The sequence below is a fragment of the Achromobacter seleniivolatilans genome (genome assembly GCF_030864005.1).
Lineage (GTDB): Bacteria > Pseudomonadota > Gammaproteobacteria > Burkholderiales > Burkholderiaceae_B > Achromobacter > Achromobacter seleniivolatilans.
This window is the reverse complement of sequence record NZ_CP132976.1, coordinates 1,776,029-1,833,699: the sequence shown is the minus strand read 5'-3', so window position 1 is coordinate 1,833,699 and position 57,671 is coordinate 1,776,029. Positions and strand designations below refer to the sequence as shown.

46 protein-coding genes (1 of these 46 cut by a window edge) are annotated in these 57,671 nt (G+C 62.5%); 17 read left to right on the top strand and 29 right to left on the bottom strand.

Annotation, left to right across the window (positions count from 1 at the left end; all coding sequences use genetic code 11):
* Both RAS12_RS08085 and RAS12_RS08080 read right to left on the bottom strand, forming a co-directional pair.
* A protein-coding gene (locus tag RAS12_RS08085; protein ID WP_306947064.1) for an efflux RND transporter permease subunit crosses the window boundary here: on the bottom strand, positions 1 to 2,269 show its 5' portion. It extends 818 nt beyond the left edge of the window; only the first 2,269 of its 3,087 coding nucleotides appear in the window; the start codon lies at positions 2,267 to 2,269; its stop codon lies off the left edge, out of view.
* 7 nt (positions 2,270 to 2,276) lie between these two features.
* Positions 2,277 to 3,404 (bottom strand): efflux RND transporter periplasmic adaptor subunit, encoded by a 1,128-nt coding sequence (locus RAS12_RS08080; protein WP_306947062.1) that lies wholly within the window; start codon positions 3,402 to 3,404, stop codon positions 2,277 to 2,279.
* Between the two features lie 231 nt (positions 3,405 to 3,635).
* On the opposite strand from RAS12_RS08080, the gene RAS12_RS08075 reads away from it, so the two are divergent.
* The 4 genes from RAS12_RS08075 (at position 3,636) to RAS12_RS08060 (ending at position 7,524) form a co-directional block, all read left to right on the top strand.
* The gene (locus RAS12_RS08075; RefSeq protein WP_306947060.1) at positions 3,636 to 4,250 is read left to right on the top strand and encodes an ABC transporter ATP-binding protein; all 615 of its coding nucleotides are present in this window, start codon (positions 3,636 to 3,638) and stop codon (positions 4,248 to 4,250) included.
* The gene (locus tag RAS12_RS08070; protein WP_306947058.1) at positions 4,241 to 5,041 is read left to right on the top strand and encodes an ABC transporter permease; all 801 of its coding nucleotides are present in this window, start codon (positions 4,241 to 4,243) and stop codon (positions 5,039 to 5,041) included. Before RAS12_RS08075 ends, RAS12_RS08070 begins: the two co-directional genes overlap by 10 nt.
* A gap of 243 nt (positions 5,042 to 5,284) precedes the next feature.
* A complete protein-coding gene (locus tag RAS12_RS08065) occupies positions 5,285 to 6,853 on the top strand; it encodes an ArnT family glycosyltransferase (protein WP_306951348.1) in 1,569 nt (522 codons plus the stop codon).
* A gap of 41 nt (positions 6,854 to 6,894) precedes the next feature.
* Positions 6,895 to 7,524: a VTT domain-containing protein gene (locus tag RAS12_RS08060; protein WP_306947056.1), complete on the top strand. Its 630-nt coding sequence runs from the start codon at positions 6,895 to 6,897 to the stop codon at positions 7,522 to 7,524.
* A gap of 109 nt (positions 7,525 to 7,633) precedes the next feature.
* Here the strand turns inward: RAS12_RS08060 and RAS12_RS08055 are convergent, their stop codons facing one another.
* The gene (locus tag RAS12_RS08055; protein WP_306947054.1) at positions 7,634 to 9,862 is read right to left on the bottom strand and encodes an NADP-dependent isocitrate dehydrogenase; all 2,229 of its coding nucleotides are present in this window, start codon (positions 9,860 to 9,862) and stop codon (positions 7,634 to 7,636) included.
* A gap of 763 nt (positions 9,863 to 10,625) precedes the next feature.
* Between RAS12_RS08055 and ilvA the strand changes: the two genes are divergently transcribed.
* On the top strand, positions 10,626 to 12,209 hold the full coding sequence (gene ilvA / locus RAS12_RS08050; RefSeq protein ID WP_306947052.1) for a threonine ammonia-lyase, biosynthetic: 1,584 nt from the start codon (positions 10,626 to 10,628) through the stop codon (positions 12,207 to 12,209).
* A 13-nt stretch (positions 12,210 to 12,222) separates the two neighbouring features.
* Here the strand turns inward: ilvA and RAS12_RS08045 are convergent, their stop codons facing one another.
* The 5 genes from RAS12_RS08045 to RAS12_RS08025 are packed head-to-tail and all read right to left on the bottom strand — an operon-like array spanning position 12,223 to position 16,729.
* Positions 12,223 to 13,149 (bottom strand): hypothetical protein, encoded by a 927-nt coding sequence (locus tag RAS12_RS08045; RefSeq protein WP_306947050.1) that lies wholly within the window; start codon positions 13,147 to 13,149, stop codon positions 12,223 to 12,225.
* A 54-nt stretch (positions 13,150 to 13,203) separates the two neighbouring features.
* On the bottom strand, positions 13,204 to 14,022 hold the full coding sequence (locus RAS12_RS08040) for an ABC transporter ATP-binding protein (RefSeq protein ID WP_306947048.1): 819 nt from the start codon (positions 14,020 to 14,022) through the stop codon (positions 13,204 to 13,206).
* A 2-nt stretch (positions 14,023 to 14,024) separates the two neighbouring features.
* The gene (azu, locus tag RAS12_RS08035; RefSeq protein WP_306947046.1) at positions 14,025 to 14,480 is read right to left on the bottom strand and encodes an azurin; all 456 of its coding nucleotides are present in this window, start codon (positions 14,478 to 14,480) and stop codon (positions 14,025 to 14,027) included.
* A 30-nt stretch (positions 14,481 to 14,510) separates the two neighbouring features.
* A complete protein-coding gene (locus tag RAS12_RS08030; RefSeq protein ID WP_306947044.1) occupies positions 14,511 to 15,584 on the bottom strand; it encodes a FecCD family ABC transporter permease in 1,074 nt (357 codons plus the stop codon).
* A gap of 5 nt (positions 15,585 to 15,589) precedes the next feature.
* Positions 15,590 to 16,729 (bottom strand): ABC transporter substrate-binding protein, encoded by a 1,140-nt coding sequence (locus tag RAS12_RS08025; protein WP_306947042.1) that lies wholly within the window; start codon positions 16,727 to 16,729, stop codon positions 15,590 to 15,592.
* 193 nt (positions 16,730 to 16,922) lie between these two features.
* Between RAS12_RS08025 and RAS12_RS08020 the strand changes: the two genes are divergently transcribed.
* Both RAS12_RS08020 and RAS12_RS08015 read left to right on the top strand, forming a co-directional pair.
* Positions 16,923 to 17,606 carry a response regulator transcription factor gene (locus tag RAS12_RS08020; RefSeq protein WP_306947040.1) on the top strand — a complete coding sequence of 228 codons (684 nt, stop codon included), beginning with the start codon at positions 16,923 to 16,925 and terminating at the stop codon, positions 17,604 to 17,606.
* Positions 17,599 to 18,888 (top strand): sensor histidine kinase, encoded by a 1,290-nt coding sequence (locus RAS12_RS08015; protein WP_306947037.1) that lies wholly within the window; start codon positions 17,599 to 17,601, stop codon positions 18,886 to 18,888. Before RAS12_RS08020 ends, RAS12_RS08015 begins: the two co-directional genes overlap by 8 nt.
* Positions 18,889 to 18,984: 96 nt before the next feature.
* Here RAS12_RS08015 and RAS12_RS08010 read toward each other — a convergent pair whose 3' ends face one another.
* On the bottom strand, positions 18,985 to 21,312 hold the full coding sequence (locus tag RAS12_RS08010; RefSeq protein WP_306947036.1) for a TonB-dependent receptor: 2,328 nt from the start codon (positions 21,310 to 21,312) through the stop codon (positions 18,985 to 18,987).
* A gap of 232 nt (positions 21,313 to 21,544) precedes the next feature.
* Between RAS12_RS08010 and RAS12_RS08005 the strand changes: the two genes are divergently transcribed.
* Both RAS12_RS08005 and RAS12_RS08000 read left to right on the top strand, forming a co-directional pair.
* Positions 21,545 to 22,693 carry an acetyltransferase domain-containing protein gene (locus RAS12_RS08005; protein WP_306947033.1) on the top strand — a complete coding sequence of 383 codons (1,149 nt, stop codon included), beginning with the start codon at positions 21,545 to 21,547 and terminating at the stop codon, positions 22,691 to 22,693.
* Positions 22,694 to 22,701: 8 nt separating this feature from the next.
* Entirely contained in the window at positions 22,702 to 23,790 is a 1,089-nt protein-coding gene (locus tag RAS12_RS08000; protein WP_306947031.1) for a porin, read from the top strand.
* Positions 23,791 to 23,841: 51 nt separating this feature from the next.
* Here the strand turns inward: RAS12_RS08000 and RAS12_RS07995 are convergent, their stop codons facing one another.
* From RAS12_RS07995 to kdgD (RAS12_RS07920), 16 genes are all read right to left on the bottom strand, one after another.
* A complete protein-coding gene (locus RAS12_RS07995) occupies positions 23,842 to 24,615 on the bottom strand; it encodes an SDR family oxidoreductase (protein WP_306947029.1) in 774 nt (257 codons plus the stop codon).
* Positions 24,612 to 26,153, bottom strand: coding sequence for a class I adenylate-forming enzyme family protein (locus RAS12_RS07990; RefSeq protein WP_306947027.1), 1,542 nt, complete (start codon positions 26,151 to 26,153; stop codon positions 24,612 to 24,614). The genes RAS12_RS07995 and RAS12_RS07990 overlap by 4 nt, the downstream gene beginning before the upstream one ends.
* Positions 26,154 to 26,176: 23 nt before the next feature.
* The gene (locus tag RAS12_RS07985) at positions 26,177 to 27,067 is read right to left on the bottom strand and encodes an ABC transporter permease (protein WP_306947025.1); all 891 of its coding nucleotides are present in this window, start codon (positions 27,065 to 27,067) and stop codon (positions 26,177 to 26,179) included.
* A 1-nt stretch (position 27,068) separates the two neighbouring features.
* Positions 27,069 to 28,040, bottom strand: coding sequence for an ABC transporter permease (locus tag RAS12_RS07980; RefSeq protein WP_306947023.1), 972 nt, complete (start codon positions 28,038 to 28,040; stop codon positions 27,069 to 27,071).
* 10 nt (positions 28,041 to 28,050) lie between these two features.
* Complete coding sequence (locus tag RAS12_RS07975) at positions 28,051 to 29,697, bottom strand: ABC transporter substrate-binding protein (protein WP_306947021.1); 1,647 nt, start codon at positions 29,695 to 29,697, stop codon at positions 28,051 to 28,053.
* Positions 29,698 to 29,723: 26 nt separating this feature from the next.
* Complete coding sequence (locus tag RAS12_RS07970; RefSeq protein WP_306947019.1) at positions 29,724 to 30,146, bottom strand: PaaI family thioesterase; 423 nt, start codon at positions 30,144 to 30,146, stop codon at positions 29,724 to 29,726.
* Positions 30,143 to 31,156, bottom strand: coding sequence for a quinone oxidoreductase family protein (locus tag RAS12_RS07965; RefSeq protein ID WP_306947017.1), 1,014 nt, complete (start codon positions 31,154 to 31,156; stop codon positions 30,143 to 30,145). The genes RAS12_RS07970 and RAS12_RS07965 overlap by 4 nt, the downstream gene beginning before the upstream one ends.
* A 54-nt stretch (positions 31,157 to 31,210) precedes the next feature.
* Positions 31,211 to 32,320 carry a M14 family metallopeptidase gene (locus RAS12_RS07960; RefSeq protein WP_306947015.1) on the bottom strand — a complete coding sequence of 370 codons (1,110 nt, stop codon included), beginning with the start codon at positions 32,318 to 32,320 and terminating at the stop codon, positions 31,211 to 31,213.
* A 1-nt stretch (position 32,321) separates the two neighbouring features.
* A complete protein-coding gene (locus tag RAS12_RS07955; protein WP_306947013.1) occupies positions 32,322 to 33,191 on the bottom strand; it encodes a VOC family protein in 870 nt (289 codons plus the stop codon).
* Between the two features lie 241 nt (positions 33,192 to 33,432).
* A complete protein-coding gene (locus tag RAS12_RS07950; protein ID WP_306947012.1) occupies positions 33,433 to 34,173 on the bottom strand; it encodes an amino acid ABC transporter ATP-binding protein in 741 nt (246 codons plus the stop codon).
* A gap of 39 nt (positions 34,174 to 34,212) precedes the next feature.
* A complete protein-coding gene (locus RAS12_RS07945) occupies positions 34,213 to 35,316 on the bottom strand; it encodes an amino acid ABC transporter permease (protein ID WP_306947010.1) in 1,104 nt (367 codons plus the stop codon).
* Position 35,317: 1 nt separating this feature from the next.
* Positions 35,318 to 36,481, bottom strand: a complete 1,164-nt coding sequence (locus RAS12_RS07940; protein WP_306951347.1) for an amino acid ABC transporter permease — start codon at positions 36,479 to 36,481, stop codon at positions 35,318 to 35,320.
* Between the two features lie 30 nt (positions 36,482 to 36,511).
* Positions 36,512 to 37,720, bottom strand: coding sequence for an aminotransferase class I/II-fold pyridoxal phosphate-dependent enzyme (locus RAS12_RS07935; protein WP_306947008.1), 1,209 nt, complete (start codon positions 37,718 to 37,720; stop codon positions 36,512 to 36,514).
* Between the two features lie 101 nt (positions 37,721 to 37,821).
* A complete protein-coding gene (locus RAS12_RS07930; protein WP_306947006.1) occupies positions 37,822 to 38,838 on the bottom strand; it encodes an amino acid ABC transporter substrate-binding protein in 1,017 nt (338 codons plus the stop codon).
* Between the two features lie 427 nt (positions 38,839 to 39,265).
* A complete protein-coding gene (locus tag RAS12_RS07925) occupies positions 39,266 to 39,994 on the bottom strand; it encodes a FadR/GntR family transcriptional regulator (protein WP_306947004.1) in 729 nt (242 codons plus the stop codon).
* A gap of 271 nt (positions 39,995 to 40,265) precedes the next feature.
* Positions 40,266 to 41,180 carry a 5-dehydro-4-deoxyglucarate dehydratase gene (gene kdgD, locus RAS12_RS07920; RefSeq protein ID WP_306947002.1) on the bottom strand — a complete coding sequence of 305 codons (915 nt, stop codon included), beginning with the start codon at positions 41,178 to 41,180 and terminating at the stop codon, positions 40,266 to 40,268.
* Positions 41,181 to 41,472: 292 nt separating this feature from the next.
* Here kdgD (RAS12_RS07920) and RAS12_RS07915 point away from each other — a divergent pair, with 292 nt between their 5' ends.
* Positions 41,473 to 42,456, top strand: coding sequence for a Bug family tripartite tricarboxylate transporter substrate binding protein (locus tag RAS12_RS07915; RefSeq protein ID WP_306947000.1), 984 nt, complete (start codon positions 41,473 to 41,475; stop codon positions 42,454 to 42,456).
* A 105-nt stretch (positions 42,457 to 42,561) separates the two neighbouring features.
* Here RAS12_RS07915 and RAS12_RS07910 read toward each other — a convergent pair whose 3' ends face one another.
* Together RAS12_RS07910 and RAS12_RS07905 are read right to left on the bottom strand one after the other, a co-directional pair.
* Positions 42,562 to 43,041 carry a VOC family protein gene (locus RAS12_RS07910; protein WP_306946998.1) on the bottom strand — a complete coding sequence of 160 codons (480 nt, stop codon included), beginning with the start codon at positions 43,039 to 43,041 and terminating at the stop codon, positions 42,562 to 42,564.
* Positions 43,042 to 43,260: 219 nt separating this feature from the next.
* Entirely contained in the window at positions 43,261 to 44,481 is a 1,221-nt protein-coding gene (locus tag RAS12_RS07905) for an MFS transporter (protein ID WP_306946996.1), read from the bottom strand.
* A 239-nt stretch (positions 44,482 to 44,720) separates the two neighbouring features.
* On the opposite strand from RAS12_RS07905, the gene RAS12_RS07900 reads away from it, so the two are divergent.
* Genes RAS12_RS07900 through RAS12_RS07885 form a run of 4 tightly spaced genes read left to right on the top strand, consistent with a single transcriptional unit; the run spans position 44,721 to position 50,784 of the window.
* Positions 44,721 to 48,131 carry a response regulator gene (locus RAS12_RS07900; protein ID WP_306946994.1) on the top strand — a complete coding sequence of 1,137 codons (3,411 nt, stop codon included), beginning with the start codon at positions 44,721 to 44,723 and terminating at the stop codon, positions 48,129 to 48,131.
* A gap of 34 nt (positions 48,132 to 48,165) precedes the next feature.
* The gene (locus tag RAS12_RS07895) at positions 48,166 to 49,005 is read left to right on the top strand and encodes a CheR family methyltransferase (protein WP_306946992.1); all 840 of its coding nucleotides are present in this window, start codon (positions 48,166 to 48,168) and stop codon (positions 49,003 to 49,005) included.
* Positions 49,002 to 49,622 (top strand): chemotaxis protein CheB, encoded by a 621-nt coding sequence (locus RAS12_RS07890; protein WP_306946990.1) that lies wholly within the window; start codon positions 49,002 to 49,004, stop codon positions 49,620 to 49,622. Before RAS12_RS07895 ends, RAS12_RS07890 begins: the two co-directional genes overlap by 4 nt.
* A gap of 19 nt (positions 49,623 to 49,641) precedes the next feature.
* A complete protein-coding gene (locus tag RAS12_RS07885) occupies positions 49,642 to 50,784 on the top strand; it encodes a hybrid sensor histidine kinase/response regulator (protein WP_306946988.1) in 1,143 nt (380 codons plus the stop codon).
* A gap of 180 nt (positions 50,785 to 50,964) precedes the next feature.
* On the opposite strand, the gene RAS12_RS07880 is transcribed toward RAS12_RS07885, so the two are convergent.
* Positions 50,965 to 52,548 carry an aldehyde dehydrogenase (NADP(+)) gene (locus RAS12_RS07880; RefSeq protein ID WP_306946986.1) on the bottom strand — a complete coding sequence of 528 codons (1,584 nt, stop codon included), beginning with the start codon at positions 52,546 to 52,548 and terminating at the stop codon, positions 50,965 to 50,967.
* 95 nt (positions 52,549 to 52,643) lie between these two features.
* On the bottom strand, positions 52,644 to 53,558 hold the full coding sequence (gene kdgD, locus RAS12_RS07875) for a 5-dehydro-4-deoxyglucarate dehydratase (protein WP_306946984.1): 915 nt from the start codon (positions 53,556 to 53,558) through the stop codon (positions 52,644 to 52,646).
* Between the two features lie 243 nt (positions 53,559 to 53,801).
* On the opposite strand from kdgD (RAS12_RS07875), the gene garD reads away from it, so the two are divergent.
* The 3 genes from garD to RAS12_RS07860 all read left to right on the top strand — a co-directional run bounded on the left by garD (position 53,802) and on the right by RAS12_RS07860 (position 57,573).
* Complete coding sequence (gene garD / locus RAS12_RS07870; RefSeq protein WP_306946980.1) at positions 53,802 to 55,376, top strand: galactarate dehydratase; 1,575 nt, start codon at positions 53,802 to 53,804, stop codon at positions 55,374 to 55,376.
* Between the two features lie 62 nt (positions 55,377 to 55,438).
* Positions 55,439 to 56,488, top strand: coding sequence for an SMP-30/gluconolactonase/LRE family protein (locus RAS12_RS07865; protein ID WP_306946978.1), 1,050 nt, complete (start codon positions 55,439 to 55,441; stop codon positions 56,486 to 56,488).
* An 89-nt stretch (positions 56,489 to 56,577) separates the two neighbouring features.
* Complete coding sequence (locus tag RAS12_RS07860; protein WP_306946976.1) at positions 56,578 to 57,573, top strand: Bug family tripartite tricarboxylate transporter substrate binding protein; 996 nt, start codon at positions 56,578 to 56,580, stop codon at positions 57,571 to 57,573.
* The last annotated feature ends 98 nt before the right edge of the window (positions 57,574 to 57,671 follow it).

Sequence of the window (57,671 nt, the reverse complement as noted above, 5' to 3'; positions counted from 1 at the left end):
ATTCGGCCGTCAAACGCAGGTGGCGGGGAGCCTGCGGGATCACGTCGTACGAGCGGCCCTGTGCTCCAAATCGGTTGACATAGGATTCCCCCACCAGGCGAGCCAGGGTGTCACCGATCTCCTTCATGTTCAGTCCCAGGTCGTGCGCCTTGGACCGGTCAATCCGCACCAGGGTGGTCGGATTACTGAAGATCAGGTCGGAGTCCACGAAAATGAATTTGCCGCTGTGGCGGGCAGCTTCTTTCACCTTTTCCATCGCCTCGTATACGGCATGGTGGCTGGCAGGAGAGGACACGACAAATTGCACGGGAAACCCGCCGATAGAGCCCGGCAGGGGCGCAGGCAAGAAAGCGGATGCCGCGATGCCTTCGATGCCGGGCAGGGCGGCTTGCAGGTCGGCCATGATGGTGGCGGCGTCGCGTTGGCGGTCGCCCCAAGGCGTCAGCATGGCGCCAGCCCACCCCTTGTTGAGCGCGCCGCCGCTACCCGACACCATGTACACGTGGGCGGCTTCTGGCAGGGCCAGCAATGCGGCCTCTACACGCTTTGCTTCGCTTTCCAGAAACTCCAGGCTGCTGGCCTGCGGCGCCTTCATGTCGACAATGATTTCGCCCTGATCTTCAGCGGGTACCAGCTCCGATTGCAAACCATTGAACAGGATGGGCAAGCTGGCGAGCACGCCCGCGCCGATCAGCAGGACCAGCCTCGTATCGCGCAGCAGACGGCCCAGCATGCGGTCGTAGGCGCTGACGAGCCTTGCGGTGGCGTGTTCTACCGCGACGGCGTAGCGGCTTGGCGTTTGGCGGCGCAATAGCTTCGAGGCCACCATGGGAGATACGGTCAGGGCAACTACGGCAGAGACGGATACGGCCGCAGCCAGTGTGAACGCAAATTCGCTGAATAATGCGCCCGTCAGCCCGCCGATCAATCCCAACGGGGCGTACACGGCGACCAGCGTGGCGGCCATGGTCAGCACCGGGCCGACGATTTCACGTGCGCCATTGATGGCGGCATCGCGCGGGGATTCACCTTCTTCCATGCGCCGGTGTACGTTTTCTACCACCACGATCGCGTCGTCCACGACCAGGCCAATGGCCAAAACCATTGCCAGCAATGTCAGCAGATTCAGGCTGTAGCCCAATGCCAGCATGATGGCGGCTGCGCCTAGCAATGACAGCGGGATGCTCAACACGGGCACGGCTACCGCGCGTACCGAGCCCAGGAAGATGAAAATCACCAGAACGACTTCCAAACTGGCGATGCCGAACTTGCCCAGAACATTGTTGATTGCGGCGTCGATGAAGACGGTGACGTCGTAGGGAATCGCCATCTTGGCGCCGGCAGGCAAGTCCAGGTCATTCAAGATGCGCCGTGCTTCGCGGGATATCGTCAGCGGGTTGCCGCCGGGGGTCGCCATGACTTCCAGGAACACGGCGGGTTCGCCGTTCATGCCGGTGATCTGGTTGCGGCTCTGGGCGCCAATTTCTACGGTGGCAATGTCTTCCAGCCGCACAAGGCTGGCGCCACGCTTGACGACCAGTTCACGAAAGCCTTGGACGCTGTCCAGGCTGGTGTCCGCCCGCACGTTGCTGACCACCAGCGCGTCACGCAACTGGCCGGGCGCGGCCTGGTAGTTGTTGTTTTGCAGGGCCGATTCAACGTCGGCGGTGGTGATGCCGTGGGCGCCCATGCGCAGCGGGTCGAGCCAGATGCGCATCGACAGTGCCTGCGAACCCAGCACGTTCACGGCGGCAACGCCATCAATCGTGGTCAGCATGGGCCGCGCGACACGCAGCAGATAGTCGGTGATGCCCGTCAATGCCTGCCCCTGCGGCGCGGTGAAACCTGCGTACACCACTCCGATTGCACCGGGGGACTGGCGCTGCACTACCGGGTCATAAGCGTCGTCGGGCAGTAAATATCGAACCTCATTGACCTTGGCCAGCACCTCGGTCAGGGCAGTGTCGGAATTGCTGTTCAGCCGCAGGTAGGCATTGATGGTGCTGCGGCCCTGGTCGGACGAGGACGTCAGGTACTCCACGCCTTGCGTGGTGGCTACGGCCTGCGCCAGCGTCGTCGTGACAAAGCCCTGCATCAGTTCGGCGGATGCGCCCGGGTATTCCGTGGTGACCGTGATTACGGCGCTTTCGATGCGCGGGTACTGGCGCAGCGGCAGATCGAGCAACGCGCGCAGTCCGATCAGCGCGATGAGCAGCGCGAAAGCGGTGGTCAGAACGGGGCGGCGGATGAAGAAGTCGGTGAATGACATGGCGGGCTCAGTCGGCTTGGCGCACAAGGACTGGGGAACCGTCCTGAATGTTTATCTGGCCCGCGACGATGACGAGTTCGCCGTCGCGCAGGCTGGTACCCAGCAATGCGACCGAGCCATCCTGGCGGGCACCGGACTGCACAGAGATCAATCGGGCACGGGCGTTGCCGCCGTCGTCTTGCACGGCAAAGACCGTCTCGCCGGCCAGGCTGCTCTGCACGGCGGCCGCAGGCACGGTGACCGTGGCGGGGCCGGACGGCAGTGTCACGCTGATAGGCGTGAAGGCGCCGGGCCAAACCTTTCCTGCCGCTTCCGGGCCTAGCGTGGCGCGTAGCCGCAGGGCGCGATTGCCCGCATCGATCTGCGGATCGATGGCGGTAAGCTTGCCCGTCAAAGGCGCATCGGCGCTCCCTTCGCTGGCGATGGATACGTCCAGCCCCAAGCGCAGAGCGGACCGGTAGCGGTCCGGCAGCGTGAAGTCCACGTGCAGCAGTCGCGTGTCAGTCAAGGTGGCGATAGGCGTACCGGCTTCTACATACTGGCCAAGGTTGACCTGCCGCACGCCCAATGTGCCTGTGAACGGCGCGCGCACCAAGCGGTGGGCGGCGTCTTCCTCGCTTTGCGCGACTTGGGCCCGGGCTTCAGCGTAGGCGGCCACATACTGTTCGTAATCAGCGCGCGACATGGTTTGGCCATGCAGACGCTTGGCGCGGTCCAGATTGGCTCGCGCCAACATGGCCGACGCGCGGTGACGTTCCAGTTCGCGTTGAATGGGGGCGTCGTTCAATTGCGCCAGCGGCGTGCCCGCCGTCACGTGTTGGCCGCTGGTGAAGTGGATTGCCGTCACGCGGCCGGCGATTTCGGGGGCGACCAATACTTGGTTGTCTGCCACCACGGTGCCAATCGCTTGCAGGCTTATTGGCACGGCCTTGATATGAACGGGGGCGGCCACGACTGGCACTGGCGCTGCGGCGCCGCCCGTTGCCGTTTGCGCCGCGATGGCGGTTTTGCGCTGGGTATCGTAGAAATAAAGGCCGCCGATAGTAGCAAGCACAAGCAGGGCAGCCAACGCGAGCTTGCGATTGGCCGCCCCGCGAGTAGGAGAAAAATCAGGATGCTGAGACATGAGTTCCATTTACATGATCAATGTAGTTTGGCTAAATCCAGAACTGGAATGATCAGGAATGGTAAGTAAGCAATCCGAGATTAGAAAACGATAAGTTCTTAGTTTAGGAGTTAGTTTTTCTAACCTTTATTTTTGAGCGGCTGGCTGGACTCATTTGCGGGTTATCGTGCTTCAGTTCTATCGACAAGGAATGCCGGTTTGTCCTTTGCACACTCAGAAAGCGCGAGCGGGGCCGCTCGCATGGCTGAAGCGCCGCCCGTTCTCCGCTTGCGCGGCGTTTACAGTCAGCGCCTGTCTCCGGTCAGCCTGGACCTTGCGGCAGGCGAGTGCGCGGCCATCACCGGGCCGTCCGGGTCTGGCAAATCGCTCTTACTGCGTCAGGTAGCGGATTTAGATCCGGGGCACGGTGAAGTTGAACTGGACGGCGCTCCACGATCCGGCATGCGTGGATTTGAATGGCGGCGCAAGGTGGTCTATTGCCAGGCCGAGGCGGGCTGGTGGGATGATCATGTCGCGCCACATTTCACGGACCAGGAACAGGCGAAGGCCTTGACGCAAGAGCTGGGCCTGTCCCCAGAAAAGCTGGACGCTTTGGTGCATGAACTCTCTACCGGCGAACGTCAGCGGCTTGGGCTGGCGCGCGCGCTGGCGCAAACGCCGCGTGTGCTGTTGCTGGACGAACCCACGGCCGCGTTGGATAGCGAGGCGACCGCGCTTGTTGAACGGGCGATGCACCGGTATCTGGACGGCGGCGCAGCGATTTTGATGGTTACGCATAGTCCCGAACAGGCGCAGCGTTTGGCGCGCCGCGGCTGGCGCATGGAGCAGGGCAGATTGGAGCCGCTATGGACGTAATCAAATTGCAGGCGCTGGATCTGGTGATCGCCTCGTTCCTGGTGCTTTTATGTGCGGCGATTTCCTTCGCGCTGCGTTTGAATCTGCAACGGCAGGTCTTGTGGGCGGCGATACGCACGGTGGTGCAGTTGCTGCTGGTTGGCCATATTTTGCGGATCGTGTTTGCACACGCGGCGCCGTGGCTGACCGCCTTGGTGGTGGCCGTGATGATGGCGCTGGCCGCGCGTGAAGTGGCGGCGCGCCCCAAGGCGCGGCTGGCGGGCCATGGCAATGGCTGGGTGGGCACCTTGGCGGTGGCGGGCACAACGCTGATTACTGCGCTGTTCATCCTGAACACCGCGCTGCGCCCAGACCCCTGGTATGACCCGCGCTATGCGATTGCGCTGGTAGGTATTGTGCTGGGCAGTGTGCTGAATGCGGCCAGTTTGGCGTTGGATGGCGTGCTGTCGGGCGTACGCCGCGAAAAACTGGCTATTGAAGCGCGGCTGTCTTTGGGTGCAACGCCGCAGCAGGCATTTTCTTCGTTGTTGCGTGAATCAGTGCGGCGCGGCATCGTACCCAGCATTAACCAGATGTCGGCGGCTGGCATTATTACGCTGCCCGGCATTATGACCGGCCAGATTATTGCAGGCATGGACCCCATTGATGCGGCCAAGTATCAGATTCTGTTGATGTTTTTGCTATGCGGCGCCAGTGGTATGGCTGCAATGGGGGCGGCCTATGGCGCAATGCGCCGGCTGACTGACGAGCGTGGACGTTTGCGGCTGGACCGGCTGGCAGTATCCAAATAGGGCTTGAACAGGGCAATAACGTTTCGCCGGGCCGAGGCAGGGTCAGAAAATTGCTATTTCGATCAGAAATTTCATGAGAACTTGACGCGCCATTTTCCATAATGGCCGGGATTTCAGATTTTGATGAACGTTAGCCCTCCGGATTTCCATGCCATTTAAGTCTTGTCCGACCCGCTTTTCCTGCTTTGCACAGCCCGCCCATAACCTGGCTGCTCAGGAGCATGCGGCGTGAGCGCCGCCACAATGAAATCCGCCGCCCGCCCGCGTGACGCGCAATGGGTCTTTCCTGGTTGGGCGGTATTGCTGTGCCTGGCAGCATGGCTTGCCGCGCTGGCCTGGGCACGCTGGCTGACTCTGCCTGACGAAGGGCGCTATGCCGGTGTGGCCTGGGAAATGTTGCGCAGCCACTCGCCTATGGTGCCCTTGCTCGACGGCATGCCGTATTTTCACAAACCGCCCTTGTATTACTGGCTGGCCCAGATCAGCTACGCGCTGTTCGGCGTGCATGAATTCAGCGCGCGCGTGCCGTCGCTGCTCGGTGCGTGGGGCGCGGGTGCTGGGCTGTACGCCTTCGTGTCGCGCTATCGCAATGTGGCTCAGGCACGCTGGGCGGTAGTTATTCTAGGCCTGATGCCACTGTTCTTTGGCGCGGCTCAATTTGCCAATATGGACATGCTGGTGGCCAGCATGATCACGTTGTGCGTACTGGCCGCGGCCGATACCGCATTGCGGCGGGAGCTGGGGCGGCCATTTCGCGGCATGTCGATCGCGACAGGCGTCTTTGCTGCGCTGGCGGTGCTGGCCAAGGGGCTGATCGGGTTGGCGCTGCCGGGCGCGATTGTGCTGGCGTGGTTGCTGCTGCGGCGCGATTGGCGTGGCATGCGTGCCCTGTTGTGGGTGCCGGCGCTGCTGGCGTTCGCTGTGGTGGCCGTGCCGTGGTTCTGGCTGATGCAGGTGAAGTTTCCGGGTTTCTATCACTACTTTTTCGTCTACCAGCACTTTGAACGCTTTGCGCAGAGCGGCTTTAATAATGCGCAGCCGTTTTGGTTTTACGTGCCGATAGTGGCGGGGCTGGCCATGCCCTGGGCGATTTGGGGCGCGGCATTTTTCAAGCCCGCGTTCTGGCGCGAGGCTGACCCGCATGGGCTGCGGCGTTTGATGGCAATTTGGGTCGCAGTCGTAATGGTGTTTTTTTCCATTCCGCAATCCAAATTGATCGGCTACGTGCTGCCGGTGTTTCCCCCTTTGGCACTGCTGATCAGCGAGCGCATTGCGCCGGCCTGGGCGGCCGGTAAGCGCCGGGGGATACAAATTGCGACTGGTGTGGCGGCGGTGATTTGCCTGGCGGCAATAGTCGTGGCGGCATCTAATCCGCGGGGTAGCGTTGGCCCGGCGATGAACAATCTGCGGCAGGCTATGCAGGCCAAAGACCAGCACATTGCGCTGCATAGCCTGCCATTTGATTTAGGCTTTTACACGCAAGCCGAGCAACCGCAGTGGATCGTGGATGACTGGAAAAATCCGGAGATTCCCACCCGTGATAACTGGCGCAAGGAGCTTTACGATGCAGCGGAGTTTGACCCGGTCATGGGCAAGCGTGTGCTGATTAACGCCGAGGATATGCGGACCCGTCTTTGCCAGGCCTCGGATGGGACGAGATACTGGATCTGGGGCAACAAAGAAGACGGCTCGCGTTATGTGCCAATCAACGGTGTAGCGCCGAATTTCGCAGGCGATAAGTGGTTGGTCTGGCGCATTGATATTGATGCGGCTTTCCGTCAGCGGGTTTGCGCCGGCGTGCCGGCGGGTTAGGGTGGCGCGAGCCATGTACGGTTCAATAAGAATTGATGAGCATGACGGAACTATTTACGTGGTTGACTAGCGAGCAAGGCTTGATGGCGCTGTTGACCCAGAACTGGGTGCTGGGCACGGTCATCATTGCCGCCGTCATCTTTGTTGAGACGGGGTTGGTCGTGATGCCGTTCTTGCCAGGTGATTCATTGTTATTCGCGGCCGGTGCATTCTTGGGCGTGGCGGGCATCGATCCCCTGGTATCGCTGGCGGTAATCATCGCCGCCGCTATCGCTGGCGACGCATTGAACTACACCATCGCGTCGTCTCGGTTTGGGCAAAGGTTGGCGCATAGCCGATGGATCAAGCCCGCCCATCTGGAGCGCGCGCGCGATTATTTTGCGCGTTACGGCGCGATGACGATTACGGTGGCGCGTTTTGTGCCTATCGTTCGCACGCTGGCTCCGTTTGTGGCCGGGCTTTCACAGATGCCGCGCCGCACGTTTTATGCGTACAACGTGATTGGCGGCGTGCTGTGGTGTTCGTTGATGGTGATGGGCGGCTATTGGATGGGATCGATTCCCTGGGTGCGCGCAAACCTGCATTGGGTGTCAGTCATCATTATTGGCTTGTCCGTGATTCCGATGGGGCTGCACGGGCTGCAAGTGCGGCGGCAGGCCGCGCGCTCTTGATTCGGTAATCAATGGGGCAATCCACGGCCCAAGAAAAAGCCGGCAGCCCGATAAATGGGCTGCCGGCTTTTTTCATCATTGCGGCCGGGGCCGCAACGACGGGCAATGCTTAGCCGATAGAGGCCAGCACTTGGTTCAGCGTGGCGCTGGGGCGCATGGCCTGGCTGGCCTTGGCTTCGTTGGGCTGGTAGTAGCCGCCAATATCAACCGGCTTGCCTTGGGCAGCCTTCAGCTCTTCCACAATCTTGGTTTCGGCTTCGGCAAACGCGCCGGCCGCGCCCGCAAACTGGGCAGCCAGTGCGCGGTCGTCGGTTTGCGCGGCCACGGCCTGGGCCCAGTACATGGCCAGGTAGAAGTGGCTGCCGCGGTTGTCCAGGCCACCAACCTTGCGGTCCGGCGACTTGTTTTCGTCCAGGAACTTGGCGGTGGCTTGATCCAGCGTCTTGGCCAGGATTTGAGCGGTCGGGTTCTTGTACGTACGGCCCAGGTGATCCAGCGATTCCGCCAGCGCCATGAATTCGCCCAGCGAATCCCAGCGCAGGAAACCTTCTTCCAGGAATTGCTGCACGTGCTTCGGAGCCGAACCGCCGGCGCCGGTTTCAAACAGGCCGCCACCGGCAACCAGCGGCACGATCGACAGCATCTTGGCGCTGGTGCCCAGTTCCATGATGGGGAACAGGTCGGTCAGGTAGTCGCGCAACACGTTGCCGGTTACCGAGATGGTGTCCAGGCCTTCACGGATACGCTTGACCGAGAACTTGGTGGCTTCAACCGGGTCCAGAATGCGCAAGTCCAGGCCGCTCGTGTCGTGATCGTTCAGGTATTGCTTGACCTTGGCGATGACCTGGGCGTCGTGGGCGCGCTTTTCGTCCAGCCAGAAAACGGCGGGCGTCTTGGAGGCGCGGGCGCGGGTAACGGCCAGCTTGACCCAGTCTTGAATCGCGGCGTCTTTGGTCTGGCACATGCGCCAGAGGTCGCCGGCTTCCACGGCTTGTTCCAGCAAGACCTTGCCAGACGCGTCGGTGACGCGCACGGTGCCGGATGCCGGCACGACGAAGGTCTTGTTGTGGGAGCCGTATTCTTCAGCGGCTTGGGCCATCAGGCCAACGTTGGGCACGCTGCCCATCGTGACCGGATTGAAGGCGCCATGCTTCTTGCAGTCTTCGATGACAGCCTGGTAGACGCCAGCGTAGCTGCGATCAGGGATCACGGCCTTGGTGTCTTGCAGCTGGCCTTCGGCGTTCCACATTTTGCCGGAGTCGCGAATCATGGCGGGCATGGACGCGTCAACAATCACGTCGCTGGGCACGTGCAGGTTGGTGATGCCCTTGTCGGAATTCACCATGGCCAGTTGCGGCAGCGTCTTGTAGGCGGCGTCGATGTCGGCGGTGATGGCGGCTTGCTGGTCAGCAGGCAGCGATTGGATCTTGGCGTACAGATCGCCGATGCCGTTGTTGGCATCGAAACCGGCTTGCTTCAACACGGCGGCGTGCTTGGCCAGCACGTCTTTGTAGAACACGGACACAACGTGGCCGAAGATGACGGGGTCGGAGACCTTCATCATCGTGGCCTTCAGGTGCACCGAGAACAACACGCCGGTGGTCTTGGCGTCGTCGATCTGGGCTTGCAGGAAGGACTTCAGCTTGGCGGTCGACAGCACAGCGGCGTCGATGATCTCGCCGGCCTTGACCGGGGTCTTTTCCTTCAGCACGGTCTTCGTGCCGTCGGCGGCGGTCAGTTCAATCTTGACGTCGCCGGCGTCGGCGATCAGGGCAGACTTTTCAGTGCCGTAGAAATCGCCTTCGGACATGTGCGACACGTGCGACTTCGAATCAGCGGACCAGGCGCCCATCTTGTGCGGGTGCTTGCGCGCGTAGTTCTTGACCGACAGCGGAGCGCGGCGGTCGGAGTTGCCTTCGCGCAGAACCGGGTTCACGGCGCTGCCCTTGACCTTGTCGTAGCGGACCTTGACGTCGCGCTCGGTGTCATTGGCGGGGGCGTCCGGGTAGTCCGGCAGCTTGTAGCCCTGGTCTTGCAGTTCCTTGATGGCCGCCTTCAGTTGGGGCATCGAGGCGCTGATGTTGGGCAGCTTGATGATGTTGGCTTCGGGCTTGACGGCCAGAGCGCCGAGTTCGGCCAGCGCGTCGGACAGCTTCTGGCTGTCTTCCAGGTAGTCCGGGAAGAGAGCGATGATGCGGCCGGCCAGCGAGATGTCGCGGGTTTCGACCGTGATGCCTGCGGGCTTGGCGAATGCTTGGACGATGGGCAGCAGCGAACGGGTTGCAAGCGCCGGAGCTTCATCGGTGAGGGTGTAGATAATCTTCGGAGTAAGAGACATGATCCTTGAATCTGTTCGGCTGAGGCGCTTTCGGCGCAAACCCGAACATGCTATGCGGCGTACGCCGGTAGATGTTGTCGAGAGTGGGTTCGTATGAGCAGACGGCCCCCGCAAAAATAAAAACGTCTGTGGAAGCATCTGCTCAACATGGCGGGCGCCCGCTAATTCTTGGCTGGACGGTAAATTGCCGGGACGCGCTTAGTGTGCATGCACCGGTAAATTTCCGTCCGCCCGAAGCGGTACGTCTGCCACGAACCATCGATTGTAATACCGTGCTACCCCATCTCGCAGCGCAGGGAGGGCGGTTTGATCATGCAGCGGGCATTGAAAATCGACGATTTTATTGGGGACGTATTGTATCAGCCGTGCGAGCTACCGGCCAGGAGTCTAAGTGTCTCTAAAATCCGCCAACGTCTTTTAACGTCTGCGGAACGTATATTCGATTGCGCAATAAGGTTGGGCTGGAATACTTGGGACGGTATTCAGAGATATATATGGGGACGCATTGCTTGCGCGCTGAAGCGACCGGCTTTGCCCCAATGGGTGAGCGCCACATTCTTGGCCCTTACCGTTTGACAAACTGTGTGCGTTAGCGGAAAGTACGCCACATGACTTTCCGCGCCGTCCGCATTTCGCTGATTATTACCATCATTCCTGGAATGGTGGGTTAGCGCGCGACCGCAGTCAGTCACAGCCACCCGCCCCACGAGGCGGGTTTTTTGTGACCGCCTCTGCCGGGCAAGCCCCCAACGCAGAGAATCACATGCCCGCTAGCACCCCCGCCCATACCGCCGCCGACACCCCGGACTTTCAGCAAGGCAATGCCTCGCCAATGGAATACCTGCGCCAGATTCTGAACGCTCGGGTCTATGACATTGCCCGTGAAACCGAACTGGACCCCGCGCGCGGTTTGTCGGTGAGGCTGAACAACACCGTTCACTTGAAGCGGGAAGACAATCAGCCTGTTTTTTCTTTCAAGGTGCGCGGCGCCTATAACAAGATGCGCAACACCCCTCAAACGGCGCTGGACCGAGGGGTGATCACGGCGTCAGCCGGCAACCATGCGCAAGGCGTTGCTATTTCTGCCGCCAAGATGGGCGTGCAGGCCATCATCGTGGTGCCGCAGACCGCGCCGCAAGTCAAAGTGGACGCTGTGCGCGCACACGGCGGGCCGACCGTTACCGTGGTGCAGGCCGGGGATTCCTATAGCGATGCCTACGCTCATGCGCAGACGCTGGCGCAACAGCAGGACCTGACCTTCATCCCCGCCTTTGACGACCCGTACGTGATTGCGGGGCAGGGCACGGTAGGCATGGAAATCTTGCGGCAGCATCCGGGCGGTCTGGACGCGATCTTTGTTCCCATCGGCGGCGGCAGCTTGGCGGCGGGCGTGTCCACCTACGTAAAGACCATCAATCCCGGCGTCAAAGTGATTGGCGTGCAAACCCAGGATTCCTGCGCCATGGCGCAATCCATCAATGCGGGTGAGCGCGTCAATCTGGCCGAAGTGGGTTTGTTTTCAGATGGCACGGCGGTAAAGCTGGTGGGCGAGGAAACCTTCCGCCTGTGCCGCGAGTATCTGGATGAAGTCATTCTGGTGGACACGGATGCCGTGTGCGCGGCGATCAAGGATGTGTTCCTGGACACGCGCAGCGTGCTGGAACCCGCGGGCGCGCTGGCAGTGGCGGGCTTGAAGCAGTATGTAGAGCGCGAAGGGGTGCAGGGCCAGTCGCTCGTGGCCATCACGTCAGGCGCCAATATGAACTTTGACCGCATGCGTTTCGTGGCTGACCGCGCCGACGTGGGCGAGGCGCGTGAAGCGGTGTTCGCGGTGACGGTGCCCGAAGAACGCGGGAGCTTCCGCCGCTTTTGCGCCGTTATCGGCCAGCGCAGCGTGACGGAATTCAATTACCGCATCGCCGATGCCCGCACAGCGCATATCTTTGTCAGCATGCAGATCGCGCGCCGCAGCGAGGCCGCAGACATCATGCGGGCGCTGCAAGAGCAGGGCTTTTCAGCCAACGACCTGACGCACAACGAAGTGTCCAAGCAGCACATCCGCTACATGGTGGGCGGGCGTTCGCCGCTTGCGGGTGGTGAACGCCTGTTCCGATTTGAGTTTCCTGAGCGTCCGGGCGCCCTGATGAAATTTCTGTCGGCGATGGCGCCCAACTGGAACATCAGCCTGTTCCACTACCGCAATCAAGGCGCGGATTTCAGTTCGGCGCTAGTTGGCATCCAGGCGCCGCTGGCGGACAGCGCCGCGCTGGACCAGTTCCTGGAGCAACTGGGATATGCGCACGAGGAAGAGACGGCGAACGAAGCCTGCCGCCAGTTCCTGATCTGACATCAGCTGCCGCTCAGGCTGGCTTGCAGTTGGCCTTGCGCGGCAGTTGCACTCCGGGTTGCAAACGCAGACTGGCTTGGCCGCCGGCCTGCGTCAGTTGCAGGGCGCTGGCGCGCCATGCAGGCACGTCGTCATAGCGCACGTCCACCTTGGCGCCCGGGGCATTGGCGTTGCGATCGAATTCGATGTTTGGCAGTTGCAGGCAGGAGTCTTGCGTGTTCAAGCGTGCAAGCTCTTGGCCGTCGGCCAGGCGTACGGCGCGGAATTCCAGCGGGGTGGGAACGAACTTGGTCACCGCGGGCACTAGCTGCATATAGCCGTAAGCATCTTTGACGCGAGTTGCGGGCTGGACCTCGACCACGTCAGAACCCGGCGGCACGGCTAGATAGGCGACGTTGCCGTCGATGTCCAATAACCGGCCTTTGCCCAGGTTTGTCGTCTGCAAGGGCGCATGGCGGATCAGCACGGTTTCTTGCCAGGCGGTCTCGATGCGCGTCCAGCCGGCCAGGCGCGCATCCATGAAGCGGGTAGCGTGCAGCTTGTTTCGATCTGGCGATTTGGAAACATCGATGCGCTGCACGCGCAATGCGCCGTTGACCACTTTCAATTGCGCCAGAACCGAGTCAGCGCTGGAACTGTTGAAAAACGCCAGCACGCCATCGGGGTCCAGGACTTGCACGCTGCCTGGGCAAAAGAAGGCGCGGCTTGCCGTGCTCTTGGCGTCGGGGTAGAGCAGCAGCGCAACCTCCTTGCCGCAAAGCTTTATGCCCTGAAAGCTGATGGTCGTGTTGTTGAACTGTTGCCGTTGGCCGGTGTTCAAGTCGCGTTGGCTGGTGACGTCGGCTTGCACCACCAAGCCATCCTTGTTGTAGAGCGTACTGGCGGCCACGGAAGCTCCAAGGAAGTAGAGGGTTAGCGCCAGCGCACTGCGTCTTTTCATCTTGTGTCCCGTCGGTGGCATAAGCACTGAATATATACCGGACGGGACAGGTGTTCAGCTGACAGCCGCAGTCCGCCGTTCAGGTTCCAAGCTGCTGGCGGCCAATCCGTCCACATGCACTTGCGGCTGGCCCTGGGGGCAGCGCTCCACGCGAGCCCGCACGCCGTAGGCGCGGCGCAGGGTGTCTGGCGTCACGACGTGCGCCGGCGCGCCTTCGGCAAGCAGCGCGCCGCCGTGCAGCAGCAAGGCGCGGTCGGCATGACGCAGTGCGATGTTCAGGTCGTGCAGCACCACCAGCGTGATGAGCCGGTGAAGCCGAGTCTGCCGGCGCAGCACATCCATGACGTGAAACTGGTAGTTCAAGTCCAGCGCGGATAGAGGCTCGTCCAGCAGCAACAGGCGCGGACGGCGCACCAGGGCCTGGGCTAGCGAGGCCAGTTGTTTCTGGCCGCCAGACAGCTCGTCCAGGTAGCGGTTGGCCAGCGCGGCAATGCCAAGTTCCATCAGCACATCCATCGCGTCCGCCATCAAGGCATGGCCTGGCTTTCCGTGACGGCCAGAGCGGGCGGCCACCAGCACGGATTCAAATACCGTCATGTGTACGCCCTTGGGCAGTGCCTGCGGCATGTACATAGCTTGAGCTGCCCGCTGCGCGGCAGGCAAGCGGGCGAAGTCCGCGCCGTCCAGTTCAAGTTCGCCGCCCTGCATGGGGTTCAGGCCTGCCAGCGTCTTGAGCAGTGTCGATTTGCCGCTGCCGTTCGGGCCAAGCAGCGCGGTGACGGTGCCTTCAGGCAGGGCCGCCGCGTGCAGGTCGCGCAGCACGGAGCGGGCGCCGTAACCGGCGGTCAGCCCGCGGATGTGCAACTGCGTCATCGTCAGGGTTGCAGCACCAGCGTGCCGCGCATGTGTTGGGCGTGCGCCGGGAACGAGCAGTAGTAGGTGTAAGACTGTCCAGCCGCAAGACGGCTTACGGGGAAAGTGACGGTGGCGGTTTCGCCGCCGCCCAGCATGGGGGTCTTGGCCAGAATGCGGGCATCGCCGGGCGCCAGGAATTCATGCTCCGCGCCCGCTTTGATGCCGTCGACCATCACGCGGTCGATGTCTTCGGTCTTGGTCAGCACCCAGTTGTGGCCAGCCTTTTCTTTGCTGTTCTTGCCCGTGTGGATCAGGCGCACAGTGAAGTCCTTGCATGTGGACGGCACTACGATGTGGTCGGGGCCGAACTGCTTTCCGGGGCGGCCTTCCACGTCGATCGAGCAAGCGTCGGGGGCGGCATGGGCAGCGCCGGTCATCAACAAGGCAGCCAGCGTCAGGGTCAGGCGGGATTGCATCAAAAGGTCTCCTTATGGGGATGCGGGGCGTCAGGCGCGTTTGAGCGCACGCACGACGATGGTGAGGAAAAAGGGAATGCCGACAAGCGACGTCACGATGCCCACGGGGATCAGCGCGCCGGGCAGGACGGTCTTGGACGCCACGGAGGCCACGGACAGAATCAGCGCGCCAGCCAAGGCGCTGCCGGGCAGGTAGTAGCGATGGTCTTCGCCCAAAAGCAGCCGTGCGATGTGCGGCGCAACCAGACCGACAAAGCCGATCGTGCCGACAAACGACACAGCCAGCGCGGCCAATGCGCTGACGCGCAACAGACTGATAAGACGCAAACGCTTGACGTCGATGCCAAAGCTGGCGGCGCGTTCTTCACCCAGGCGCACAGCGGTCAGTTTCCAGGCGTCGCGCATGGAAAATGGCAACACCAGAGCGATGGCCGCCGCCATCACGGCCACGGTGGTCCAGTTGGCGCGCGCCAGGCTGCCCATGGTCCAGAACACAATGCCTTGCAATGCCTCTTCGCTAGCTACGAATTGCAGCAGCATCACGAGCGCCTGGAATGAGTACACCAGCGCGATGCCAAACAGCACCACGCCCAGCGTCGAGCCGCCGCGCCAACGCGCAACACGCTCCAGTATCAACACCGACAACAGCGTGCAGGCAAAGGCAGAGATCGACACCACCATGCCGGGCGGCAGCGCGGGCAGATGCCAGTCCAGCGTGATCGCCAGCGACGCGCCAAAGGCGGCTGCCGCCGACACGCCCAGCGTGTAGGGGCTGGCCAAGGGGTTGTCCAGCATGGTTTGCATCTCGGCTCCGCCCAGGCCCAGCGCCACGCCAACCAACAGCGCCATCAGCGCGTAGGGCAGCCGGAATTGCCAGACGATGACGCGCGTGCCCGCGCTTGCCGCATCCGGATGGAGCAGCGTGCGGAGCAGCTCGCCGGGTCCAAGTGCCGCCGGGCCGCTGGCGATATCGGCCAGCAGGCTGACCAGAATGGCCAGAGCAAGCAGACCGCCCACCAGCAGACGTTTTCGTACCGTGCGCCGGTAGATGCCGATGGCGTCGCCGGACGGCGGCGCGGCATGAATCGTAGTCAGGCTGGCCATGGCGATCAGTTGGCAGCAGCCGGCGCGGTCCAGTACGTGCCAGCCTTATCCGTGTCCAGGAATTGGCTGTACAAGGCGTCCAGCGTGCCTTCTGGATCAAGCGCGGCGGCGCGTTCGGGATAGAGCCACTTGGCCATGGCTTCAATGGCGGCCACGTTATAGGGCGAGTTGTAGAAAGCGTGCCAGATGCCAAAGGCGCGGTGCTGTTTGACGGCATCCAGGTCACGGATGCCGTCACGCGCAAGCAGCGTGCTCAGGCTGTTTGCCGAAACAGAAGCGGTGGCGCCAGGGCCGGCCAGCAAGCCAGGGCGGCCGGGTTCGGACCGGCTGCCTGTGGCGATGTAGACGTCGGGCTTGGCGTCCAGCAAGAACTCCAGGCTGACGTCGCCAATGGCGCCCGGCAACACGGGCGCGGCCACGTTGACGCCGCCAGCCGCTTCCAGCAGGTCTCCAAAACTGCCGTTGCCTGTTGAGTGGCAGCAGGCCGGCCACACGCCCGCCAGCATTTCCACGAAGACTCGAGGGCGCTGCGCCTGCGGCACCGGGTCCACTATCTGGCGTACTCGGGCCAGATGCTCTTGATAGAACGAGATATAGGATTCGGCTTGTGGCTCGCGGTCCAGCGTTTGACCCAGGATGCGCATGCTGGGCACGGTGTTTTGCACCGGGTGCTGACGGAAGTCGATAAAGACAATGGGTATGCCCGCTTCTTGCAGCGCGGTGATCATGGGGTTGTTGCGCCCAGGGCCATGGCCGCTCAAGCTGAACACGGCTACGTCCGGCTTCAGGGACACAATCTTTTCAGGGCTCACGCTGGCCTCGGACGTCTTGCCGATCAGGGGCACATCGGCGGCCTTCGGGTAGCGTTTGACAAGCTGGTTCCAGGAATAGGGGTCTTGCTGCTTCAACTCGCCTTGCCAGCCAACGACGCGGCCCACGGGATCGTCGCGGTCCAGCAGTGCCATCGCAAAGACAAAACGGCCTTCACCCAGCAACACGCGCTGCGGGTGGTCGGGCACCGTCACCACCCGGCCAGCCAGATCGGTGACCTGACGCGCTTGGGCGCCTGGCAGGGCGCAACACAGCGCGGCGGCGGCAACGGCTGCGCGCAAGAAAGTGAGTGGGCGGAGAGTCTGCGTACGCATCGGAAATCCTGGGTTGCGCCGTCCTCCGCGGGCTTGCGGGTAACGCGAACCATTCTTATCGGCAAGCAGTGTCGGCCAAGCCGTCTCAAGAAATTGTTAAGACGGTCTGAATGTGGCGGCCGCGCTGCAAACCGAAGCGGGACCCAGCCGCCACTTACAATATGAGACTGATTTCCATTTCCCGATCCTGCTCATGCGCGTTCTAGTCATCGAAGACGACCCCGATATCCTGGCCAACATCACGCATCACCTGACGCGGCGCGGCTATATCGTGGACTGCGCGGAAGACGGCCTGCGTGGGTATGCCATGGCGGCGACAGGTGATTTTGATCTGATCGTGCTGGACCTGATGCTGCCGCGCCTGGACGGCTACGAGCTGTGCCGCCGCCTGCGAACCGAGGCTGCCTGCAACACGCCCGTGATCATGGTGACGGCACGCGACACGCTGGACAACCGGCTGACCGGGTTTGACGCAGGCGCGGACGATTATCTGGTCAAACCTTTTGCGCTGGCCGAACTGGCTGCAAGAGTCAAAGCGCTGCTGCACCGCGCAAGCGGAGCGGGGGCGGCGCGCATCTTGCGTGTGGCCGACCTGAGCCTGGACACCAGCACGCTGGAACTATCGCGAGCAGGCCAGGCGCTGCGTCTGCCGCCATCGCCGCTGCAACTGCTGACGTTGTTGATGCGCGCCAGCCCTGCGGTGGTGCATCGCGCCCGGCTGGAAGAAGCATTGTGGCGCGATTCCCCGCCCGACAGCGACAGCCTGCGCACGCATATTCATCAAATCCGGCATGTGATCGACAAGCCCTATGACACGCCGCTGCTGCATACCGTGCATGGCATCGGCTACCAATTGCGGATCGCGGACGATGCCTGAGCGCACGCGGCGTACGGCCCGGCGCGGCTTGGCAAGGCATCTGGTGTTGACCTATGTGGTGCTGGCGCTGCTGGTGGCCGGCTTGTTGTCGTGGCTGTCGGTCTGGAGCGTCAGCAAGCTGGAAGCGCACTTGCAGCGCATTGATATGGGCATGGCGGTTGAGCGCGTGCGCGGCGATTTTCTGGCGGGCATCGACCCTGGCCGGCCGCATCGTTTCTTTCATGGTGATCCGGGCAGCGACGCGTTTCCCAAGTGGTTGCAGGGGCTGGCGCCCGGTTTCCACAAGATGGAGCGCGGCGGCCGCGTGTGGCACGTGATGGTCGACGACCTGGATGGCCAGCGCTACATGCTGCTGCGCGACTACACCGAATACGAGCAGAACCAGGTGGCATCGCACTGGGCCGCTGTCAGCGGATTGGCGGGCAGCCTGGCGCTGGCCTTCATACTGGGCATCGTGGCAACGCGGCGTCTGCTGCGTCCGTTGTCGCGGCTGGCGGCGCAGGTCAACACGCGCGGCGCGCAACCGCCGCAGACCCGGTTGGCCGAAGACTATCCGCCTGACGAAATCGGCCAATTGGCCGCCGCGTTCGACGCCACCTACAACCAGCTGGAACAAGCGCTGCGGCGCGAGCAGCTGTTCACCGCAGACGTGGGGCACGAACTGCGCACGCCGCTGATGGTGATCTCCAGCTCTTGCGAACTGCTGCGCGAAGAGCAGACTTTGGACGCGGATGGGCTGGCTCGGCTGGCGCGCATAGAAGCCGCAGCCTCTGACATGAGTGAGCGGCTGGATACCTACCTGATGTTGGCGCGCGGTAGCGACGCTGCCGACCTGTTCGCCCGTGAAAGCGCGCGGGCGACGGCGCAGGGGCAATTGGCCGCATGGTCCGCCGTCGCGCAGCGGCGGGACATGCTTCTGAGCCTGCAAGAAACCGAGCCAAACGCGCAAGCGCTGCTGTTTCCTGCCCCCTTGCTGCGCGCCGTGCTGTCCAACCTGATCCGCAACGCTTTGCAGTATGCGGGGCCGCACGCTGAAGTGGTCATCACCGCCGGTCCGGATTTCATGCAGGTGGCAGACAACGGCCCCGGCATCGCGGCCGAACGGCACGATGCCATCTTCAATCCCTTTGTGCGGGGCGAACAGCCAGATGCTGGCAACTTGGGATTGGGCCTGTCGCTCGTGCAGCGCATATGCGAACACCAGGGCTGGCGCGTGTCCCTGCAATCGCAGCCGGGGCAGGGCAGTGTGTTTCGGGTGGAGTTGGGGGGTGAGGCCGGTTGATCTTGAGACCGAAACTCGTCTGGCAATAACGTGTGCCGAGCGTTCTGGCGCGCCGGGCCGGAAACAGTTGGAGTCTGCTGTACCGGCCCAACCCCATCAAAACGCCAAATCCGCCGTGAACGTAACCGTGCGCCCCGCACCCGGCACGCCGTAGAGCTGAAAGCCGTCCAGCGATGCGCCCACGCGGCTGTAATAGAACTTGTTGAACAGGTTGTCCACGTTCATGCCCAGCGTCACGTTCTTGTTGAACTTGTAGCGCGCGGCGACGGAGTGCAGCCAGTAGGACGGCGCTTTTTCGTCATCGCGCACCCAGATCGGATGCGTGCCGGACGGGCCTGACACGGTGGCGCTGTTGTTGTTCTTGCCGCCCACATACTTGTTGTCGGTGTAGCGGCGTTTTCCCACGTATTGCGCGCCGTAGCTCAACGACAGTTCGTCTGTGGCGGCATAAGTGGTCCACAGGTTGAAGGTCAGGTCGGGGACGTTCTTGGCTTCTTCACCCTCATTGGCGCCTTTGGTGATGCGGCTTTTCATGGCGCTTACGCCCGCAAAGGCGGACCAGCGCGGCGTGATGTTGCCTGACAAACCCAGTTCGATGCCGTCGACGCGTTTGGCGGGCAGGGCGCGCACCACATCGGTGGCGTCGTCGCCATATTCCCAAGAGTCAGTGAGCTCGGTACGGAAGAGGGCGCCGGTCAAGGACAGGTCGCCGCCAGCCACGTCCCACTTCGTACCCAGTTCCCAGGTTTTGGAGACGGCGGGTTTGTACGTGTCGGTGCTGGTGGCGCCGTAGATATTGTTGTTGGTGGACGCGCCCAGCGCCGATGGTTGCGCGGCCTGGCTGTAGGCCGCATAGACGCTGCCGTATTCCACCGGTTTGTAGGTCAGGCCGACGCGGCCGCTCCAGGCGCCGTCTGTCACGCGTTGAGTCGCCGCGCCAGTGACCTGCGTCACGCGGTAACGGTCGTAGCGCAATGCGCCTTGCAGCATCCATTGCGGGTTGAAGGTCAGGGTGTCGCCGACATACAGGCCGGTGTTGAAGATCTCGGCCTTGTTGCCGGAGTTGCCTTTCAAGGTGTCAACGCCGCCCATATCCACGCCACCCGTGTTGCGCAGGTCTATCGTGGGATTGGTGGATGGTGCGCGGATGGTACGCGCGTGGTCGCCGTAGGTTTCCTTGTAGAACTCCAGCCCCGTCACAACGGCGTGCTTGATGCCGCCCGTGTGGAAGTCCAGGTTCAGGTTGGTCTGGTTGGCCAGGATGGTGTAGCGCTTGGACGTGCCAAAGTCGTTGCCGCGCAGTTGCGCGTAGGGCGATGGATCAGTCAGCGATTGATACCCGCTATAGGACGGTATGCCATCGGCGCTGTTGACCAGTGGCCCGGCGCCGACATAGCCGTAGGAGGTGCGCGACGTGGAGTTGAAGCGCGCGGGAGCCAGCACGCCGATGCGATCGGTCTGCTGCCAGCGGCTGATATTGGACAGCCGCGCTTGTTGGGTGAAGTCGTGTTCGACTTTAAGCGTGGCCTGGTCGGTGCGGGTTTGTTCGGTATACAGATCCGGGTCGCCATACCAGGCGTTGCGCGCCACGTTGGGCATGCGCTTGCCGCCCGTGCCGCGCTGTATCGGCACGCCGCCGTCGGGGATGTTGTCGTCTTCCTGATGCAGATAGTTCAGGGTCACACGCGTGGGCGTGCCCAGACCCATGGCCAGCGACGCTGCCATCCCGTAGCGGTCAAACTCCGTCACATCGCGATCAGCCACGCCGTTATGGTGGCGCATCAGGTTGATGCGCAGCGCAGAGCTATCGCCCAGTTCCTGGTTCAAGTCGGCAGTGATGCGGCGGTAATGGTCCGTGCCCAGCCCGCCAGACAGCTTGTAGAAGGAACCCAGGCGCGCTTCTTTGCTGGCCAGATTGACGCTGCCGCCCACGGCGGACACACCGGACTCGATGGAACCCGTGCCTTTGAAGACTTCAGCTTCTTCCAGATTGAAGATGTCGGTCCGGCTGGACAGGCCAGCGTCGCGGATGCCGTCGACGGTAATGCTTTGTTCGGCGGAGAAACCGCGGATAGTGAACATGTCGCCCCAGCCCAGATTGCCTTCACCCGAACTGAAGGTGATTCCGGGCACGTTACGCAGCACGTCTTGCAAGCTTTTGGCTTGCTGCTCTTCCAGCACTGCCGCTGGCACAACCGTAATGCTTTGCGGGGTGTCCAGCAGCGGTTCGGTGAATTTTCGGGATTGCACGCGATCCGCCTTGTAGGGCGGGGCGTCGGCCTGCACGGTGACTGGCGCCAACACGGGGGTGTTGCTGGCGGGCTGGGTCTGCGCATGCGCTTGGGTGGTCGCGACGGCGCCTAGCGCCATGCTTAGAGTCTTCAGGGCAAAGCCGCCCTGGACGTGATTTTTGTAGTGCGCCATGTGGGATCTTAAGTGCCTCAATGAGAATCGTTTCGGATTCTAAGGAGGCGCGTCTCAAGATCTTGTTAAGACGGCGGGCGGGCGGATGCGAGCCAAGCCACGCCCAAAGACACAACAAAAATTCAGCTAGATATAAGAATGTTATTACATTACACTGCCGGCTCTTTTCAGCTGTTGACGTTTCGCGTGCGCCCGAAAGGGCGTCGGCCGCGCCGTCTTTACCTCATTCATCATGCTCGCATCCTCGCCCTCAACACGCCTGCGTTCCATCGACGCCTTGCGCGGTCTGGTCATCGTCATCATGTTGCTGGACCACGTGCGCGAGACCTTTTTTTTGCATCATCAAGTGGGCGACCCGATGGATGTGTCGGCCACCGACCCGGCGCTGTTCTTTTCTCGTCTGCTAGCGCATTTGTGCGCGCCGGTGTTTGTACTGCTGACCGGGGTGTCGGCCTGGCTGTATGGCGCAAAGGCTGGCAGCCGCGGCGCAGCGGCCGGATTTCTGGCCAAACGCGGCCTGTTTCTGGTGCTGCTTGAAGTGGTGGTGGTGAATTTTGCGTGGACGTTCCAGTTCCCGCCGTCCGTCGTGTACCTGCAAGTGATCTGGGTGATCGGCCTGTCCATGCTGTCGCTGGCCGCGTTGCTGTGGCTGCCGCGTGCGGCGCTGGTGGCGGTGGGCGTGGTGCTGGTGGCTGGCCACAATGCGCTGGATGGCCTGCATTTCGCGGTGGGCGAGGCCATGCATGTGCCTTGGGCGGTGTTGCACGACAGGGGCTGGATTGTATTGAGCGACACCATGCGCTTGCGCACGTCTTACCCCTTGCTGCCGTGGATTGGCGTGATCGCGTTGGGTTATGCGGCGGGGCCTTGGTTCAAGGCGGCAGCGGCGGTGCGTCAGCGCCGGTTGTGGCTGTCAGGACTTACCGCCTTGGCGGGATTTGTGGCGCTGCGTGCAATCAACGGATATGGCCAGGCGCAGCCTTGGGGCTTGCAGGACGACGCGCTGCATACCGCGATGAGCTTCCTGAACATCACCAAGTACCCGCCGTCGCTGATGTTCCTGTTGCTGACGCTGGGTGTGGGCTTGTGTCTGCTGGTCCTGATTGAACGCGCACAGTCCGCCGCTTGGGTGCGTGTGTTGTGCGTATTCGGCGCCGCCCCGATGTTCTTCTATCTGCTGCACCTGTACGTCTTGAAGCTGCTGTATCTGGCGGGCGAAGGCGTGTGGGGCTTGAACCAAGGCAAGTATTTTGGCGTCGACGCAATGTCCAGCGTCTGGTTGATATCGGCGCTGCTGGCCGTGGCGCTGTATTGGCCGGTGCGCTGGTTCGGACGCCTGAAAGCCGAACGCCGCGATATCGCTTGGCTCAAGTATCTGTGAGGTTTGCCATGCGGTTGCGGAACCTGTCGGCGGGTCTGGCCGCCTTGATGGCGCCTTGGACAGCCGACGCCCAACAAAGCCCGGTCACGCTGTACGGCGTGGTGGATCTGAGCCTGGTGGGGTTTTCGACCGAAGAGCGCGGCACGTCGTTGAACATGCAGTCGGGCGTGCAGTCGGGGTCGCGCTGGGGGCTGCGCGGCAGCGAAGACCTGGGTGGCGGTATGCGAGCCAATTTCCAGCTGGAAAGCGGCGTTCTTGCCAATAACGGCAAGTCTGCGCAGGGCGGCCGCTTATTCGGACGGGCGGCGTGGCTGGGGGTGTCGGGCGGCTTCGGCGATATCCGGTTTGGCCGCCAGACCTCGGTGTCGTCCGCGACATTGGCGGACTACGACGCCTTTCTGGCTTCCTACCTGATCACCGGCGCGCAGACGGCGCTGTTGCCCTACAACGCGAATCGCGCCGACAACACGGTCGCGTACTGGTCGCCGTCGGTAAACGGGCTGCGTGCGGGGGCCGACGTCAGCCTGGATTATGACGGCGGCGGCGGATTCCAGACGGGCTCGACCAACAAGCTGTACAGCGCCGCGCTGATCTATGAACAGACGGCTTACGCGGTGACGGCTACGTATGAAGGTGCGCGCTGGGCTAACGGCACGGCGCAGTCCGCTGCGATGGCGCGGGCGGGCGCCGTCCGGCAACCCGACGCGTACACGCTGGCGGGCCGCGTCACCGTGGACGCTTTCACCTTGTATGCGGGCTGGTCGGTGATGCGCAACGGGTCGACGATACCTGCCGTGCCTTCGCCGGGACAGCGCGTCTACTTTCCGGGCAGCACCGTGCATGGCGTGATGGCGGGCGCTGCGTGGCGCTCGGGCGCCAACACCGTGATGGCGTCCTGGCAAGGCAGCCTGCCAGGAGGCGGGGTGTTGGCACGCGATGGCGCGACGCACACGCAGCAGATCTATTCAGCCGGTTATGGATACGACCTGTCCAAGCGCACGAATCTGTATGCCATCTATGGCTACATGCGCGGCGCGTGGTCAGATCCGTCTTGGCACCAGTCGCAGTATGCGGTGGGCATGCGCCATCGGTATTGAATGTGCGGCACCCGCAGCCGATCATGTCTCGCCGGAGCGCCATTGCCTGTCTTACAGACGCTGTCCTCCGGTGGCATCGATGCTTTGCCCGGTTACCCAACGGCCTTCGTTGGACGCCAGAAAGGCGACGATATCGGCAATGTCTTCGGGTTGCCCGACCCGGCCCAGCGCGATGGTCTGGGCGATGACGCGAGCGGTTTCGGGGTCGCGGGCGCGCTGGTTCAAGTCGGTTGCCGTGGCTCCCGGCAAGACCGCGTTGACGGTAATGCCGCGAGCGCCCAATTCGCTGGCCAACAGCAGCGTCAGCGCTTCAAGACCGGCCTTGGCGGGCGCGTAGACGCTCATTTCGGGATAGGCGGCCCGCGTGCCCATCGAGGAAATGTTGATGATGCGGCCCGGGTTGCGCAGAATGGGCAAGCAGTGCTGGATCAGAAAGAAGGGCGTCTTCAGGTTGACCTGCAGAACACGGTCAAAGCCTTCGGGGGTGACGTCGGCCAGGCGCGCGCGCAAACCGACTCCGGCGTTGTTGACCAGGATGTCCAGGCCATCGTCGCCGTTGCGTTCGCGCAGCGTCTTGCGCAGATCGCCGGCCAGGGTTGCGGCCGCGTCGGGATCGGACAGGTCGGCTTGCAAGGCCCAGGCTTGTCCGCCTGCGGCGTGGATAAGGCCGACGACCTCATCCGCGGCGTCGCTGGCGGCGTTGTAGTGCACGGCGACGTGCGCGCCGCGGCGGCCCAGGGCCAGCGCGATGGCGCGGCCAATTCCGCGGCTGGCTCCGGTGACAAGTGCCGTCTTGCCGGTCAAGGTATCAGGGGTTGGGCTCATACGGTCTCCGTTTCAGATTGGGTCCAGGCTTGCTGTGCTTCCAGCGCGCGGGCTTGCAGCAGCAGCGCGTTGCGGTCGACTTTGTTGGTGCCAGCCCAGGGCAGCTCGTCCAAAAAGCGGATGCGCCGGGGATGCTGGTAGGCGGGGCCATTGGCCAAAGCATGGCGCTTGAGCGCGTCGGCATCCAGCGTGCTGCCGTCGCGGCGAACGACGAAGGCGACTGGGATATAGGCGCGTTCTTCGTCGGCCAGGGGCACGACGCAGCTCTGACGCACGTCTGGATGGGACTCCAATAGTTTTTCAACTTCGACCGGGTAGATGTTCTCGCCGCCGCAGACGAACATGTCGTCGGCCCGGCCGACAAAATAGTAGAAGCCGTCTGCGTCGCGGCGCATGACGTCACCACTGTAGTACCAGCCGTCCTGCAGCACCTGCGCGCTCTTTTCAGGCAGGTTGTGATAGCCCGACAGCACCGCCGGGTTCTTCATCAGCAGCACGCCTTCGTCGGGGCTGGGGCCATCGGCCAGCCGGACTTGCGCCGGGTCCAGCGGGTGCCCGACCGCAAGCGGCGGCGTGGGCAATCCTGCGGGATGGGGGCCGAACACAGCTGGGCCCGCCTCCGTCGTACCGTAGCCGTGGGTGATACGCACCTGCGGCAGCGCTTGTTGAATGCGCTCCAACAGCGCCACCGTCATTGGCGCCGAACCCAGCATGACGCGGGCGAGCGCCGACAGGTCGCGGTCGCGCAGCAGTGCGGGGTCTTTGACCAGACGCGCGAACATGGTGGGTACGGCCGTCAGCACAGTGATGCGGTAGCGCTCCAGCGCATCGGCGTAGGCGTTCACGTCGAAGCCGGGCTGAATCACCAGCAGGCTGTTGCTGGCAAACGCGCGTTTGGCCATGAACAGGCCGTTCATATGGAACAGGGGCTGCGCCAGCAGATAGTGTTCCTGTGTGTTTTGCGGGGCGGCGGCGCCAGCTGTGGTGGTCAAGGCCCAGAGCTGGCCCGCATGCGTCAGCGGCACGCCTTTGGGCTTGCCGGTGGAACCCGACGTGTACAGCATCTGCGCCACGTCTTCGTGTGCGGGCGCCACGGTGTCAAAGCCTGCGGGCGTGATCTGCGCGGCAAAGCCGCCGGGGCTGGCATCGTCGAAATCCAGTACTGGCACGGTGGCCTCGAACGCGGCGCGCCGGGGGCCGTCCACAAAGGCCAGAACGATATCGGCATCGCGGATCACGTAGTCGATGTTCTCTTGTGACTGCTTGATGTTGATCGGCACGGCAACAAAACCGGCGCGCATGATGCCGAAGTAGGTGATCAGGTATTCGGCGCGGTTCAGCGCGGCAATGGCAATGCGCGCACCGGCGGGCAAGCCGCGCGCCGTCAGCCACGCGGCCACGCCGCCCGCCAATTGATGGACTTGCCCGTGCGTGTAGCGGGCGGGTGCGTCCGCCGCGCGCAGATCGATGATGGCGGGTAGGCTGGCGGGCCGGTTCGGATCAGCCAGGTCGCCCAGGTTTTTGAGAGGATGCGTCATAGAGAAATTCCGGGAGTTGCGGCTCAACGCTTTTGCAGCTTGGGGTTGAGCGCGTCGTTCAGTCCGTCGCCAACCAGGTTCAGCGACAGCACGGCAAGCATGATGGCCACGCCGGGTACGGCGCAGATGTACCAGGATGATCGGATCAGGCTGCGGCCTTCGCCGACCAGCCGGCCCCAGCTGGCAATATTGGGATCGCCCAGGCCCAGGAAAGACACCACCGACTCGTACAGAATGGCGCCAGCCACGACCAGCGACGACATCACGATGACGGGCGGCAATGCGTTGGGCAGGATTTCGGCAGCGGCGATACGCAGCGGGCTCATGCCGACGGCGCGGCAGGCCTGCACGAATTCACGTTCTTTGAACGATAGGAATTCGGCGCGCGTCAGGCGCGCGATGGGCGGCCAGGACACCAGCCCCACTGCCAGTGTGATGGTTTCGATGTGCGGGCCCAGCACCGACACAATAGTCAGCACAAAGACCACGTTGGGAATGATCTGAAACAGCTCGGTGACGCGCATCAGCACTTCGTCAATCCAGCCGCCCGACCACGCGGCGGCCGCGCCGATGCTCACGCCGATCAGCGTGGCGGTGGCAGCAGCCACCAGGCCGATCAGCAAGGTAGCGCGGGCGCCGTGGGCGATCAGCGCGGCAATATCGCGGCCCATGGAGTCCGTGCCCAACGGATAGCGCCAGGATTCAAACGGCCAGATTTCGGGCGCGCCGACGATGCGCAACGGGTTCACGGGATACAGCCAGCCGGCGCTGGCGGCCAGCAGGACGATCAGCAACAGCACGATGGCGCCCGCGACCGCGCCTCGATTGCGCGCAAAGCGGGCCAGAAAAGAGGCCGGGCGATGGCTGACCGGTACGACAGCGGCAGGCGCGGCCAGGGAAGGGGATACGGACATGTCAGGCAGCCTTGATGCGCGGATCCAACCGCGTGTAGAGCAGGTCTACGATGATGTTGGCAACGATCACCACCAGGGAACTGAGCACCAGAATGCCCAGCACGACGGGGTAGTTGCGGCTCATGACGCTGTCGAACAGCACGCCGCCGATGCCGGGCCAACTGAAGACGGCTTCAACGACAATGCTGCCGCCCATCACCGCACCCAATTGCAGACCCAGCAGGGTCACAATCGGCAGCACGGCGTTGCGCAGAATGTGGCGCAGCACGACGGCGGCGCGGGTCAGGCCTTTGGCATAGGCCGTACGCACGTAGTCCATGCGGCTGACTTCCAGCATCGATGCGCGCATCACCCGCGCATACGCTGCGGAATAGAACAGGCCCAGCGCCACGGCGGGCAGCGTCAGGTGATGCAGCACATCCAGCGCCTGCCGCCAGATACCGCCGTCCAGCCCGATGGTGACCATGCCGCCCACTGGAAACCAGCCCAGCTTTACCGAGAACAGAATGATCAGCATGATGCCCAGCCAGAAACTGGGCGCGGCAAAACACAGCACGGCAAAGGCCGACACGGCGCTGTCCCACCAGGTATTCACCTTGACGGCGGACACGATGCCGGCCGCCATGCCAACCAGCACGGCGATGGCGATGCTGGCCAGCATCAGCACGAGCGTGGCTGGCAGGTGGGCCAGAATCACGTCCAGCACCGGCAGGTTGTGCCGGTACGAATAGCCAAAATCCAACCGCGCCACCGATCCGATGTACTTCAGCAGCTGCATGGCCGGAGGCTGGTCCAGACCGTAGGTCACGCGCAGACGTTCGATCAACGCAGGGTCGGTGACCTGCTGCTCGGCCGTCATGACGTCCAGGAACGTGCCGGGTACGGATTGGATCAGGGCAAAGTTCAACACCACCACGCCCAGCAGCAGCGGGACGGCCTGGAGCAGGCGGCGCAGGATCAGTCGGATCGGCATGGCGCGACGCTCACGCTTGCAGCCAGACGTCGGCCAGGGTTTCGCCCTGGACGTTGGCGCCGGTGGTGAAGTTGCGGACCTTCTTGCCCGCCAGCGTGAACGACTGGATTTCCACCAGCGGCACGATGGGCACATCGGTCGAAGCCAGACGGGCAAACTGCGCGGCCAGGGCGCGGCGGGCTTCCGGCGCGGTTTCCACGGCCAGCTTGCCGACAATGGCGTCCATCTCTGGGCTGGAATAACCCGTGGCGTTGCGGAACGCGGCGCCCTTCACAATGCCGTCCGTGGTGAAGAACTGCGTCACGGTAGGCACCAATTCCAGCGGCGACGTGAAGTTGGACACGGCGATGTCGTAGTCATAGTCGCCATAGATGCGCTTGAGTGCCGTGGCGCGGTCTACCGAGTCCAGCTTGACGGCGATGCCCACGTCTTCTAACGCCTGCTTCAGGTATTGGCCCAGCTTGGCGTTTTCTTCAAACCAGGCAGCGGCCAGCAGATTGACGGTAAAGCGCTTGCCGTCCTTGACGGGCAGGCCGGCGGCATCAAGCAAGGCGGCGGCCTTTTTCGGGTCGAAGGCGTAGCGCGGCACGTCCTCGGTAAAGAACAGCGGATTGCTGCTGAAAATGGGTGCAATCGCCGGTTTTCCGCGGCCGTAGTAGATGGTGTCGACGATGAACTGGCGGTCGATGGCGTGCAGAATGGCTTGGCGCACCTCGCGGCGGTTGACGATGTCGCGGCGTTGGTTGAATTCAGCGGTCACGGTCCAGGCGGTGTTTTGATAACCGCGTGTGTCCACGACCACCTTGCCGGTCTTGACCAATCGGTCGATGTCTCGGGCGGGCACCGGGTTGGAATAGGCCAGGCCCAATTCACCCGTTTCCAGCGCGGCGCCGCGCGAGGCGGGGTCGGACCACCAGCGTATGACCAGCTTGTCCAGATTGGGCTCGCCTGCTTTCCAGTACTTGTCGTTGCGCAGGTACTCGACGTGACTGCCGCGCACCCACTTGCCGTACTTCCAGGGGCCGGTGCCCACGGGCGTATTGTTCAAGGGGTTGGTGATCAGGTCTTTGCCGTCGTACAGATGCTTGGGCACCAGCAGCTGGTATTGGCCGGCCAGCGTGGAATTCAAGAAGAATTCGGGCACCGGGGCGTTAAAGCTCAATACCACCGTCAACGGGTCGGAAGCGGTGGCGCCGGTAAGCGACTTCAGCGCAATACCCGCCGAAATCGGCTTCCAGTGTTGCAGCACGTTGTAGACAACGTCTTCCGACGTGAACGGCGCGCCGTCATGCCACGTGACGCCTTCGCGCAGCTTGATCGTGTAGCTGCGGAAGTCTGCCGAGGGCGTGACGCTTAACGCCAGCGCCGGCTGGAACTTCAAGTTTGCGTCCAGCTTCAGCAGGCGTTCCAGAATCTTGGTGGACGTCTGGAAGGGGCTCGAGCCGCCGCCGCCCGGTACGAACAGCGCCTGCGGTTCCAAGCCGCCCCAGGTGGCGACCAAGGTGCCGCCCTTGCGGGCCGGGCCTGCATCCGCGCCTGGGTTGTCTGTCGCCGCGAGCAGCGTGCGGGGCAGCACGCCCAGGCCGGTCGCGGCCAGGCCGCCTGCGGCGGAACGGGTCAGAAAGCTGCGCCGTCCGGGGCGCGTAGTCGTAGTCATGATGAATTCCTTGTGTAGGGGGCGGCTCAGCCTTGGGCGAGCGTGGCGTAGGTGGCGCGGCCGATAGCCACCAGCGCGCCCTGATCGTTGTAGAGGTCCACGTCGGCCACGCCAACGCTGCGGCCATTGCGGCGCACACGGGCCACAGCTGTCAGCGATGTGTTCACGGCGGGGCGCAGATAGTCAACGCGGAAGTTGATGGTGGGCAGGCCCCGGCCCAGCAGCATGCCAACGGCAAAGTCGCCTACGGTGTCGATGACAGCAGCCAGGGGGCCGCCGTGCCATTGGCCGCTTGCGGCGCCGCGTTCGAACTCCGCACGCATCGGCGCCAGCACGGTCAGCTCGCCGCGCTCGTGATCGATGGCGCTTACCGACAGGCCCAGCCATGCGATGAAAGGCGAATCGTCGAACTTGGCTTGAATCTGTTCGGCATTCAGTACGGCGCTCATGAAGTCACCAGCACTTTGCCGACGATCTTGCGATCTTCCAGCGACGCCAGCGCTTCGGCGCCTTGTTCCAGGGGCCAGCTGCGATCCACCTGCACATGCAGGCGGCCGTCGCGCACCAGCTCCAGCAATTCATGCAGATCTTCGCGGTCCCAGCCGTTGGAGCCGCGAATTTGCAGCTCGAACGTCCAGATGTAGCGCAAGTCTTCCTTGGGGTCGAAGCCGGCCGTCGCACCGCAGGTCAGCAGGCGACCGCCCAGGCGCAGGCAGCGCAGCGACTTGACCCAGGTGTCGCCGCCGGTAAAGTTCACCACCACGTCCACGCCGCCAGCCTTGGCACCGCGGCGGCGCGCGGGTTTGCCGAAGCGTTCTTGCACGGCTTTCAGGAAGTCTTCTTCGGTGTACAGAATGATGTGGTCGGCGCCCAGCGCGCGCAGCGCTTCGCCTTTCTCGGCGGTGCCTGCGCACGCGATGACTTCCGCGCCGGCCAGCTTGGCCAATTGCACCGCGCATACGCCCACGCCGCCGCTGGCGCCCAGGATCAGTACCTTTTCGCCCGGTTGCACTTGTCCGATGCGATTCATCATGCGCAGCGCGGTGCCATAAGCCACGGGCAGCGCGGCCGCCTGCTCAAAGCTGACCTCGTCGGGCAGGCGCAGCAGCTGGTGGGCAGGCACGCGGCACAGCTCGGCAAGACCGCCATGAATGGTCTCGCCCACCAGTCCGCCATCAACGCGGTCGATCGGGTCCACCAGCACGCGGTCTCCGGCCTTCCAGTCGCGCACGTTGGCGCCGGTATGCACGATTTCACCCGCCACATCCAGGCCGATGATGACGGGGAAGGGCAGCTTGATGCCGGGCATGCCGCGGCGGGTGAAAACGTCGTGGTAGTTCAGCGATGACGCGCGTACGCGGATGACCACGTCATCGGGACCCGCGACGGGGTCGGGAAAATTGGTTTCGTAGCGCAGCTTGTCGCTGCCGCCGTGTTCACGCAAAACGATTGCTTTCATGATGACCAGATGAGATAGGGGTGGTTTCTTGACTAGGACGATTGGCGGTGAGCGCTACCAGGACGCCACGCCTGCGATCGCTTGGCGCGTGATGGCCAGGCCGTGCGCTACGGCGCTGCGCCGCCAAACGCTGGATACCGGCACAAAGGCGTCCACCAGATCGGCGCGCAATTGGGCATCTCGGGCTGCGTCGGAGGCTTGAGGCGCCTTGAAGCGCAGCCACTGATCCAGCCTTAGCGCCGGCCGCATCTGCAAACCGCGTGTGCCGAACTCCACGACGGCGCCGGCCAGCGCGCGTGCGCCCAACGCCTGTTGCACGCCGCGGAACACCAAACCCTGATAGTTCGGGCGGGCAAGGCCGTGTGGACGCTGGTCGCGCACGCGCTCCGCACCCCACCAGTTGGCGGCTTGCGCCTGTTCGGCGCTGCCTTCCTCGTTAAAGCACAGAAAGAAGGGCTCGCCGTATTCGCCGATGCCTGTGTGCCAGTCGATAAAAGCCACGCGTTCGCTGGCGGCAAGGTGTTCATCGACAATGCGGCGCAGTGTGCGGTTGGACCATTCCGGGCCGCTGCCGCCGTACACCAGACCATCGGGATGGGTGTACTGGCCGCTGGCGGTGGTGTTGAACAATGCGTCAGCGCCGTGCGTTTCGCGGAATCGTTCGACGGCCAATGCGCCGGCCTCCAGGCTGGCTTCCGTCCATAGCGCGGGAATCAGGTGCGGGTGCAGTTCCGCGTAGTGGGGGTTGGGCGGCGTAGGCTGGGTGTGATCAATGAAGTTGCGATTCAGATCGACATTGTTTTCAGTCGTACGGGTGTCGTAGGCATAGCCGTAAGGGTTTAGCGCATGCACGAGCACGACGTTGACGTCCTCAGGCAGCGGAATACCGCCGTCGGCGCGCAGCCAAGCGATCTGCACGGCGGAACCTGCCGCGCCTTCCAGTCCATGCGTGCCGCTGATGGCAAGGTGAGTGCGTTTCGCGCCGGCGCGGCCCAGCACTGCGACGTCTACGCTGAGGGGTTCGCCGTGGGGGTCTTTTAGCGTGGGGTGTTCATGTCGGGACAGCGCGGCGCCGCGCTGCGTGGCCGCAGCCACGAAGGCGCGGCGAGCGGCTGAGTAATCTGCGGAAAAGCAGTCCCAATAATCAGGCAGAAGCTGCGTCACATCAGGCCTCTTGCACGAAGACTTGCAATGCGCCCGCGCCGTCTTCGGGCGCGACCACCAGCTCGCCTTGGGCGTTGGCCTGGTAGCGCACCTGGTTGGCATCAAACAGCGCGCGGGTCTTGGCCAGATCGCGCACGCCAATGACGGACCCTGCGAACCAGCCGCCTTGCGCGGACGCAGGCAGACCAGCGGGTACGTGGACGCGGGGATAGCGTTGCTCAAACGCTGCCGGACTCAGGAAATCAATTCGCAGGCTGCCGCGCCGCACTTGCAGGCCGCCATCGGGCAGTTCTCTGATGGCGATCGCGCCGAATACGCGTTCATACTCCGCGCGCAGCGATGACGGATCGGGGTGCACGGCGATCAGCGATTCGATACGGCGCGCGCCGTTGGCGTGGTCTTGCCATTCGGGGCGGTAGACCAGATGGCGGGTCAGGTGGCCGCAGGTGAAGAAGTCGGGCACGCCCAGCAGGCCAGCGGGAAATTGCGTGTTGTTCCATGCGGCGTCTTCGCTGCCGTCAGGCAGATGCACCGGACGTCCGCCGCTTAGTGGCGGTTCGGCGGTTATGCCCAGACGGGCCAGCTCGGCGTGTACGGCCGTGCTGTCGGTGGTCTGCAAGGCGGTGGAGACCGGGCCTTCGTAGGCATCGGCAAAACCGCCAAAGCGCGAATCCGCCTTCAGCTCTTCAGGGAAATACAGCAGTTCAAGGTAGTTGGCATCCAGAATGATGGTCTGGTTGCGCGTGCCGCGGTGGTGCCGGCCTTGAGGCGCCAGGCTGAAACCCAGCTTAACGTAGCGGTCGGTGGCCGCCTGCAGGTCATTGACCCGGATGATGTAGTGGTCCAGGCCGGTGACTGAGGGGAGGGACATCGGAGTTCCAGTATGCGCTTTGGGAAGAGTGCAGTCTGGCCGATGCGGCTACGCGCTAGAACGATTGAATCCGCATGTTGATATCTGTTTTGTGATCGGCAGCCAGGGTGCCACTGGCGGAATATCCAAATCACTAATGCGCGTTTGAGGGGGATACACCTGCTGGCTTGGCGTTCTGGTTCTTTTCGGCAACGAAACCATCAAACCAAAAAAAAACCGCCATGAAGGCGGTTTGGGTAAATCAGTGCAGGATCTGACTCAAGAACAGTTTGGTCCGTTCGTTCTGCGGGTTATCGAAGAACGCGTCAGGCGTGTTCTGTTCGATGATTTCGCCGCGGTCCATGAAGATCACGCGGTTGGCAACCTTGCGGGCGAAGCCCATTTCGTGAGTTACGCAAATCATGGTCATACCGCTTTCCTGGGCCAGCGTCACCATCACGTCCAGCACTTCCTTGACCATTTCCGGGTCCAGCGCGGACGTCGGTTCGTCAAACAACATGACCTTGGGGTTCATGCACAACGACCGCGCAATCGCCACCCGCTGTTGCTGGCCGCCCGACAACTGGCCGGGAAACTTCTTGGCCTGTTCCGGAATACGCACGCGCTCCAGGTACTTCATCGCCGTGGCTTCTGCTTCCGCACGCGGCTTCTTCAGCACCCACATGGGGCCCAACGTCAGGTTTTCCAGCACGGTCAGGTGCGGGAACAGGTTGAAGTGCTGGAACACCATCCCGACTTCCTTGCGGATCGTCTCGATGTGCTTCAAGTCGTTGGTGAGCTCAGTGCCGTCCACAATGATCTGGCCTTGCTGATGCTCTTCCAGACGATTGATGCAACGGATCATCGTGGACTTGCCCGAACCGGACGGTCCGCACACCACGATGCGCTCGCCTGGCGCCACGTCCAGGTTGATGTTGCGCAACACGTGGAACTGGCCGTACCACTTGTTCACGCCCTGCAATCGAATAATGGAATCCGACATGCTTGGTCTCCTTCAGGTTTACCGGATGACGCGCTCGGTTCAGCGCGCGTGCCCGGTGGCCAGCCGCTTTTCAAGCGCCTGGCTGTATTTGGACATGGAAAAGCAAAAGACGAAGTAGATCAACGAGATAAAGAGATAAGCCTCTACCCCGAAACCCCGCCATGCTGCGTCGGACAAGGCCGCTTTGGCTGCCAAGGTCAAATCGAAAATGCCGATGATCACGACCAGCGACGTGTCTTTGAAGAGGGCGATGAAAATCCCCACCAAAGGCGGAATCACGATCTTCAACGCCTGCGGCAGAATGATCTTGCGCATCTGCTGCCAGTAGTTCAGACCCAGCGAATCCGCGCCTTCGTATTGCCCCTTCGAGATCGCTTGCAAGCCGCCGCGCACCGTTTCAGCGATATACGCCGCCGCAAACATGATGATCGCGATCTGCGCGCGTAGCAGCTTGTCGATGGTGAAGCCTTCCGGCAGGAACAAGGGCAGCATGACCGACGACATGAACAGCAGGCTGATCAGCGGCACGCCACGGATCAGCTCGATGTACACGACGCACAACGCCTTGATGGCGGGCATCTTGGACCGGCGGCCCAAAGCCAGCAGGACGCCGATCGGGAACGCGAAGGCGATGCCGAACGTGGACAGAATAAGCGTCAGCGGCAGGCCGCCCCAACGCGAATTTTCCACATAGGTCAGGCCAAACACGCCGCCCCACATCAAGAGCGCCACAGCCGTCAGGCCCACGGTCCAGATGACGGCAAGCTTGCCGTTCCAGAAGCGGCGCATGCCGCTGCACACGATCACCGCGACCAGGATCAGGGTGGCAATCAGCGGACGCCATTGCTCGTCAAAAGGATAGGTGCCAAACAGGATCAGCCGATGCTTTTCAACGATGAAGGCCCAGCAGGCGCCGCCCACCGATGCCCGGCATTCGAGTGCGTTAGACGCCGTGAAGTTGGCCTTGATGAACGCCCATTCCACCAGCGCCGGAACCGACATCAACAAAAACCACGCCAACAACACCGTGATCAAGATGTTCAACGGCGACGAAAACAGGCGGGACCTGACCCACGCCCATGCGCCCACATGGGTGCTGGGCGGCGGCAATGCTTCGGCGGGCATATGCGTAGTGCTGCTCATATCAACGCTCCACCAGCGCGATGCGCTTGTTGTACCAGTTCATGAATATCGATATCGACAGGCTGACCGTCAGGTAGGCGCCCATGATGATAAGAATGCCCTCGATGGCCTGGCCCGTCTGGTTCAGTGTGGTGTTGACGACCGACACAATATCCGGATAGCCAATGGCTACTGCCAGCGAACTGTTTTTCAACAGATTCAGGTACTGGCTTGTCATCGGAGGAATGATCACGCGCAGCGCCTGCGGCAGAACAACCAGGCGCAACACCTTGCGGCGCGGCAAGCCCAGCGATCCCGCGGCTTCCCACTGTCCGTTGTTCACGGCCTGTATGCCCGAGCGCACCACTTCGGCGATGAACGCCGACGTATAGACGGTGAGCCCCAGGAAGAGGGCGACGAATTCCGGCGACAAGGTCAATCCGCCAACGAAGTTAAAGCCCTTGAGTTCCGGCATGTCCAGGGTCAGCGACGCGCCGCTTGCGGCCCAGCCCAGAACGGGCAGGACAATCAGCAAGCCGATCGCCGCGCGGCCCAGCGGAAACACGCGACCTGTGCTTTCCTGACGCTTTGTGCCCCAGTGGCCCAGAATCAGAATGGCAACAACGGCCAACGCCAAGCCGGCCAGCATCCAGTCTAGCGATGCGCCTTCCAGGCCCGGTACTTTCAATCCGCGGTTGGATATGAAGACGCCCGGCAAGGGGTTGTGCGCCTGGCGCGGACCCGGCATGTTTTCCGTGATCAGCGCATACCAGAAGAACAATTGCAGCAAGAGCGGCACGTTGCGCATCACCTCGACATACACCGAGGTGATCTTTGCGACCAGCCAGTTCTTGGACAGCCTGCCCACCCCGATGAGGACGCCCAGTACGGTAGCGGCAACCAGCGCAATCAGGCCGACCCGCAGCGTGTTCAACACGCCAACGGCGATGGCCCGGCCGTAGGTGTCGGCGGGTCCATAGGCAATCACGGATTCGCCAATGGCAAAGCCCGCTTCACGGTTCAGGAAGCCGAAACCGGTGGCGATGTTGCGCATCGACAGATTGTGCAGCGTGTTGTGTACCAGGAACCAGATGCTGGCCCCGACCAGGGCCAGCGCCAGCACCTGATAGACCAGCGCGCGAGTCGCCGGATCATTCCAGGAAAGCCGGTGCTGGGGCCGCGGCACTGAGGATTTTTCTCTGTGCTGGGCCACGGCTTAATCCGCCATCAAGGCTTTGACGGCGATGGCCAAACGGTCCATGCCTTGTTCAATGACCTCGGTCGACGTGGCAAACGAAAAGCGCACGTACGGCGACAGGCCGTAGGAGCCGCCGTCGATCACGGCAACGCCCGCTTCCCGCAGGAAGAACAGGCTGACATCCAGATCGGTCTTCAACTCGCCAGCGGGGCCGGTGCGGCCGATCAGGCCCTGCACGTTGGCGTACACGTAGAACGCGCCGTCCGGCATGGCGCAAGAGATGCCGGGGATGTCGTTCAGACGGCGCACGATCAGGTCGCGGCGCGATTTGAAGATGTCAACCATCTGCGCAACACTGGACTGGTCGCCTTCCAAGGCGGCTTGCGCTGCCACTTGCGAGATCGCGCTGGGGCACGAAGTGCTTTGCGACATGACCGTGCTCATGGCTTTGATCAGGTCGGCCGGGCCAGCGCCGTAACCCACGCGCCAGCCGGTCATTGCGTATGACTTGGACATGCCGTTGACGATCAGCGTGCGCTGGATCAGTTGCGGCTCGACTTGCACGGGCGAGGCGTGCTTTTCGCCGCTATAGCAGAAGGGCGCGTAGATTTCATCGCTAAGAATCCACACCTGCGGATGGCGCAGCAGCACGTCGGTCAGGGCGCGCAGTTCTGCGGCGCTGTAGACGGCGCCGCTGGGGTTGCTGGGCGAATTCAGAATCAGCCAGCGGGTGCGCGGCGTAATGGCGGCTTCCAGCGTGGCGGCGTTCAATTTGAAGCCTTGCGACTCCGGACCGGTCACGACCACGGGCTTGCCGTCGTTCAACAGCACCATGTCGGGGTAAGACACCCAGTACGGCGCGCACACAATCACTTCATCGCCCGGTTCCAGGCTGGCGGTCAGTGCAGCGCCAATGATCTGCTTGGCGCCCGCGCCCACGGTGATCTGGTCCATGCCGTAAGACACGCCCAAGCCCAGCTCCAGGCTGTTGGCAATGGCGCGGCGCAAGCCCACGGTGCCGTTCGGGCTGGTGTAGCGGATATCGCCGCTAGCAATGGCGTCTTGGCCGGCGCGCGCGATGTGAGCGGGCGTCGCCATGTCGGGCTCACCGAGCGTGAAGTCGGCAATTTCGCGGCCCTGGCGGCGCAATTCGTCAACGACGATCTTGGCGGCCATGCTGGGCGAAGGTTTGATCTGTTTCAGGCGGGCGTTGACGATGCTGTTCATGATTACAACGTAAAGAGGCAAAGACCAGCCGGATAGCGGCCGGACATGCGGGGTAAAGAGAAAAGCGGCTCCGCCATCAGGCAGAGCCGCGCAAACCAGATTTAGCGCACCGGCCAGCCGTACATCAGGCCGCCTTGGGTCCACTGCTTGTTCAAGCCGCGTTCCAGTTTCAGCGGGCTGTCCTTGCCCATGGCGCGGTCATAGCTTTCGCCGTAGTTGCCGACTTGCTTGATGATGTTGTAGGCCCACTTGTCGTCCAGACCCAGGTTCTTACCCATGCCAGGCGTCACGCCCAGAATGCGTTGCACGTTCGGGTTGGTGCTCTTCAACATTTCGTCCACGTTCTTGGACGTAATGCCGTATTCCTCGGCTTCCAGCATGGCGTTGAGCGACCAGCGGACCACGTTGAACCATTGCTCGTCGCCTTGGCGGACCATGGGGCCGAGCGGTTCCTTGGACAGGTTTTCCGTCAGGATTTCCCAGTCTTCCGGCTTGGCCAGGCGCGTGCGCATGTTGGCGGCGGTATTGGACTTGTCGTTGGTGTAGGCGTCGCAGCGGCCCGATTCCAGCAAACGGAAGTTCTCGTCGTAGTTTTCAACCAGCACGGGCTTGAAGGTCAGGCCGCGGCTGCGGAAGTAGTCGGCCAGGTTCAGTTCGGTGGTGGTGCCCGGCTGCACGCAGATGGTGGCGCCGTCCAGTTCCTTGACCGTCTTCACGTTCATGGACTTCTTGACGATCAGGCCCTGGGCGTCATAGAAGTTCACGCCGACGCCGATCAGACCCAGCGTCGTGTCGCGGGTCAGGGTTTGCGTGGTGTTGCGCGACAGCATGTCGATTTCACCGGATTGCAGTGCGGTGAACTTGGCTTGCGCCGTCAGCACGTTGCCCTTGACCTTGGAGGCGTCGCCGAACATGGCGGCGGCAACCGCGCGGCACATGTCCACATCCAGGCCGGTCCATTCGCCCTTGCTGTCCAACACCGAGAAGCCAGGAATGCCGGCAAAGCCGCACTGCAAGAAACCCTTTTTCTTGACGGCGTCAAAGGTCACGCCAGCTTGTGCGCCAGAGGCGACGCACAGCAAGGTCGCCGCAACGGCGGTGGTCAGAAACTTACGCATGGAGAGTGCTCCTGGGGGGGTCGGAAAGCGCTTGGGATAAGCGGAAAAATGGGAACCATCCACGCGCACGCCGTCGCGTCCGGCAAATCGCCGGAGCGGGTGGGGCCGCGTGAGCGGACGGGGTAGGAAAGGGGGGTAGTGCGATTGGCCAGCGAATGCCGGTCAGGTGTCGTGCCGATGAATACGCGTGGCGTAGCGGTGGAACGTCGTGCGAAGGGAAAGAATCGGGCTCATCGGCGGCACTTGTGCAACGAGGGTCATACGGTAGCGAAGGGTTCAGGCCCGAGCTTTCCGGTCTGAATCTTCGCTATGTCATGAGACGTATGATGGCAGCTGTCATACAAGTAGGCAAGTAAGGGGATTCCCGTAATTTGCTTAAAACTTACGGGCGAATCCCCGGGTCCAGAAGGGTGCTAAATAAGGGCGCTTATTGAGCCGGCGACTGCGACAGCAGCTTGCGATAGCGCGCGATGCTATCGCCCAGGTGGCGTGCCATGGCGGCGCGCGCAGCGCCCGGGTCGCGGCGCATGATCGCGGTCAGGATGGCTTCGTGCTCACGCACGTTGCGGCTCTCGTACGTTTCGAGCTCTTCAGGGGTCTTGCCGCCGTGTTTGATGTTCAGATCCAGCATCACATCACGCACCGCAGCTTTCAACAGGGCAGGAAAGTGAGGGTTGTTGGACGCATTGGCAATGGCCAGGTGGAACTCGTAATCAGCCTTGACGGCGGCTTCCATATCGCGCGTGGCGCGGTTGAATGCATCAAAGGCTTCTACGATGCCGCTCAGGTCGGCTGATGTGCGGCGTTCGGCCGCGAGTCCACAGGCTTCGACTTCCAGGCCAGCTCGCAACTCCATGATGTGCAAGGCCCAGCGCGGGTCCACGGCGGGCGCGATGACGAAGTCGATGGGCTTTTCACGGTCTTCCGTGACGAATACGCCGATGCCGGCCTTGCTGACCAGGCGGCCGCTCAAGCGCATGGACGCAACGGCTTCGCGGATGACGGTGCGGCTGACATCGAACTCGGCGCACAGCGCGTGTTCAGACGGCAGCTTGTCGCCTGCGCGATACAGGCGCCCATCCAGGCGCTTGGTCAATTCCTCGATCACCACGTCGGTCAGGCGCGAACGCGGGCGGGGCCGGGCTGGAGTTTGCATTGTCTCTCTTATAGGAAATGTAGGCGGGGCTTGCTGGCCGGTTTTGCCGGCGGCCAGAGCCGCAAGTGTACGCTTTTCAGGTGTTGTGTCCGGGTGTCCGGCCCGGCGGGCAGAGGCGGACTTGCCGCCAATCTCCCATCAAAAACATACCCGTATGACAACATACAGGAGCTTTTCCGCCAACTACTGTTTGTATCTGTCGAACAGTCGCGCCTTCAGCCAAAAAAAACGCCCTCCAATCAGGAGGGCGTTTCGGTCGTCGTAGAACGGCTTACTGCGGGCCGAGCTTTTTGATCAGTGCGTTCAACATTTCCAGCTCTTCGCCGGTCAGGTCGGTCAGCGGAGCGCGGACGGGGCCTGCGTCGTGGCCAACCAGCTTGGCGCCGGCCTTGACGATGCTGACCGCGTAGCCGGCCTTGCGGTTGCGGATTTCCAGGTAGGGCAGGAAGAAATCGTCCAGCAGACGGTTGGTCGTGTCGTGATCGCCCGCGGCAATAGCGCGGTAGAAGTCCATGGCGGTCTTCGGCACAAAGTTGAACACGGCCGACGAATACACCGGCACGCCCAGCGCGCGGTAGGCGGCTGCGTAGACTTCTGCCGTGGGCAGGCCGCCCAGGTACGAGAAGCGGTCGCCCAGCTTGCGGCGGATGCTGACCATGGCTTCGATATCGCCGATGCCGTCTTTGAAGCCGACCAGGTTGGGGCAGCGTTCGGCCAGACGGGCCAGGCTGTCGGCCGACAAACGCGATTGAGCGCGGTTGTAGACGATGACGCCGATCTTGACCGACTTGCAGACTTGTTCGACGTGAGCGGCGATGCCGTCTTGCGAGGCTTCGGTCAGGTAGTGCGGCAGCAGCAGGATGCCCTTGGCGCCTTGGCGTTCGGCTTCTTGTGCATACGCGATGGCGGTGCGGGTGGGGCCGCCAGCGCCAGCCAGAATCGGCACCTTGCCAGCGCAGGTCTGCACGGCGGTGCGGATGACGTCCGAATATTCCTCGGGGGCCAACGAGAAGAGCTCACCCGTGCCGCCAGCGGCGAACAGCGCGGTGGCGCCATACGGGGCCAGCCATTCCAGGCGGGCCGCGTAGGTCTTGGCGTTGAAATCGCCGTTCTGATCAAAGTCCGTCACCGGGAAGGAAAGCAGTCCTTCCGAGACGATTTCTTTAAGTTCCTGGGGAGTCGTCATGCCTGTCATCCATGTAAGAGGAATGGGTAATGCGAAAAATCAGGGCGGCAACGCTGCCGTTTCCTGGTAGTGATCAGTAGATGTATGTCATCGTACAACATACAAGTTGGATAGGCAACACCGAACACAAACTTGGGATTTCCATAGTGTGCATGTGGTAGTTCAATGCCGAAAAACCCGGAATTACCCTAGATTGATCCTGGAAAGCTGGAACGTTATTCTTCTTTTTCCAGAAGTCGTACGACAACGTACAAGATATAGCGACGACACTATTCCTCTAGGAGACAACTTGATGGCATTTCCCGTTTTGCGCCGCACCTTTGCCGTATTGGCCCTGACCGCCCTGGGCGCCACCGCCGCTCAAGCGGCCGATGATTGGCCCAAGGCCAAAGCCATTACATTGGTTGTGCCGTTTGCCGCCGGAGGCACATCGGACATCTTGGGCCGTTTGATGGCGCAGGAATTGGGCGCCAACCTGGGGCAGACGGTGCTGGTGGAAAACAAGGGCGGCGCAGGCGGGGTCCTGGGTGCAGACGCCGTAGCGCGAGCCAAGCCGGACGGCTATACCTTGTTGCTGGGTACGATTGCCACGCACGCGATCAACCCGTCCTTGCTGCCGGGCATCAATTACAACGCCGCCAAGGACTTTGCGCCCGTCATCTTGTTAGGCAGCATTTCAAACGTGTTGCTCGTGGGCGCGAACCAGCCCTACAAGTCGGTGCAAGACGTGGTGGCAGCGGCCAAGGCGACGCCGGACACCATCGCCTTCGGCTCGGCCGGGCAGGGCACGTCGCAACATCTGTCGGGTGAAGTCTTCAAGCAGTTGACCGGCGCCCACCTGACGCACGTGCCGTATCGCGGTAGCGCACCGGCCGTTCAAGACCTGATCGGCGGGCAAATTCCCAGCTCTTTTGAAACCGCGCTGGTGGCATTGCCCTATGTGCAAAGCGGCAAAGTGCGCGCTTTGGCCGTGACATCCGCCAAGCGCACCGAGGTCATGCCAGACGTACCGACCATGCAGGAAGCGGGCGTGCCGGGCTTTGATGTCAGCAGCTGGCAGGCCATCTACGCGCCGGCCAACACGCCGCCCGCCGTGGTTGACCGCTTGAACAAGACCATTGCCGCCATCATTGCCAAACCGGACGTCGGCGCCAAAATGAAGGCGCTGGGCCTGGCGTACACACCGAACACGCCGGCGGAGTTCACTGCGTTTCAGACGGGCGAGCAGGCCAAGTGGGCGAAGATCATTGCGGATGGAAAGCTGCGCGTGCAGTAAGCGCTTTTCGCCACAGCACGCCGTGTTGCACGCCTGGATCACAGGCGTCGTGGCGCGGCGTTTTCATTTGGGCGCCGTGCGCTGTGGCCCTCGCCTGGGGAAAATTCAGCCGCGCAGCGCCGCTTCGATCGCGGCAATGTCGATTTTTCCCATTTCCATCATGGCGTCGAATGCGCGTTTGGCAGCGGCGGGGTCAGGATGGGTGATCGCCGCAGTCAACACCCGGGGCGTAATCTGCCACGACAGTCCCCATTTATCCTTGCACCAGCCGCATTCGCTAGCGCGCCCGCCATTGCCGATGATGGCGTCCCATAAACGGTCTGTCTCTTCCTGGTCGTCGGTCGCGACCTGGAACGAGAAGGCCTCGGAATGCGTGAAGGCGGGACCTCCGTTCAGGCCCAGGCACGGGATGCCCATTACCGTGAACTCCACCGTTAACACATCCCCCTGTTTGCCTGCGGGATAGTCGCCGGGCGCGCGGTGCACGGCCTGCACCGCGCTGTCGGGAAACGTCTGGGCGTAAAAGGTCGCGGCGTCCAGCGCCGTGCCGTCATACCAGAGACAAATGGTGTTTTTGCTGGTCATGTCGGTGCTCCTGAGTGGCTTCAGATTGCGTCCGGACAGCACTTGGGCGCGCCGCATTATTTTGCTGCGCTTTTCCGTAGGGAGGTAGGCAATTTCCGTTTTAAGTGTCACGAATTGCCGCATGCGCCGCTGAGCGTCAGGTTTGCGTCTGAAGGCATTGGCCTTGACCCAAAACCCTGAGCGGGACGCCAGCCCGCGGGCCGGCGCCCAAGCGCGAGATCAACGCGCCGATTCGGCGCTGGCGACCAGCGTGCCGCTGCGTGCGGAGCGGCTGCGGCGTTCCAGCATTACCGCCCACAGCCACAACGGCATGCTGCCGATGGCAAGCAGGCTGCCTACCCAGCCGGTCGAGGTCCAACCCAGGCCCGCGGCAATGGCCAGGCCACCCAGAAAGGGGCCAAGCGCGTTGGCGGTATTGAAGGCTGAATGGTTGAGCGCCGCTGCCAGCCCTTGGGCGTCGCCCGAGACGTCCATCAGTCGAGTCTGCAACACGGTGCCCAGTGCGCCGCCCACGCCCACCAGGAACACATTCAGCGAGATCAGCCAGACGTTGTGTGCCATGAACGGGAATAGCGCGAGCACCACGGCCGACCACAACAGCAGCAGGCCGGCCGTGCGCATCACGGCCCGGTCCGCGAATATCGGGACAATCATGTTGCCCACGGTAAGGCCCACGCCGAACACGCTTAACACCAGCGGTACCGTACTGGGCGACACCTGAGTCACTGCGGTCAAGGTGTCGGCCAGATAGGTGTAGACCGAGAACAAACCGCCAAACCCTACCGCGCCGATTGCCAGCGTGATCCAGACCTGGCCGCGGCCCAGCGCGCTCAGTTCGCGCAGCGGGCTGGCTTGCTTATCGGCCGGGGAGTCGGGCGCGTAGATGCGCACGCTGATCATGGTGAGCAGTGCCAGTAATGACACCAGACCAAAGCTCCAACGCCAGCCGATCACTTGTCCCAGCCAGTTCGCCAGCGGCACGCCCACGATGGTGGCGACTGTCAGCCCCAGGAATACCCGGCCCACCGCCATCGTGCGGCGGTTGGAGGGCACAAGCGAACTGGCCACCAGCGAGGCGATGCCGAAATACGCACCATGGGGCAGGCCGCTCAAGAAGCGGAAGAACAGCATCCAGTGGTAATTGGGGGCGATCGCGCTCAGTCCGTTGCCGATGGCAAATAGCCCCATCAGGGCGATCAGCAACTTGCGGCGGGGCATTTTGGCGCCCAGGACGGCCAAAATGGGGGCGCCAACCACGACACCCAGCGCGTACGCGCTGATCACGTGGCCCGCAGTGGGCGCATCGATGCCGAGGGATAGTGCGAAGTAGGGCAGCAGGCTCATCGTGGCGAACTCGGTGGTTCCGATGGCAAAGCTGCCGACAGCTAGCGCGAGCAGCACCAGGCCGGGGCGGTGCTGCGTGGAAGAAGTGTGAGACATTTGAAGACTAAGAGAAAACAGCGGAATGTTGCGTTGCAACAGTGGCATTGTAAGCAGCCTAAGCTGTCATTTAAATGTACGGGCCAGAAGTTTTGGCCATGCCTGCTGCTGCCATCAAACCCTGTATAGTCCTACGCTGCTTCCGATAGCCGGGCGGCGCTTTGTTGTGTTCTTGGCGCCCGCATCGTCGTATCGATCAACCGCAAGCCCGAACCACACTGTCCCGGTGCTCCGAACCCATGCCGAACTCGTCGTCGCAGCCTGTCCGTCGCTATACCTTTCCCCGCACGCTATTGGCCGGTTTCGTGACGGCGGCGCTGGCCACCGTGGTCATCGCTTTCGTCAACCTTCGGTCGGCCGAGATCCGGGTAGAGGCCATCAAGGCCGTGGATCGCACCACCGAGACGCTGCGCCAGCTCAGCCTGTTCAACTCGGCGGTGAAGGATGCCGAGCTGGGTCAAAGAGGGTATCTGCTGACGGGCGATATCACCTATTTGCAGCCGTATCTACGATCGCTAGGCCTGATCGATCAACGCCTGGCCGCGGTGAAAGAGGCGGTTTCCAATGACTCGGCGCAACGCCGTATCGTCAACGACATCGAAGGCATTACGCGTCAGAAGTTGCAGGAACTGCAAGACACCGTAGAACTGCGTAAGGCTGGCAACGTTGAAGGCGCCATGGCGGTTGTGCGTACCGATGCGGGCAAGGACGCGATGGATCGGCTGCGCGATCTGGTGGCTGATCTGTACACGCGGCAGATGGGCGAACTGGCAGAGGGCAAGGAAGCGTGGGCTGCAATGGCGGCCACGTCGCAGTACTACTCCTGGGGCGGCTCGCTGGTATTGCTGGCGCTGATCCTGGCGTCTGCCGGAATGACCATACGGGAATATCGCATCAAGGCGCGTCAGTCCTGGGTGACGGCTGGCCTGTCGGGTCTCAGCATGCGTTTGCAAGGCGACCACCGCCTGGACGAAATCGGCAAGCGCGCACTCGACTACCTGGCCGAATATGTGGATGCCAGTGTGGGCGCGGGCTACGTGGTCGACCGCCATAGCGGCGAACTGGAATTGTTTGGCGGCTATGCCATGCCGCCCGAGCGTCTGGCGCAGAAAATCCAGCCGGGCGAGGGACTGGCCGGGCAGGCCGCTACTTCGCGCAAACTACTGCATGTGCGCAATGTGCCGGCCGGCCACCTGGAAGTCTCGTCCGCCACGGGCCGGTCCAATCCGGCCGAGCTGGTACTGACGCCCGCCATCCAGAACGGCCGGGTGTTTGCGGTGGTGGAGCTTGGATTCAATCACCCCGTGGGGGTGGGCGAGCGCGCCTTGCTGGAAGGGGCCTCTGAAATGCTGGCGTCCGCGATCCGTGCGGGCCTGGACCGGACTCGGCTGGAGTCTTTGCTGGAAGAGACCCAGCGCCAGTCGGAAGAACTACAGACCCAACAGGAAGAATTGCGCGTCAGCAATGAAGAGCTTGAGCAGCAGAGCCGCATTCTGCAAGAGTCGCAGGCGCGCATGGAGCTGCAGCAGACCGAATTGGAGCAGACCAACGCCAATCTGGAGTCGCAGGCCGAACAGTTGCTGCGGGTGCAGGACGCTCTGACCGAAAAGGCCCGGCAACTGACGCAGGCCAGCCAATATAAGAGCGAGTTCCTGGCCAATATGAGCCACGAACTGCGCACACCGCTGAATTCGACGCTGATTCTGGCCAAGCTGCTGGGCGACAACAAGCCCGGCAACTTGAGCGCGGACCAGATCAAATACGCGCAGACCATCCACGCCGCTGGCAACGACCTGCTGTCGCTGATCAACGACATCCTGGACCTGGCCAAGATTGAAGCCGGCCAGGCCAGCGTGGACGTCGAACAAGTCGCTATCGCCCCGGTGCTGCAACGTTTGCTGGAACCGCTGCGGCCAATGGCGCAAGAGAAAGGGCTGAGGCTGGATCTGGAAGTTGATCCGGATGTGCCTGCTTCCATGGATACCGATCCTCAGCGTCTGGGGCAGGTGTTAAAGAACCTGTTGTCGAACGCGCTGAAGTTCACCGAGCGCGGCACGGTGGCGCTGCGGGTGTCGCGCGCGCCGCGCAATATGTTGTCGTTCGCGGTGCGGGACACGGGTATCGGCGTTCCGGCCGACCAGCAAGAACTGATTTTCGAGGCATTCCGGCAGGCCGACGGCAGCACACACCGCAAATTTGGCGGCACGGGCCTGGGCTTATCGATCTCGCGTGATCTGGCCGAGTTGCTGGGCGGCACTCTGTCTGTTGCCAGCACGCCAGGGCAGGGCAGCGTATTTACGCTGATATTGCCGATGCGCCTGGATGCCGGGGCGCAGCCGCCGGCCCGGGCACAAGGCATGCGCAGCGCCTTTGCGCCCGCTACGCAACCTGTTCCGCCCATTGCGGCACCGGTGGTTTCGGACACGGCGCCCGCTGCCGAGGCAGGCCTCGGAGACGGGCCCGGCCGCACTATTCTTGTTATTGAAGACGACAAGCGCTTTGCCAGCATTCTGTCGGACCTGACGCGCGAGATGGGTTTTGGCTGTCTTGTGGCGCATACCGCTACCGAGGGTCTGGCGCTGGCAGCGCAGCAGCGTCCCAATGCCATCGTCCTGGATATGAACCTGCCTGATTTTTCGGGGTTGGGCGTCCTGGATCAGCTGAAGCGCAATCCCCATACCCGCCACATTCCAGTGCATGTCGTGTCGGTAGCCGACTACGCGCAAGAAGCCATGGGCCGGGGGGCTATCGGTTACGCGCTCAAACCCGTCAAACGCGAAGAGCTGATACACGCGTTGCAGCGGCTGGAAGCGAAGTTCACCCAGAATCTGCGTCGGGTGCTGGTGGTTGAAGATGATGACCGCCAGCGCGAAAGCGTGCGGCAGTTGCTGGCGCGCAATGACGTTGAGATTGTGCCGGCGGCCACCGCCGCCGCTGCGCTGGAATGCTTGCGCGACACCACGTTTGATTGCGTGGTGATGGATTTGAATCTGCCCGACATGAGCGGCTACGAGCTGTTGCAGCAGATGACCGAGCAAGAAAGCGTGTCGTTCCCGCCGGTGATCGTCTATACCGGCCGCGCGCTGTCGCGCGACGAAGAGCAGCATTTGCGCCGCTTCTCCAAGGCCATCATCATTAAAGACGCGCGTTCGCCGGAACGCTTGCTTGATGAGGTAACGCTGTTCCTGCATCAGGTCGAAGCCGAACTGCCGCCTGAACAGCGCCAGATGCTGGAATTGGCCCGCAGCCGCGATACGGCGCTTGAAGGCCGTACGGTACTGGTGGTGGAAGACGACGTACGCAATATCTTTGCGTTGTCGAGCATTCTTGAACCCACTGGCTTGCATGTGGAAATTGCGCGCAACGGACGTGAGGCGCTTGATGCTCTGGGCCGCGCCGGCACAGGCAGCCACCGGGTGATCGATCTGGTGCTGATGGACATCATGATGCCCGAGATGGATGGCTATACGGCCATGCGCGAGATCCGCACGCGGCCCGAATGGCGGCGCTTGCCCATCATCGCGCTGACCGCCAAGGCCATGAAGGACGATCAGGAAAAGTGCTTGGCGGCCGGAGCCAACGACTACATCGCCAAGCCGCTGGACGTGGAACGCCTGCTGTCTTTGGTGCGGGTCTGGATGCGTAAGTAAGGCGCGGACAGCGCATTTTTAGCAGAGCACAGTCATGCCCCAAACCGTGAAGACGCGCATTGCAGATATCGAGCAGCGGCTGCTGCTCGATGCCATCTACCATCGCTACCACTATGACTTCCGTGAGTATGCGCAGGCGTCGCTCAAGCGGCGCTTGCAAAGCGCACTGACCGAGTTTGGGTGCAAGACGCTGTCGCAATTGCAGGACCGTGTGCTGCATGAACCCGCGGTATTCACCGGCTTGCTTCAGTTTCTGACGGTGCAGGTCAGCGACATGTTCCGTGACCCCAGCTATTTTCTGGCGTTGCGCAACGAGGTCGTGCCCATTCTGCGCACCTATCCATCGATCAAGATCTGGGTGGCGGGATGCAGCACTGGCGAAGAGGTGTATTCGCTTGCCATCATGCTGCTTGAAGAAGGCCTGCTTGACCGGTCGCTGATCTATGCCACGGACATCAATCCGCAGGCATTGCACATGGCGGAGCAGGGCGTCTTTGACTTGGATCGCGTTGCTGCATTTACCGAGAATCACGCCCGGTCTGGCGGGCGCAGCTCGCTGTCGAACTACTACACCGCCCGCTATGGACGAGTGGTGTTCGACAAAAGCCTGCGCGAGCACATGGTTTTTTCCGATCACAGTCTGGCGACAGACAGCGTGTTCGCAGAGATGCACCTGATTTCCTGCCGCAACGTGCTGATCTATTTTGAGCGTGATTTGCAGAACCGGGCTTTGAGCTTGTTCCATGACGCATTGGTCCATCGCGGCTTTTTAGGGCTGGGTTCCAGGGAGTCGCTGCGATTCTCGGCGGTGGCCGATAGTTTCGACGACTTTGTGCTGGCAGACCGCGTCTATCGCAAGAAGGCGGGGTTATGAGCGCGCGCGTGGCAAATTCTGGCGCGATTGCGTCTTCGGCTGGTCCGTGGGAAGCGATTGTCATTGGCGGTTCGGCGGGCGCCATCGATGCGCTGAATGTTTTGATACCCGCGCTGCCCGCGGGTTTGCAGGCTGCGGTGATCGTGCTGCTGCATCTGCCACGCGACCGCCGCAGTCTGCTGGCCGATATCTTTCGTGATCGTTGCGCGTTGCCCGTGCTAGAGGCCGAAGACCAGCAACAAATTCAGCCTGGACATCTGTATGTGGCGCCGCCTGACTACCACCTGCTGGTGGATAAGGGGCCGCGGCTGGCGCTGTCCATCGACGAACCCGTGCATTATTCACGACCGGCAATAGATGTGCTGTTTGACTCCGCCGCCCATTGTTATGGCGGAAAGCTGTTGGGTGTGTTGCTGTCCGGGGCGAACGAGGATGGTGCAGAAGGGTTGGCGGCGATCCACGCTGCTGGTGGCTGCACCGTGGTGCAGTCGCCTGCCACCGCCGCCATGCCGACCATGCCGCAAGCCGCTTTGACCAAGGTTCCTGGCCACCATGTGATGACACCCGATGAGATCGCGGCAATGTTTGCGCGTCTGCCCGTGCATCGGCTCTTGTAACTACAACCATTCGGACATCATGATCCTGACACCTGCCAAATCCCCAGCTGCCCGTATCAAGTGCCTGTTGGTTGACGACGTTCCAGAGAACCTGATTGCGCTGGAGGCGCTTCTGGACAGCGGCCGCGTAGAGGTGCTGAAGGCACAGTCCGGCCCGCAGGCGCTGGAATTGCTGTTGCATCATGGCGATGTGGCGCTGGCATTGCTGGATGTGCAGATGCCCGACATGAACGGCTTCGAACTGGCCGAACTGATCCGGGGCAGCGAACGCACCCGCCATATTCCGCTGATATTCATTACCGCTGGATCGCGCGAACAAAACTGGCAGTTCCGGGGTTATGAAACCGGGGCAGTGGATTTTCTGTACAAACCCATTGACCCATACATGTTGTGCACCAAGGCAAACGTATTTTTCGAGCTGCACGAGCGCAAGCGCGCGCTGGCGCGGCAACTGGAAGAACAGACCGAGGCGTTGCGGGTGAACGAGATGTTCATGGCGGTGTTAAGCCATGACTTGCGTTCGCCGCTACAGGCCATTGTTATGGGCTCGGCCCTGTTGCAACGCCAGATTGACCCTGCGCGCGTCGTCAACATTGCCCAGCGCATGCAGCAGAGCAGCGAGCGCATGAGCCGCATGATTGAAGATTTGCTTGATGTGACACGCATCCGCCAGACGGGCGGACTGACCCTGGTGCCGGCCCAAGTCAGCATGGAATCGTTGGTGCGGCGCACAGTGGATGAAGTGCAGGCGGGTTTCCCGGGCCGCCAGATCGAATGTGAATGCCGAGTCGATCCGATTGGCTCCTGGGATGGTGAGCGCCTATGCCAGGTGCTTGCGAATTTGGTAGGGAATGCGTTGCACCATGGCAGTCACGCTGCTCCGGTGCAGGTGGTGGTGGATGGCACGGCGCTGGATCAGGTCGTCGTGACGGTCAGCAATGAAGGCGCCATTCCCCCAGAATTGCTGCCGGATCTGTTCAACCCGTTTCGTGGCGGCGAGCGTCGGCCCGAAGGTCATCAGGGGCTGGGGCTGGGACTGTTCATCGCGCAGCAGATTGTGCTGACGCATGGCGGCCGTATCATCGCGGAGTCCGCCGGCGGAGTCACGTGCTTTCGTGTGGAACTGCCGCGGCATGTGCAGCCGGGCGTACGCCCTGCGTAGCAAGGACGTGTTTTTTCCGCTTGGAGGCCATCGCTGATCTGCGCTTGCCGCGCTGGTCCAGGCAGAGTCCGGCAATGTGGGCGAAAAAAAAATGCACCGCAATGCCTCGAATCAGGCATTGCGGTGCGGCGTGCTTTGCGTGCTGCCCGGGTTTAACCGGGCTTCAGTGCAAGATACGCATCAAGCGGTCTTCATGGCGCCATCAACCATGCGCATCAATTCCAAAGGATTGCCGCGCTTGATGCTGTCGGGCAGCAGTGCGTCGGGCAGGTCCTGATAGCAGACCGGGCGCAGGAAACGACGGATGGCGGTGGCGCCTACGGACGTGGAGGCTGCGTTCGAGGTTGCGGGGAACGGGCCGCCGTGCACCATGGCGTGGCTGACTTCCACGCCGGTGGGGTAGCCATTGGCCAGAATGCGGCCAGCCTTGCGCTCCAGCACGGGCAACAGGGTCTGCGCCTGTGCCACGTCGCCTTCGTCGACGAACAGCGTCGCGGTCAGTTGGCCTTCCAGGTGTTCGGCCACGGTTTTCATCTGTTCTACGTCTTTGCACGCAACAACCAGCGATGCCGGGCCGAAGACCTCGGCTTCAAGTTCGTGCGATGCCAGGAAGCGGTCTGCCTGTGTGCCGAACACGACTGCGCCCGCCGCATTGGCAGCCGGTTGCGAGGCTTCGCCACGGCCCAGGGTGGCGACGCTGGCGTGTTTGGCCAGTGCGTCGGCGCCGTCCTGGTAGGCCGAGAAGATGCCTGGGGTCAGCATGGTGGCTGCGCCCTTGGCCTGCACGGCTTGTGCGGCGGCTTGACGGAAACGTTCCAGCGCGGGGCCTTCGACGCCGATGACCAGGCCAGGGTTGGTGCAGAACTGGCCCACGCCCATCGCCAGCGAGTCCACAAAGCCCTTGGCGATGGCTTCGGCACGCGCTTCCAACGCGGCGGGCATCAGGAACACAGGGTTGATGCTGGACATCTCGGCGTAGACGGGGATCGGCACCGGGCGCGCATTTGCGGCAGCAAACAGGGCCAGACCGCCGCGGCGGGAACCCGTGAAGCCAACGGCAGTGATGGCGGGGTGCGTTGCGAGCGCCGTGCCGATTTCGCTGCCAGCGCCGAACAGCAGAGAGAACGTGCCTTCGGGCAAGCCATGTTTGGCGACGGCAGCCTGGATTACGCGGCCAACCATTTCAGAAGCGCCGGGGTGGGCGTTGTGTGCCTTGACGATCACAGGGCAGCCAGCCGCCAGCGCGGACGCCGTGTCGCCGCCAGCAACCGAGAATGCCAACGGGAAGTTGCTGGCGCCAAAGACGGCGACAGGGCCGAGCGGCACGTTGGCCAGGCGCAGGTCGGCGCGTGGCAGGGGCTGACGTTCGGGCTGGGCGGGGTCGATCGTGGCGTCCAGGAAGTAGCCATCGCGCACCACGCGGGCAAACAGGCGCAGCTGGCCAACGGTGCGGCCGCGTTCGCCTTGCAGGCGGGCCAGCGGCAAGCCGGTTTCCAAATGCGTGCGTTCAATCAGCGCGTCGCCCAGAGCCAGAATGCCTTCGGCAATGCTCTCCAGGAACTGTGCGCGGGTTTCCAAGGGCAGGGCGCGGTAGGGGTCGAATGCCGCGCGAGCCAATTCGGCCGCACGTGCAACGTCATCGGACGAGCCTGCGGGAAAGCCGGGCTCCAGGCGTTCGCCGGTGGCGGGGTTGATCGCGTGCTGGGCAGCGCCAGCTCCCAGTACGGCAGTCGCGCCGATTAGCATTTGGCCAGTCAAAGTCATGAATATCTCCGATCGATTAGAAAGAATGATGTGCCCCGTTCAAGGAAAAAAATGCCCCCGGATCGGGGGCAGGCATGCGGGGCTGGCGCGGCCGTTTATTGGGGGCCGAGCTTTTTGATCAGTGCGTTCAGCATTTCCAGCTCTTCGCCGGTCAGGTCAGTCAGCGGGGCGCGGACGGGGCCTGCGTCGTGGCCGACCAGCTTGGCGCCGGCCTTGACGATGCTGACGGCGTAACCGGCCTTGCGGTTGCGGATTTCCAGGTAGGGCAGGAAGAAATCGTCCAGCAGACGGTTGGTCGTGTCGTGATCGCCCGCGGCAATGGCGCGGTAGAAGTCCATGGCGGTCTTCGGCACAAAGTTGAACACGGCCGACGAATACACCGGCACGCCCAGCGCGCGGTAGGCGGCTGCGTAGACTTCTGCCGTGGGCAGGCCGCCCAGGTACGAGAAGCGGTCGCCCAGCTTGCGGCGGATGCTGACCATGGCTTCGATATCGCCGATGCCGTCTTTGAAGCCGACCAGGTTGGGGCAGCGTTCGGCCAGACGGGCCAGGCTGTCGGCCGACAAACGCGATTGAGCGCGGTTGTAGACGATGACGCCGATCTTGACCGACTTGCAGACTTGTTCGACGTGAGCGGCGATGCCGTCTTGCGAGGCTTCGGTCAGGTAGTGCGGCAGCAGCAGGATGCCCTTGGCGCCTTGGCGTTCGGCTTCTTGTGCATACGCGATGGCGGTGCGGGTGGGGCCACCGGCGCCAGCCAGAATCGGCACCTTGCCAGCGCAGGTTTGCACGGCGGTGCGGATGACGTCCGAGTATTCCTCGGGAGCCAGGGAGAAGAACTCACCCGTGCCGCCAGCGGCGAACAGCGCGGTGGCGCCGTACGGGGCCAGCCATTCCAGGCGGGCCGCATAGGTCTTGGCGTTGAAATCGCCGTTCTGGTCGAAATCGGTAACGGGGAAGGACAGCAAGCCTTCCGAAACAATTTCCTTGAGTTCCTGCGGGGTCGTCATAGCGCGCTCGTCCGGTATTGCCGAGGCTAGCCACACAGGGCTGCACACGGGCTGCGGTGGTGAAAAGGTGAGTCATCGTACAACAGCATTTATCAGTATTCAAGGGTGTTCGCCTATGGCTGCACTTGTTAACAAGGGGAAACCCGAAATTTATTTCTGACCCATTTCAGCGATATTCTCTTGGTTGTACGATAACGTACCGGATGCGCGCTACTACGCATCCTTTATGCAAAAGGATTCTTCATGCAGGTTGCGGCAGACCAAGCGCCCGTGCTTATCAAGATTCACCCGCAAGACAATGTGGCGATCGTGGCTAACGAAGGCGGCTTGCCTGCGGGCACCGTGCTGCCCGACGGGTTGCAATTGGTGGATGCCGTGCCGCAAGGCCACAAAGTGGCGTTGACGGACCTTGCCGAAGGCGCGCCCGTGCTGCGCTACAACGTGGTGATCGGATTTGCCGCTAAAGACCTGCCGCGTGGCAGCTGGATCAATGAGCGTGTCACCACGATGCCTGCGGCGCGCACCTTGCAGGACTTGCCCGTAGGCACGCGCATCGCGCCGTTGCCGCCGCTGGAAGGCTATACGTTTGAAGGTTTCCGCAACGCCGATGGCACCGTAGGCACGCGCAATATCCTGGCTATCAGCACCACGGTGCAATGCGTGCAAGGCGTGGTCGAACATGCCGTGGCGCGTATACGCCAGGAATTGCTGCCGCGTTATCCCAATGTTGATGATGTGGTGGGCATTGAGCACACCTACGGTTGCGGTGTGGCCATTGACGCGCCCGGTGCGGCAATCCCGATCCGCACTTTGCACAACATTGCGCGCAACCCGAACTTCGGCGGCACGTCGATGGTGGTCAGCCTGGGTTGCGAAAAGCTGCAACCGGAGCGCCTGTTGGCGCCCAACGCCATTCCCATCCGCGCGGGCGAAGGCATGGGCGCCGATGGCAATGGCGTAGACACGATTGTGTTGCAGGATGAAGAGAACATCGGTTTCCAATCGATGATCGACCTGATCATGCGCACGGCCGAACGCCACTTGCAGAAGCTCGATGCCCGCCGCCGCGAGACCTGTCCAGTATCTGAGCTGACGGTGGGAGTGCAATGCGGCGGCAGCGATGCGTTTTCCGGTGTGACGGCCAACCCCGCCGTGGGTTTTGCGACAGACTTGCTGGTGCGCGCGGGCGGTACGGTGATGTTCTCGGAGAACACCGAAGTGCGCGATGGTATTGACCAGTTGACCGCACGCGCCGCCACGCCCGAAGTGGCAGATGCGCTGGTGCGCGAGATGGCCTGGTACGACGAATACCTGCAACGCGGCATGGCTGATCGCAGCGCCAATACCAGTCCTGGCAACAAGAAGGGCGGTTTGTCGAACATTGTTGAAAAAGCGATGGGCTCGATCGTGAAATCGGGCTCGTCGCCCATCCACGGCGTGCTGTCACCGGGTGACCGCCTGACGCAAAAGGGCCTGATTTTTGCCGCTACGCCGGCAAGCGACTTTATCTGCGGCACGCTGCAATTGGCGGCGGGCATGAATCTGCACATCTTCACCACCGGCCGCGGCACGCCCTATGGTCTGGCTCAGGTGCCGGTGATCAAGGTTGCCACGCGCGATAGTCTGGCCCGCCGCTGGCACGATCTGATGGACGTGAATGCTGGCCGTATTGCCACGGGCCAGGCGTCGATCGAAGACGTGGGCTGGGAACTGTTTCGTTTGATGCTGGATGTGGCCAGCGGCCGCACCCAGACCTGTGCGGAAAAACTCAAGCTGCACAACGCCTTGGCGCTGTTCAACCCGGGTCCCGTGACCTGAGCCGTCTGCGCTACCTGCTTTTCTGCAATGCCATCGCAATACACCGATAACAGGAGACACCGATGGAAAATGCCCCCCTGGCCCAACCCGGCCGGCGACGGCTGCTGGGCGCCGCCTTGGCGCTGGGTCCTGCCAGCCTTGTGCAGGCGCAGTCGTCAGGCTTCACCCCGCAGCAACGCTATCCGGACCCGTCCGTGCGCATCCTGGACCCGGAGTTTTCCAAGTATCGGATCTACAGCAGCAGCGTCGAGCAGTTGGCGACGGGATTCCGGTGGCTGGAAGGGCCGGTCTGGGTGGGGGATGGACGCTACCTGCTGGTGTCTGACATTCCCAATGACCGCATCCTGCGCTGGGACGAAACCACGGGCCAGATCAGCGAGTTTCGCAAGCCCGCCAATTTCAGCAACGGCCTGGCGCGAGACCGGCAAGGCCGGCTGCTTGCCTGCGAGCATCTGACGCGGCGCGTCACGCGCACGGAGTATGACGGGTCCATCACCGTGCTGGCGGATCGTTTTGATGGCAAGCGCTTCAACTCACCCAACGACATCATCTGCCAGCGCAACGGCGCCATTTGGTTTACCGATCCGCCATTCGGCATCGGCGGCCACTGGGAGGGCGACAAGGCCACGCCGGAACTGCCGCATGGCGTCTACCGCATCGACCCGGCCGATGGCCGTGTGACGCGGGCGCTGGAAGATTTGGCCGGACCCAACGGCCTGTGTTTTTCGCCAGATGAAAAAGTGTTGTACGTCGTGGAGTCACGGCATCAGCCGAATCGCGTGGTCTGGGCCTATGACGTGGGCGCGGATGGCAGCTTGAGTGGCAAGCGGGTTCACATCGACGCGCAAGGGCCTGGCGCCATTGACGGCATCAAGTGCGACGAAGACGGCAATCTGTGGTGCGGCTGGGGTAGCAACGGCTCGCCCAACGCCAAATCCGAAGAGCTGGACGGCGTCATGGTGTTCAACCCCGCGGGCAAACCTATCGGCCATATCCGGCTGCCCGAACGCTGCGCCAATCTGTGCTTTGGCGGCGCCAAGCGCAACCGCCTCTTCATGGCCAGCAGTCATTCCCTGTATGCCTTGTATGTCGAAACGCGGGGCGCCGCGTAAATCCGAGCGCGGCGGCATGGATCGATGGGGATCGCGTTCCTGCCGCGCGAATTACAGACCTAGAACACATCAAACAGTGTGGAGACAGCATGAACGTTAGCAAGAGACAGTTCCTGGGCGGCGCCGCGGCGCTTTGCCTGTCGCCGTTGGTGCCCGCCTGGGCGCAACAAACCAATGCAGCTGGCGCGGCCAATTGGCCCACGCGCCCCGTGCGCATCATCGTGCCGTATCCGCCCGGAGGCTCGTCAGACATCATTGCGCGCATCCTGGCGCCGCGCTTGGCCGACGCCTTGAAGCAGACCGTTGTGGTTGAGAACAAGCCGGGTGCCAACGGCAACCTGGGCGCGGGCCTGGTGGTGCAGGCGGCGGCCGAAGGCCACACCGTGCTGTTGTGCGATGTGGGCGCGCTGGCGATCAGCCCGTCTGTGTACACCAAACTATCGTTCGATCCATCCAAGGATTTGCGCTCGGTGGGCATGCTGGCCTATTCGCCGCACGTGTTGGCGGTGCATCCCGACGTGCCGGCCAAGACCTTGCCGGAATTGGTGGCGCTGTCCAAAAAGCAGCGTCTGAACTTTGCCGTGACGGCAATCGGCAGCGCGCCGCATCTGGCGGCGGTGGCGGTGCAGCAGGCGACCGGCGCGCAGTGGGAATACGTGCCGTACAAGGGCGGCTCGCAGGCGGTGACGGATACCATCGGCGGACAGACGCAGGTCATCATGAATGGTCTGTTGGCGACGTTGCCGCATATCAAGGCCGGCAAGCTGCGGCCCATTGCGATTTCCAAGGGCGAACGCATGCAGCTGGTGCCGGATATTCCGACCATATCCGAACAGGGCGTTGCAGGTTTCGAATCGGGCACGTGGCAGGGTGTGATGGCGCCAATTACAACGACCGATCCGGTTGCCGAGAAGTTGGCCATGCTGATGGCGCAGATCGTCAATCAGCCGGACGTGAAGGCGCAATTGAACGAGCAGGGCGCGGAAATCGTCACGCGCAATCCCGCTGAACTGGCCAAGTTCTTCGCCAGCGAACGCGCGCGCTGGGCCAAGGTCGTGCAAAGTGCAGACATCCGCCTGGATTGATTCAGACGGTCATCCCTCGCCTTGCAGTAGGTGGGGGATGCGCGCACACTGGTTTCCGTGCTGAGGCGGCATGGCGCTGTTACCTGTAACGGGTAAGC

Bases quoted from the DNA above. Each gene is read 5' to 3' on its own strand.
- RAS12_RS08080 (WP_306947062.1), bottom strand. From the start codon at position 3,404: ATGGAACTCATGTCTCAGCATCCTGATTTTTCTCCTACTCGCGGGGCG.
- RAS12_RS08075 (WP_306947060.1), top strand. From the start codon at position 3,636: ATGGCTGAAGCGCCGCCCGTTCTCCGCTTGCGCGGCGTTTACAGTCAG.
- RAS12_RS08070 (WP_306947058.1), top strand. From the start codon at position 4,241: ATGGACGTAATCAAATTGCAGGCGCTGGATCTGGTGATCGCCTCGTTC.
- RAS12_RS08065 (WP_306951348.1), top strand. From the start codon at position 5,285: ATGAAATCCGCCGCCCGCCCGCGTGACGCGCAATGGGTCTTTCCTGGT.
- RAS12_RS08060 (WP_306947056.1), top strand. From the start codon at position 6,895: ATGACGGAACTATTTACGTGGTTGACTAGCGAGCAAGGCTTGATGGCG.
- RAS12_RS08055 (WP_306947054.1), bottom strand. From the start codon at position 9,862: ATGTCTCTTACTCCGAAGATTATCTACACCCTCACCGATGAAGCTCCG.
- ilvA (WP_306947052.1), top strand. From the start codon at position 10,626: ATGCCCGCTAGCACCCCCGCCCATACCGCCGCCGACACCCCGGACTTT.
- RAS12_RS08045 (WP_306947050.1), bottom strand. From the start codon at position 13,149: ATGAAAAGACGCAGTGCGCTGGCGCTAACCCTCTACTTCCTTGGAGCT.
- RAS12_RS08040 (WP_306947048.1), bottom strand. From the start codon at position 14,022: ATGACGCAGTTGCACATCCGCGGGCTGACCGCCGGTTACGGCGCCCGC.
- azu (WP_306947046.1), bottom strand. From the start codon at position 14,480: ATGCAATCCCGCCTGACCCTGACGCTGGCTGCCTTGTTGATGACCGGC.
- RAS12_RS08030 (WP_306947044.1), bottom strand. From the start codon at position 15,584: ATGGCCAGCCTGACTACGATTCATGCCGCGCCGCCGTCCGGCGACGCC.
- RAS12_RS08025 (WP_306947042.1), bottom strand. From the start codon at position 16,729: ATGCGTACGCAGACTCTCCGCCCACTCACTTTCTTGCGCGCAGCCGTT.
- RAS12_RS08020 (WP_306947040.1), top strand. From the start codon at position 16,923: ATGCGCGTTCTAGTCATCGAAGACGACCCCGATATCCTGGCCAACATC.
- RAS12_RS08015 (WP_306947037.1), top strand. From the start codon at position 17,599: ATGCCTGAGCGCACGCGGCGTACGGCCCGGCGCGGCTTGGCAAGGCAT.
- RAS12_RS08010 (WP_306947036.1), bottom strand. From the start codon at position 21,312: ATGGCGCACTACAAAAATCACGTCCAGGGCGGCTTTGCCCTGAAGACT.
- RAS12_RS08005 (WP_306947033.1), top strand. From the start codon at position 21,545: ATGCTCGCATCCTCGCCCTCAACACGCCTGCGTTCCATCGACGCCTTG.
- RAS12_RS08000 (WP_306947031.1), top strand. From the start codon at position 22,702: ATGCGGTTGCGGAACCTGTCGGCGGGTCTGGCCGCCTTGATGGCGCCT.
- RAS12_RS07995 (WP_306947029.1), bottom strand. From the start codon at position 24,615: ATGAGCCCAACCCCTGATACCTTGACCGGCAAGACGGCACTTGTCACC.
- RAS12_RS07990 (WP_306947027.1), bottom strand. From the start codon at position 26,153: ATGACGCATCCTCTCAAAAACCTGGGCGACCTGGCTGATCCGAACCGG.
- RAS12_RS07985 (WP_306947025.1), bottom strand. From the start codon at position 27,067: ATGTCCGTATCCCCTTCCCTGGCCGCGCCTGCCGCTGTCGTACCGGTC.
- RAS12_RS07980 (WP_306947023.1), bottom strand. From the start codon at position 28,040: ATGCCGATCCGACTGATCCTGCGCCGCCTGCTCCAGGCCGTCCCGCTG.
- RAS12_RS07975 (WP_306947021.1), bottom strand. From the start codon at position 29,697: ATGACTACGACTACGCGCCCCGGACGGCGCAGCTTTCTGACCCGTTCC.
- RAS12_RS07970 (WP_306947019.1), bottom strand. From the start codon at position 30,146: ATGAGCGCCGTACTGAATGCCGAACAGATTCAAGCCAAGTTCGACGAT.
- RAS12_RS07965 (WP_306947017.1), bottom strand. From the start codon at position 31,156: ATGAAAGCAATCGTTTTGCGTGAACACGGCGGCAGCGACAAGCTGCGC.
- RAS12_RS07955 (WP_306947013.1), bottom strand. From the start codon at position 33,191: ATGTCCCTCCCCTCAGTCACCGGCCTGGACCACTACATCATCCGGGTC.
- RAS12_RS07950 (WP_306947012.1), bottom strand. From the start codon at position 34,173: ATGTCGGATTCCATTATTCGATTGCAGGGCGTGAACAAGTGGTACGGC.
- RAS12_RS07945 (WP_306947010.1), bottom strand. From the start codon at position 35,316: ATGAGCAGCACTACGCATATGCCCGCCGAAGCATTGCCGCCGCCCAGC.
- RAS12_RS07935 (WP_306947008.1), bottom strand. From the start codon at position 37,720: ATGAACAGCATCGTCAACGCCCGCCTGAAACAGATCAAACCTTCGCCC.
- RAS12_RS07930 (WP_306947006.1), bottom strand. From the start codon at position 38,838: ATGCGTAAGTTTCTGACCACCGCCGTTGCGGCGACCTTGCTGTGCGTC.
- RAS12_RS07925 (WP_306947004.1), bottom strand. From the start codon at position 39,994: ATGCAAACTCCAGCCCGGCCCCGCCCGCGTTCGCGCCTGACCGACGTG.
- kdgD (WP_306947002.1), bottom strand. From the start codon at position 41,180: ATGACGACTCCCCAGGAACTTAAAGAAATCGTCTCGGAAGGACTGCTT.
- RAS12_RS07915 (WP_306947000.1), top strand. From the start codon at position 41,473: ATGGCATTTCCCGTTTTGCGCCGCACCTTTGCCGTATTGGCCCTGACC.
- RAS12_RS07910 (WP_306946998.1), bottom strand. From the start codon at position 43,041: ATGACCAGCAAAAACACCATTTGTCTCTGGTATGACGGCACGGCGCTG.
- RAS12_RS07905 (WP_306946996.1), bottom strand. From the start codon at position 44,481: ATGTCTCACACTTCTTCCACGCAGCACCGCCCCGGCCTGGTGCTGCTC.
- RAS12_RS07900 (WP_306946994.1), top strand. From the start codon at position 44,721: ATGCCGAACTCGTCGTCGCAGCCTGTCCGTCGCTATACCTTTCCCCGC.
- RAS12_RS07895 (WP_306946992.1), top strand. From the start codon at position 48,166: ATGCCCCAAACCGTGAAGACGCGCATTGCAGATATCGAGCAGCGGCTG.
- RAS12_RS07890 (WP_306946990.1), top strand. From the start codon at position 49,002: ATGAGCGCGCGCGTGGCAAATTCTGGCGCGATTGCGTCTTCGGCTGGT.
- RAS12_RS07885 (WP_306946988.1), top strand. From the start codon at position 49,642: ATGATCCTGACACCTGCCAAATCCCCAGCTGCCCGTATCAAGTGCCTG.
- RAS12_RS07880 (WP_306946986.1), bottom strand. From the start codon at position 52,548: ATGACTTTGACTGGCCAAATGCTAATCGGCGCGACTGCCGTACTGGGA.
- kdgD (WP_306946984.1), bottom strand. From the start codon at position 53,558: ATGACGACCCCGCAGGAACTCAAGGAAATTGTTTCGGAAGGCTTGCTG.
- garD (WP_306946980.1), top strand. From the start codon at position 53,802: ATGCAGGTTGCGGCAGACCAAGCGCCCGTGCTTATCAAGATTCACCCG.
- RAS12_RS07865 (WP_306946978.1), top strand. From the start codon at position 55,439: ATGGAAAATGCCCCCCTGGCCCAACCCGGCCGGCGACGGCTGCTGGGC.
- RAS12_RS07860 (WP_306946976.1), top strand. From the start codon at position 56,578: ATGAACGTTAGCAAGAGACAGTTCCTGGGCGGCGCCGCGGCGCTTTGC.